Below are 57,671 nucleotides of genomic sequence, written 5' to 3'. Positions count from 1 at the left end.
AATATAAAAAAGATTGCTATAAATATAATTCGGCTGGGATGTCATTTTAAAGGCTTTATTTGTCGCAAACATTTAAGTATTTCATATAAGATTTACTATCATCCACTTGCCACAGTTGACAATAAACAATTATTATCTTTTTTCTGTTGCCTGTTCCCCGTTCCCTGTTCCCCACTCTAATTAGTATATTATTGAAACAGTATTTAGTATAAGATATTACTAATTTGTAAGTGATCCAGCGGACTTGATATTATCTGCCTAAAAATTACAACTACGGCGACGCTCTCTGGTATGCTCAGGTTCAAGCCAAGAATAGGCAAAATGACTAATAGAAATAATACCCCTGTTAGCCTGTCTAATGCCCTCCATTTGAACCTCAAGGGAAGGACGTTGCCCCTCACTTCTGCCCCAAAAACCAGCTAAAACAGGTTTAACATTACTAACATTGGGAATCTCATCGGCCACCGTTTGCACCTGTTGAGCAATACAACTAGCACTGCCACAAAGCGCATAGGACATAGGATGAAATTCTGGTAAACTATGGGGAAAATTATCCCAAGGTTGTACCCGAGAATCAAAACCAATTTCCCCCACGGGTTGATTACCTTCTGGGAAAAATACTGCCCCGGCGGGAATGCCCATTTGCCGTACCTGATTTACCGCAAAATTAAGAAACTCAATTACCCCTTGGGCCGCATGGGCAACGGTAAAATACCATAAATCCAATTGCAAAGCCGATAAATTATTGGCAGAATTGGGGTTTCTTCCTTGCCAGAGGGGCATAGTTTCATTGGGGTAAAGCTCTCGCATTTGTTCTAAATCACCACCATTAATAAACCCTTGATCAACGTATCTTTGTAAAATCCACCTACCCTGATTATTTAACGCCCTTGCTAAAAGTGCTTGACGGGATGCACTGCCATAAATCCATAAATCCTTTACCTTAGAAGCCACAGAATAAGTTCCCGCTCCCCTAGGGTAGCGAATATAATCAAACAAAACCCCATCAGGGCGACGTTGTAGCACCGCTTGGAGTAAACGTTGATAATCTTGTCTAGCCACGGGATGATAAGGATCTACGAAGGTTTGAGAGCCATCATCCACATAACCAATACTATTTTCCCCTTTACCATTTAACGCTAAAACATCAGTGCGATCGCCCCTAACACTATAAGAATAACCATAATTGAGGGAAAATAACCAAGCATACATTTTTAAACCGCGCGATCGCCCCTTTTGCAAAGTTTCCGCATATAAATCTCGATTTTCATAACCCGGTTGCTCTACCACACTTCTCCACACCGTATTATTACCATTTTTGGGCAACAATACCCGACCATCAAAAAAAACCTCCAGATAAACAGTGTTATAACCCAAATCCACAATACGATCCAACACCTTTTCAATAGAACCATCTAACACATCACAGGGGTAAATCCGCAACCAAATTCCTTGCTCCTTCAACCAATTACGATTACGACAATCGCGCAACATTTGTGAATGTCTTTGAACAACTTCTTGATATTCTCTCATTGTCTGACTATTGTTGCTTGTAAAGGCACGATTCCTCAACTCAGTCTTGAGGTTAATTTCATTTTGATTAAATCGACAATAAGCATCATTCGCACCCATGACAGGGGTAGAAAAAACCATGTGACAAACCATGGAAATCAAGGCAACAGTAACTACTAACCAACGATACTTTTTCATACTCAATAGTTCATGACAACGGGAAAGAAAAACTTTCACCATATTAACAACAGATCATCGAAAAGTAGGTGTTAGGAATTAGGTTTTAGGTTGTTTTTATTTTGTGATGAGATGCTTTAAATAACCGAACTGCCCGTAAGCGTAAAGAACATTTTCAAAACGTACCGCAGGATTTTGATAATATTTAAAACTCTTATATATTCCCCTAGCAATCCTTTCCCAAGCCTTGAAAAATTGTTGTGACTTTTTAATATTTTTATCCTTGGCTCGATAAAATTCGCTCACCCCTTGCCACCAACTACGACGCAAAAACCAAGCCTTAGTTAATCTTTCCGGTTGCACATTATGCCCAACCTTCGCAGCGGGGATATATAGCACCTTTTTCCCACGTCTGATGGCCGTCTCAGTAAAAACAAGATCTCCATTAGATAATAAATTCTTCCCTACCCGATCAAACTTAACATCAAACCCCCCCACTTCCTGCCAAAAACTACGACGGAAAGAATAGTTTAAACCCCGTGGAGTCAAACCCGCATCATCAATTTGTTTAACCTCATCTCCCAAATCATAAAACCCCAACGCTATGGCCATATCATCCGATAACCATGATGGTAACTCCGAAAATCCTTCCGGTAAGATTAAATCTACTTTACCCCCAGCGATCGCAACTTGATCATCATTTTCAAACACCCTTAAGAGAGTTTTAAGCCATTGAGGAGGGGCGATCGCATCGTCATCCAAATATGCCACAATATCACCAGTGGTAGATTTTACCCCAGTATTTCTAGCCACCGACAATCCCAATGTAGGTTCATAAACATACTTTAACTGAGGATTATCCCCCAACAATTCTTTAACAATGGTAGCCGTATTATCAGTGGAAGCATTATCCACCACCACTATTTCATAATCTTCAAGATCTTGATTTAATAAGCTATTCAAAGCATCTTTTAAATAGGCTTCTCGGTTATAAGTACAAATAACCACACTAATAGAAAGAGAACTCATACTATCCACCCCACAAAAATTTGTTACACTAAAATTTAAACAACAGAAAAGTTGTTTTAATAAATGATAAGTTATACAAGTAATAATAAAATAAATAATCCATAGATAAAGGGGGACAATGAATATTTCCCTACACCAATCAAGTAAGGAGACAATCTTACAATATTTACTCAAAAAAGATAAAGCCACAGCCCAAGAAATAGCCCAAGCCATTGACATCAGCCCCCAAGCCATTAGACGACATCTAAAAGACTTGGAGAGCCAAAACTTGATTGACCATGAAATAATGCCCATTAAATCTGGTCGTCCTCAACATTTATATTATCTTAGTCAACAGGGAAGGGATCTTTTTCCTCAAAATTATGGTGATTTTGCCGTTTCTTTTTTAGATACCATGGCCGAAACAGTGGGGGAAAAAAAGGTAACGGAAATTTTGGCAAAACAGTGGCAAAAAAAAGCATCCATGTATCGTCAACATATGCAAGGGGCAAACCTCGAACAAAGAATTAAACAATTGGCCGAAATTCGTCGCCAAGAAGGCTACATGGCCGAGTTATATTGTTTGAATGATACCGACTGTGAGAAGTTTTTTCTTAGTGAACATAATTGCGCCATTTCCGATGTGGCTCAATCTTATCCCCAAGTGTGTGGTCATGAATTAGAAATGTTTGCTTCTCTTTTTCCTGATTGTACCGTAGAAAGAACTAATTGGATTTATGATGGGGAACATCGTTGCGGTTATTTAATTTCCCATCAGTAATATAAAATGAAGGTGATTATTTGAGGTATTTTCATGATTGACAATCAACAATATTTAAGCCAAGAGGAATCTATGGCGGTGGAAATGGCTTTGTTAACTTCCCAAGAAAAATTTTTAACCCGCTTAACTATTTCTTCTTTACGATTATTACAACAAATCGCCGAGGATTTAGATATAAGCGTCGATGAGTTAACCCCCCAACAGATTATTACTTGGATGGAAAAAGATAGCAAAACTAGACGGGAAGAAGGGATTGATAAGGCAGTTCTAAAATGGGAATAATGGGGGCTTTGTTGTTAAGATCGAGGGGTTAGGATTAAAAATTGCTGAGGATAGATAATATCATGATCGCTACCATTAACCCCACCACTGGAGAAACCCTTCAAACCTTCATGGCTTTAACCGCCACTGAAATTGAGCATAAATTGGACTTAGCGGATTCTACGTTCCAAAACTATCGCAAAAGTTCTTTTGAATCAAGGGCAGATAAATTATTGAAGGTGGCAACTATTTTGGAAGATGATGCCCCCGAATGGGCTAGGTTGATGACTTTGGAGATGGGAAAGCCTTTTCAAAGTGCGATCGCAGAGGTCAACAAGTGTGCGCTTGTCTGCCGTTATTATGCAGAGCATGGAGCGGATTTTTTAAAAGATCGAGTGGTGGAAACGGATGCTTCCTATAGCTATGTAACTTATCAACCATTGGGGGTTATTTTGGCGGTTATGCCTTGGAATTTTCCTTTTTGGCAAGTTTTTCGGTTTGCTGCCCCTACCCTCATGGCGGGGAATGTAGCCTTGTTAAAACACGCTTCTAATGTTCCTCAGTGTGCCTTGGCGATCGCCACTATTTTTAAAGGAGCAGGATTTGCGAAGGGGGTATTTCAATCACTATTAATAGAGTCTGGGCAGGTGGAGCAGGTGATTAGAGATGATCGGGTAAAGGCTGTAACCTTGACAGGAAGCGAGTTGGCGGGGCAGAAAGTGGCTTCTGTGGCGGGGGAAGTGCTAAAAAAATCCGTGTTGGAGTTGGGGGGAAGTGATCCTTTTATTGTTTTAGAAGATGCTGATTTGGAGGAGGCAGCCACCGTGGCGGTGGAAGGGAGGATGCGCAACAATGGTCAATCCTGCATTGCCTCTAAGCGATTTATTGTGGTAGAGGCGATCGCCCCTAAATTTGAAAAATTATTATTAGAGAAGTTCCAAGCCTTGAAAATAGGAGATCCCATGGCAGAAGATACGGATATTGGCCCTTTGGCTACCCCTGCAATTTTAGCAGAATTGAATCATCAAGTCCAAAAAACCATTGATATGGGAGCAAGGGTTGTCATGGGTGGTAAACCCTTACAGGGGAAAGGTAATTTTTATCCTCCCACTATTTTGACCAATATTCCCGAAGATTCTCCCGCCATGACAGAGGAATTTTTTGGCCCTGTAGCTCTCTTATTTACCGTTAAAGATGTTCAAAGGGCGATCGCCCTTGCCAATAACACTTCCTTAGGATTGGGGGCTTGTGTTTGGACACAAAATGAGAAAAATATCGAACGTTGTATCCGAGACATTGAAGCAGGAAGCCTATTCATTAACGATATGGTAAAATCCGATGTTCGTTTACCCTTTGGAGGTATCAAACGTTCTGGTTATGGACGAGAATTGAGCGTTGAAGGTATTCGAGAATTTGTCAATATTAAAACCATTTGGCAAAAATAACTCCATATTGGTTGCAGGTGTTTAGGAGATAGGGAGTAGGGGTGATGATAGTTCAATTTATTGAACGATAAACTGTTAGCCTTGTAATTCATTGCAAGGGGAGTGATGATATATTTTTTAAATCGGATTGGGTATAATTCATTACACGATGAACGAAGATACAATCTATTTATAACGAATTGTCCGAACTTGATATTAAGGAAATGAAGAGTGTGGGTGATAATAGTTTCATTATTCATTTTAAATCATTCCTCCCTGCCTAATTGTCGAGAATTAACTTAGAATCAATGTTCAGACCTTGACTTTTTTTCTTGACTAAAATAAACCTTTCCTTAGGTAAAATCATATCCCAATGTCCTTCAGCAAAAATTAATAAATTACTCATCATTATCAATCCTGTAAATAAGAATTGCCACCCCATAACATAGGGTAAAAATAAAACCGCTCCCCCATGGATAGCCGTTGCGAGGAAAAAAGCCCGTGAGCGCACCGCAAAACCAGTTATAAGATAGCCCACCGCACTAATCAAAAGCCAAAAACTACATAAATGCCCCAGTAACCAACCCCAACCAAGGGCGATCGCCACATCCGTCATCACCATACCTAAAACCATTAACCCCACCCAAGTATATAAAAGCCATGAAAGCCTTTCCATCACAGTCCAACCATAAGTTAAAGCGACCATGATTCCCGTACCAATTATCGTCAAAATAGACCATGCGATCGCCTGATCAACCCAACTAAAAGGGCAAAATTGAGCCACAAGAAAAATTAACCCAGAAATCAAACCCCACAAAACCATACTTTGATCAATACAAGTATAAACACCACATAAAGGAAGCCAAGGATAAGGATTAAATCGCCAAGGGCGCATGGCATTAAAATCATCATCCTCCCTAGATATAGGCTTTCTTTGCAAAATAGGTTGTTGTGGTTTAAAAAAAGGCATTACCGAAAAAAATAAACAGTTTTATTAATAAACTTCATAAAAGTTAATACTATTTTAACCCTTTGAGCAAAAACCATTACAGGCATTTCCAGAAAAATAGCAATATCCATAAAAAATCGTATAACCTTAACAGTATAGAAGTATAAAAAATCAGTATGGTAGAGACAACAATATCCAAAAATAATCTTAAAGTAGAAGACGATCGCACCGGCATGAGTCCAGAAACCCTCAAACAGGCGTTTTTAGACAACCTCTTCTATATCCAAGGAGTCAACCAGAACAAAGCATCTAAATATGACTACTACGTAGCCCTTGCCTACACCATCAGAGATAGACTACTCCATCGTTTTCTCAAAACCCTTGAAACCTATAGAGAAAACAACAGCAAAACAGTATGTTACCTATCCGCCGAATTTCTCATGGGCAGACACCTAGGCAACAACCTAGTTAACCTAGACATTTACCATGAAGTAGAACAAGTAATCAAAGAATTAGACCTCGACTTAGAAGAATTATTAGAACAAGAACCAGATCCAGGTCTTGGTAACGGTGGTTTAGGAAGACTAGCAGCCTGTTTCCTCGACTCCCTCGCCAGTTTAGAAATACCCGCCATTGGCTACGGCATCCGCTACGAATTCGGTATTTTCCATCAACTCATTAGAGACGGTTGGCAAGCAGAAGTACCCGACAACTGGCTTAGATTTGGCAATCCTTGGGAAATTGCTCGTCCTAACGAAACCATCGAAGTTAAACTAGGAGGCTACACCCAGCCCTACTGCGACTCTAAAGGTAACTGTAGAGTATCTTGGATACCCGATCGCACCGTAGTTGCCATCCCCCACGATACCCCCGTACCCGGTTTCAAAACCAACACCGTAAACCCCCTGCGCCTCTGGAAAGCTGAAGCCAGTGAAGAGTTTAACTTTGAAGCCTTCAACGCAGGAAATTATGACCGTGCCGTAGAAGAAAAAATCAACTCCGAAACCATCTCCAAAGTATTGTACCCCAACGACAATACCCCCGCAGGGAGAGAACTAAGACTAGCTCAACAATATTTCTTCGTTTCCGCCTCCCTCCAAGACTTAGTCAAACGTCATTTAGGTAGAAACCAAACCCTTGACAACTTCCATGAAAAAGTCGCCATCCAACTTAACGACACCCATCCTGCCGTGGCCGTAGCCGAATTGATGCGCTTATTTGTGGATGAACACGCCATGGATTGGGATAAATCTTGGTATATTACCCAAAAAACCCTTGCCTACACTAACCATACTCTCTTGCCCGAAGCATTGGAAAAATGGTCAGTAAGCCTATTCAAAAAACTTTTACCCCGTCACCTAGAAATCATCTTTGAAATTAACCATCGTTTCCTTGAAGATGTGCGCACATGGTATCCCGACAATGAGGAATTACTAGAACAAGTATCCCTCATCGAAGAAGGTTCAGAACAAAAAGTACGTATGGCACACCTTGCCTGTGTGGGTAGCCATGCCATTAATGGGGTTGCCGCCCTCCATACCGAGTTATTACAAAAAGAAACCCTGCGCGCCTTTGCCTTCCTCTGGCCCGAGAAATTCTACAACAAAACCAATGGAGTAACTCCCCGTCGTTGGATTTTACTCAGTAACCCCGAACTTTCTAAGTTAATTACCGAAAAAGTCGGTGATGGTTGGTTAAAAGACTTAACCATGATGCAAGGTTTAGAAAAGTATGTGGATGATAAAGATTTTTGCGATCGCTGGCGCTCCATCAAAAGAGTCAATAAACAAAGATTAGCAGAATATATCTTCAGAAAGCAGGGCATCGAAATTAACGTTGATTCCATTTTTGATGTACAAGTAAAACGTATCCATGAATATAAACGCCAACATTTAGCGGTGTTAAATATCATCGCCCTATACAACAAAATTAAAGAAAATCCCGATGTGGAAGTTGTACCCCGTACCTTTATTTTTGGTGGTAAAGCCGCACCCGGTTACTTCATGGCTAAACTCGTCATCAAGTTAATTAACAGCGTAGCAGATGTCGTCAATAAAGATCCCGATGTGCGGGGTAGAATTAAGGTGGTATTTTTACCTAACTTTAACGTTTCCCTCGGACAAAGGATTTACCCTGCCGCCGATTTATCTGAACAAATTTCCACCGCAGGAAAAGAGGCTTCCGGTACTGGTAATATGAAATTTGCCATGAATGGCTCTTTAACCATTGGTACTTTAGATGGTGCTAACATTGAAATCCGTCAGGAAGCAGGGGCAGAAAATTTCTTCTTGTTTGGTTTGACTGCTGAGGAAGTGTCTGAGTATAAAGCAAATGGTTATAATCCCATGGATTATTATGAGGAAAATCCTGAGTTAGCCCAAGTGGTTAATCGTATTCGGGATGGTTATTTTAGCCATGGTAATCGTGACTTGTTTAAGCCTATTGTCGATTATTTACTTTATAATGATCAATATATGCTCATGGCTGATTTTGCTGCCTATGTGGATTGTCAAAATAAGGTTGCTGAGGCTTATAAGGATCAAGAAAAATGGACAAGAATGTCTATCCTTAACAGCGCCCGTATGGCTAAGTTTTCGAGCGATCGCACCATCAGGGAATATTGTAAAGAAATCTGGGATGTGGATGCGGTTAATGTAGAATTAAAATAGTTTTTTTAATGGAAGATAATAAGTGATTATAGTTAACAATATCAAAATTACTCTTAATTACTTATTATCTAGGTATTTTTCAGTTATTCAAATCCCCTTGGCTAAGGCTAGGGGGTTTTTGTTGGCAATTTTTCTAATAAAATTTGTGATAGGATTAAGTTCATAAAATTTATCACAAAAAATGTAATAATAAACTAATTAATAAAAATATATTTTAGTTTAATTAATCGAACGATAAACTGTTATTGTAATTCATTGCAAGACGAGTAATGATCAACTTTTCACATTGGATTTGTTATGATGAATAAGTTGTATCTCTTAAATTTACCTTTAGTTAAATAAACTATTTCCCAAATTAATTTAATAATTATTTATAAAAAATTAATTGTCAATTATCCATTGTTCATTGTCAATTTTTCCCCATGGCACAGGTATATAAAAGCCCCACTAAATTAATTATTTTTAACCATAAAATTATTATTACTCTTTTGTCTTTAGTGATGATTGGATGGTTGAGCATTATCGGAATAAGTCGTTTAGGAGTGGAGATTCTTTGGTTTGATAAGTTAGGTTATTTAGAAACTTTTTGGACTCAATTTAAAACTAAACTATTATTAGGACTAGGAACTTTTTCTATTTCTTTATTCTTCCTTTTAACTAATATTGTAATTACTAATAAACAAGTAGATCATCAACAATTATATAAGCGACATAAGTTAGAAAAATTTGCTCCCCAATCTTCTCCTTTAGGCTTAAAATCTCTGTTGTTTTTGTTGATTATGTTTAGTTTAGCGGTGGGTTTAAGTATCATTTTTTATACTCAAACAGCTAACCAAGCATGGATGTTAAGTATTAATTTACCCAATGTACAACCACGGCTAGAGTCTCCTTTTCGTCTAGGGGCGATCGCCCATCTCCTTGGCAATATATCCACCACCATTTGGCAAGGTATGATAGTTCTTACTATCGTTATTTTATTATTAACTAAAACAAGATTTTGGTTGACTTTTACTGCTTTTTATGCTAGTGTGATTTTCGCTCTAATTAACTCTGGTTATTGGATTAAATTTTTGCAGTTTTTCAATAGCGTGGATTTTGGTAAAACTGAGCCATTATTTAATCATGAAATTAGTTTTTATATTTTTAAATTACCCTTTATACAGATTATAGATATTTGGATACAAGGACTATTTTTTTATAGTATTAGTGCTAGTTTAATCATTTACTTAATCAGTAATCGCAGTATCAGCGAGGGAGAATTTAAAGGACTATCCCGTTATCAACTAAGGCATATATATATATTATTGAGCGGTTTAATGTTCACCATTGCGATTATTCATTGGTTAAATCGTTATGGGTTGGTATTTTCCAAGAGGGGGGTAGTTTACGGTGCAGGTTATACCGACATCAATATCAATTTACCCTTAGAAACCACAGGGGCAATCATAGCTCTAGGTATTGGCATTTGGTTGTTAATAAAATCTGTCACGGGTTATGGCAAAGAGAATAAAAATAAAAAAGGCTTACCCTTTTCCTTATTACCCTTTATCTGTTACGTTGTTTTTTATGGTGGAGGCTTGGGAGTTGCTGAAATTTTCCAAAATACCATCGTACAACCCAACGAGTTTGACTTAGAACAAACTTACATCGAGAGAAATATTCAACAAACAAGAGCGGCTTTTAATTTAGATGAAATTGATGTTAGAACATTTAACCCCGATGGCTCTCTTACCCTAGAAGATATTCAGGAAAATAACCTTACCATTGATAATATACGCTTATGGGATAGCCGTCCCATTCTCGAAGCTAATCGACAATTACAACAAATTAGACCTTACTATGTTTTTCCTGATGCAGATATTGATCGCTACAATATCAAAAATGACCAAGGAAACAGCGATTATACTCAAGTAATTGTTGCCCCTAGGGAATTAGATTATGAATTAGTACCCGAACAGGCGAAAACTTGGGTAAACGAGCATTTAACCTATACCCATGGTTATGGTTTTACCATGTCTCCCGTCAATAGGGTACAACAGGGGGGCTTACCATTCTATTTTATCAGTGATATTGGTTCAGAATTAGACCCAGGAGAATTAAGGGTTTCTTCCCCTGCCATTCGTGAGAGTTTGCCGGTGGTGCGTCCTCGTATTTATTTTGGGGAATTAACTAATACTTATGTGATGACTAACACGAAATTTCCTGAGTTTGATTTTCCTAGCGCCGAGGAGAATTTTAGTACAACCTATGGGGGTTTAGCTGGGATTAATATTGCTAACCCTTGGAATAAATTTGCTTTTGCGGTTCATTTGCGGGATTGGCGGATGTTACTCACCGATAATTTTACCCCTGAGAGTCGTATTTTATTTCGTCGTAATATTAATGAACGAATAAAGGCGATCGCCCCTTTCCTTTACTATGATCGAGATCCTTATTTAGTGGTAGCAGACGGGCAACCCGACGACTCCAACCACCTCTATTGGCTCATTGATGCCTATACCATCTCTAACTACTACCCCTATTCAGATCCTGGAGAAAATCAATTTAACTACATTCGTAACTCAGTAAAAGTCTTAGTGGATGCCTATAACGGACGAACTACTTTTTATATTAGTGAAGAAAAAGATCCCCTCATTCGTTCTTGGAAAAAAATATTTCCTGAGTTATTCCAACCCTTAGAAAATATGCCCTCGGACTTAATCGAACATATCCGCTACCCCATCGATTTATTTAGTACCCAATCCGAAAGACTACTCACTTACCATGTGCAAAATACCCAAGTATTTTATAACAGAGAAGACCAATGGCAAATACCCGAGGAAATTTATGGCGATGAGGCATTATCCATTAATCCCTATTATTTGATCATGAAATTACCCATTGCCGATCAAGAAGAATTTATATTATTACATCCCTACACCCCCATATCTCGTCCTAACCTCATTGCATGGTTAGCCGCCAGGAGTGACGGAGAAAACTATGGTAAATTACTGCTATATCAATTCCCGAAACAAGAGTTAGTATTTGGCCCAGATCAAATTGAGGCTTTAATAAACCAAGATCCCCTAATTTCAGGGCAAATCTCCCTCTGGAATCGTCAGGGTTCAAAGGCTATCCAGGGTAATTTATTAGTAATTCCCATCGAACAATCTTTATTATATGTTGAACCCGTTTACCTAGAAGCAGACCAAAATAGTATTCCTGCTCTGACTAGGGTAATTGTGGTCTATGATAATCGCATTGTCATGGCAAATAGTCTCCAAGAGGCGATCGATGGTGTTTTTGCCTCTCCTGAAGACACTTCCCCATCAACCATTATCAGACCTTTACGGGAATTGGGCATAGAATAATTATCCCGAAAGTTATTGTTAGGTTTTAGGTGACTGGTTGCAGGTTACAGGTTTAATATCAAGTTCTTTTAATTCGTTATGAATAGATTATATCTTCACCCACCGTGTAATGAATTACACGGCTAATGGTAGTTCGTTCAATAAATTGAACTATGTTGGTGAATTAAGGCATGATTTTTAGTTTAACCTGAGTTCGGGATAAGAGTTGTTTTATATGGTAGGGGACGTACCATGGTACGTCCGTACAGGCTTTTGGTTGCAGGTAGGTCATAGTTTGTTAATTATTCATTGTCCATGGTGAATTCTTCATACCCTTAAAAAGCTAAAAATGTTATTCCTAACTCTAGTTAACATATAGTTTTTGTAAACTTCTTAACCTGACACCTGATACCCGATACCTGACACCTTTTTTACAAGACTATAAATTTTATCCCAAACCCAAATTAAATACCAATGCCAAACCGAATGGCTAAACTAGGAGTAATGGGAATCAGGGTAATTAAAGCCACAAAAATGAGTAATAAACCCCAACCGGCTCGAGTGTCATCGGGTTCGGTTAATTCATTTAAACTTGGACGCTCTAAATCTCTTTGTAAAAATAAAATAATAATTGCCCAATAAAAAGGTAAAGAATTAACCGTATTGAATAAACTAACAATACCTAGGACAATTAAGGTGATGATGGTGGCTCGTCGAGCGATTTTACGACCATAGATAGCTTGAACAATTCTACCTCCGTCTAATTGCCCCGCAGGTAAACAATTAAGAGCAGTAATAACTAATCCTAACCAACCTAAAATCATCAGAGGATGAATGCCTATGGTTTGATTGGATAAGCTAGAGCCAAGAATTAATTTTGCTAAACCACCCACTAAAATTGAACCCTGAAAAAAGAGGGTGGGAATTTCTAGGGCATTGTTTCCCCCCGACATAATTAAGCCAAGGAAAAGCATGACTAATGATAATGCACCCCCTAGGGCAGGCCCGGCAAAGGCGATGTCAAATAAGACACTACGGTTAGGAATTAAGCTCTCAAAGCGAGTGATAGCCCCAAAAGTCCCTATCTGAATGTTAGGTAATAGGAAGGGTAAACTGATTTTAATGTTATGTTTTTCTGCCATGATGCGATGTCCCATTTCATGGACGAAAAGAATTAACCACAGTCCAAGGGTAAGGGGCAGGGATTCTGGATAGCGATTCCAATTATCGATTAAGTCAAATCCTAATAGGATACTGATGGCTTCAATGGAAGTGAAGGCGGTGGCTACTAATAGCACTAAGGCAAGGTTTTTTTGTACGAGGGTAAGGGGTTTGGGATCGTTACTACTGGGTAAAATTATGACTACGGGTTTGCCGTCGGGGGTTTCTACTAAAAAGAGGCGATATTTTTCTCCTAGTTTTTCGGTTAATTTTTGGGTTAGTCTTTCATGGGCAATGTCGGCTTCGGTTCGTAGATTACCTTTGAATATAGCCCCTTCTTGATAGGGAATGGTTTCGGTGCTAAAAAAGGTATCGATGCTGAATATGCCTTTTATTATTTTAATGTCTTCTTCGTCGATGGGGGTGAAGTTTGGTTCTGGAACTTGATTACGGAATGATGAGTTATTGTTGTCGGTAACTAGGGGTTTTTCTGGGTTGTTGTTTTCTTTTTCTGTGTTTTCTTTTTCTGTTTTTAAGATTATGTTATTGAAGTTGATGGAGTTAATGTTTTGTTCGAGGGCTTTTTTTCTGATTTGTTTGCCTAGATAGATATATAGTGCGGCAGATAGTATTAGTAGTAGGGTAATGCCGATGAGGTTGATATAAATTCCTGTGGCTAGAAAAATGAAGAATAGTAGCCAAGGAGTCATTAATGAGACGGATTGTAACCATGCAAGGATTCCTATTTCTCCCAATTGTTTGCCTCGATTGTAACCCCAAGCTAGGATTATAAGGGCGATCGCACCTATGGCGAAAATAAAAAAGTTTTCGGGTAAATCTAACATTATGGATAAATTATCTTTAATTGTGAGCAAATGATTCCTGTTATATTGTTACCAAAAAAGAATTGTTCAGCAGAAGGTAGAGAGCAAAGGGCAATAGTTTTTTGATTTGGATTTATGATCATCTTAAATAATTGTCAATTGTCCATGGTTCATTGTCAATTCTTTGCCTCTGATTTCCCTCACGCAAGACTAAAGATTTTTGTATCGAAATCAAGTTATGTAACCTCAATTCGGGATAACGGGTTATGAGTAGCACAAGTTTTGCAGTGTAAGTTAGAGGTGTGATGTTGCTTAATTACAATGTGATACCAAATCCGATTTTTAAGGTTTACTATTATCCACCGTGTAACAATTGATAATAAATAATTATTATCTTTTATCTGTTGCCTGTTCCCCACTCTAATTAGTATATTATTGAAACAGGATTTAGTATGAAATATATTTTGACTACCAAAACTATTGATTAGTAAAAATATTACCACCATTGCCCATTGCCTGTTGCCCATTCCCTTAAATTTATGTCACAAGGAAAATTACAACAACTATGGTTAGGGTTACTCCTATTTTTTTTAATGCCCCCACTAAAGGCGATCGCCTCGGAACGGGTCACCATTCGCTATCATAATCATAGGATGTCCATGACCGTTGCTGAACTCTCAGAATTCGGACGTAGTGGACAAATGTCAAGCTCTATCCAGAGATATTTTAGAGCCACCGAGCAAAACCCCCAACGAATGCAATGGGCATTAACCAAAGAAATTCCCATCAACCCCATCACCCTGTCTCGCACCCTCAATAGCCCCCTAGGCTTAATCTTTTTAAATCCCCTCGGAGAAATTATTACCACCCCTTCTAATCGAGCTAACATCGAAGCCCTACGGGGTGCTTTAGTCACTTCCGCCCTAGATGATAACAAAATTAGTTTAATGGAAATTGTCGAAAATTATCCCACCGACGAAGTGCAAATACATGGCGATCGCATCTTAGAAACCTATAAAACCATGGCGAAAATTATCAATCCCATTAAATTCTTTTAAGCATAATCAATCACCGTTGATGATAATATAAAATATTAACTACAAAAATCTATTTAGTAAGGAAAATTTATAAATGGAAGCAACTATGTTACTAGCCCAACTACCAGAGGCTTACGCAATGTTCAAACCCTTAGTAGATGTTTTACCCGTAATTCCCCTATTTTTCCTCTTGTTAGCGTTTGTATGGCAAGCGGCAGTAGGTTTTAGATAAACTCAATTATTTCAAACAAGGGCTTGAGCACCAAGCCCTACAATTTTTTAACATCAAAAAAGCAAAATAAATCATTTATTTTAGGGATAATGATGAATTGCTGACCAAAAAATTGTAAACTAAAAAACGGTTAACCCGTCAAAGTTATATTTTACCTTGAAACTCTCAAGAAAAAGTAACAGGCGGACTAAAATAATAAAATAGATATTAAATATGAACTCAGAAATATTTGAAAAAGTAAAAGAAATCGTAGTAGAACAATTAGACGTAGATGCAGCAGATGTCACCCCCGAAGCAAATTTTGCTAACGACTTAGACGCTGATTCTTTAGACGTTGTAGAATTAGTCATGGCCTTAGAAGAAGCCTTCGAGATCGAAATCTCCGACGAAGAAGCCGAGAAAATTTTAACCGTAGGAGCAGCGGTAGAACATATCCAAGCTAAAACCAAAGCGACTGCTTAAAAAGTATATCGCCATTAATAACCATAAGAGCGTAAAGGTTAAGTTACAGAAATTTTATTTTCTTTTCTGTGGGCTTAACTTACTCGCTTTTTAAATAAAATTTTATTCTTGGAAAAATCTGCTCACCTCAGCAGATAATTTTGTTTTATATGTAAAAAATTATGAGTAATCAACAACTAAAAAGAGTTGTCGTCACTGGTTTAGGGGCTATTACTCCCATCGGCAATAACATTGAAGAATATTGGCAAGGTTTAACTCAAGGACGTAATGGCATCGGTTTAATTACCCTTTTTGATACCACCAATCATGCTTGTAAAATTGCTGGAGAAGTGAAAGGATTTGAGCCCCTTGATTTCATGGACAAAAAAGAGGCTAAACGCATGGCTAGATTTTCTCAATTTGCCGTAGCTACCAGTAAAATGGCGCTAGAGGATGCTCAACTGACCATTGATGATAGTAACGCCCATGACATCGGCATCGTAATCGGTACGGGGGTAGGGGGTTTAAAGGTAATGGAAGATCAACAGGAAATATTACTTAGTAAAGGGCCAGGGAGGGTTTCTCCTTTCCTCGTACCTACCATGATTGCCAATATGGCCGCAGGTTTAACGGCTATCCATGTGGGAGCTAAAGGCCCTAATTCGTGTCCTGTAACGGCCTGTGCGGCGGGTTCTAATGCCATTGGTGATGCTTTTCGTCTCGTGCGCTCTGGCTATGCTAAGGCGATGATTTGTGGGGGAACTGAAGCGGCGGTAACTCCTTTGGCGATGGCTGGTTTTGCTTCGGCAAAGGCCATGTCCACTCGCAATGATAATCCTGAGATTGCTAGTCGTCCTTTTGATCAAGATAGGGATGGTTTTGTTATGGGTGAGGGTTGTGGTATTCTCATCCTTGAAGAAAGGGAACACGCTTTGGCCAGGGGAGCTAAAATTTACGCCGAAATGGTGGGTTATGGGATGACCTGTGATGCCTATCATATGACTGCCCCTGTACCCGAGGGATTGGGGGCTACAAGGGCGATCGAATTAGCCCTTAAGGATGGGGGCTTGTCTCCCGATGAAGTGAGTTATATTAACGCCCACGGAACGAGTACCCCTGCCAACGATTCCACGGAAACCAAAGCCATTAAAAATGCTCTGGGAGATAATGCCCGTCAAGTTTTGGTTAGTTCTACTAAGTCCATGACAGGTCATCTTTTGGGTGGTTCTGGTGGCATTGAGGCTGTGGCAACGGTAATGGCGATCGCCCATGACCAAGTACCTCCTACCATCAACCTCACCAATCCAGATCCCGATTGTGACCTCGACTACATCGCCCATAACAGCCGTAAAGTAACCGTTGAGGTAGCCTTATCCAACTCCTTCGGTTTTGGCGGTCATAACGTTACCCTAGCCTTCCGTAAATATCGATAATTAATAGGGTGGGCATTGCCCACCACTGGAATTTTACCCCTAACCAGATATTTCCACAATCACAGGGGCATGATCACTAGGTTTTACTAACTTTCTGGGTTCAATGTCTATGACACAATCCATCGCCCGAGGTAAAAGAGATGGACTTAGATAGATATGGTCAATTCTCCAGCCTCGGTTTTTGGCAAAACCTCCTTGACGATAATCCCACCAACTATAATGCCCTTCTTCTGGGTAAAACTTACGGAAAACATCTTCTAAACCCAAATCTATTACTTTTTTCAAGGCTTCCCTTTCTGTGGGAGTTGCCATGACGTGTTTTTCTCTGCCCTCTGGTTTATATATATCCTTGTCCTCGAGAGCAATATTAAAATCTCCACATACTAATAAATCAGTTTTTTGGGGATCAATGGTCTTTAAATACTCTTGTAAAAGCTCTAACCATTGTAATTTATATTCATATTTTTCTGAGCCTAAAGAGTTACCATTAGGCACATAAAGATTTACAATTCTAATATTATCAATTACTCCACTTATTACCCTTTTTTGTTCATCTAAATTACCGACTTTTTCTTGATTATTAAAAATTCCATTAAAACCATAATCAATAGATTCTAAAGGCTTTTTACTAAAAATGGCGACACCATTATAGGCTTTTTGTCCAAAAACATAAACTTGATAACCTAAATCAAGAAAACTTTGACGGGGAAAGTCTTGATCAATGACCTTAGTTTCTTGTAAACACAAAATATCAATATCTTGATCTCCTAACCATTGTTTTACATGGTCTTCCCTCGTACGAATAGAATTAACATTCCACGTTGCAATTTTCATTATAAATATATACTAAATCAGATTAATAAAGTGTACCACCATCCACCGTGTAATTTATTACACGGCTAACAGTCAACGTTCAATAAATTGAACTAATATTTATTTTGATTTACAGATTCTGTATGGCTATTAATTCTCCATTATCAATTCTCAATTATCCATTAATCCTCGTCTCTATTTTCCGTCAAATGATAGGGAGAAAAACTGTCATAGGTCAAATTTGATTTACGGTGTTTTTGGATGTCTTCCCGAATTTGATCTAAATCGATGTAACGATCTGCTACATTAATAAGACTATCACTAGTCATAGAACGTAAACTGACCACCTCAATCCGAGCGCCCCTATAACTAACAGCATCCACAGCATAAGCTAAATCGCCATCGCCACTGACTAAAACGGCAGTGTCATAAGAACCCACTAAGGCCATTAAATCCACGGCAATTTCAACGTCGAGGTTAGCTTTTTTTGAGCCATCGGGCAACTGTACCAAATCTTTGGCAATGACTCGATAACCGTTACGCCTCATCCATAACAAAAAGCCCTGTTGCTTCTCGTTGGTGCGATCTACTCCTGTATAGAAAAAAGCCCTAAGGAGTTTTGCCCCTGCGGTGAGACGATATAAAAGTTTGGTATAGTCAATTTCTACTCCCAGCTGTAAGGCAGCATAGAATAAGTTAGAGCCATCTATAAAAATGGCTACACGCCCCCGATTTTCCAACACTTGTTCGGGCGGAAAAACGGGATCGCTATCAAAGTTATCCCACATTTTTTTATCCTTTTTGGTGATATTAAATATAAATTAAAAAAGTTTATTAAATTGTTTTGATTAAATTTTAAATTTTTGATATATAAAATATTTTATTGGGAAGAACACTAATATTTTATCAAGATTTTCAAGGTTTTTAAACTAGGTTTATTGCCCATAAGATATTATTTGTATTTTGCTTTTATTTATGGAATTGTGAAAGTTAAAAGTTTTATTTATATGGATAATTTTATAATTTATTATGTTTGTGTTTTCACAGTTATTACCAATAATTAAGGCTTAACACATAAATATATATCTATTCCCCATAATTAGAGGAGATAAAAAATCTTGAGGATCAGTGAGGATCTCCTAGTTCGAGTTTAGCAAAAATAGGAACTGCTCGGTTTAAATCTTTATTTAAACTTAATGTTCCCCAATTAAAATGGTCTTTTAGTTCTTCGCTATTAATAGTTAAGTTTTTATTATTAAAGTCATAATTAAAACCTAATTGTTGATATATTTTACTGCTGATATTAGGAATAATGGGGGCAAGAAGAAGCCCTGATAATCGGACGGATTCGAGGACTGTATAAAGGATTTCTTGGACTTTTTGACTTTCTCCTTGTTTATGTAAGGCCCAAGGGGCGCTTTCGTCAATGTATTTATTACAAGCCCTTACTAATTCCATTATTTCTTCACAGGCTTGATGAAACTGATATTTATTATAGGCGGTGGAGGTGCGATCGCACAGGGTTTCGCCAATTTTTTTGATAGGGTTATCCTCAGAAATAATCAAACCATCATCCAAACTACCCTTACAGTATTTTTTCAACATACCCAAACTGCGATTAAGTAAATTACCCAAATCATTGGCTAAATCGGCATTAAGGGTGTTGACAAAACGAGTTTCATTAAAATCTCCATCCTTGCCAAATTCAATGGCCTTGAGGAAATAATAACGCACAGCATCAGAATCATATTTTTCCAAAAGTTCCACAGGATCTAATGTATTACCCAAACTTTTACCCATTTTTTGTCCATCTTTGGTTAAAAAACCATGGCCAAATACCTGTTTTGGCAAAGGTAAATCTGCCGACATCAACATGGCTACCCAGTAGATGGCATGAAAACGCAATATATCTTTGCCGATAAGGTGTAAGCTGTAGGGATACCATTTTTTGAGGGCGTTGGCGAGGGTAACTTCTTCTCCTTCTTCTAGCAGAGGGGTAATGTAACCCAAAAGGGCATCAAACCACACATAAATGGTATGTTCGGGATTTTCAGGAATGGGGATACCCCAATCAAGGTTTACCCGTGAGATGGAAAAATCCTGTAAGCCTCCTTTGACGAAATTTAGAACTTCATTGCGACGGCTGACAGGTTGAATAAAATCGGGGTTTTCTGCGTAAAATTTTTCTAATTTTTCTTGGTAGGCAGAAAGACGGAAAAAATAATTTTGCTCATCGCGCCATTCGGCTTTGCGGTTGGTATGGATAGGGCAACAGCCATCCTCTAGTAATTCTCTTTCTTCTTTGAATTCTTCACAGGCGACACAATACCAGCCTTGTTGTTGATCTAAATATATATCTCCTTTTTCCCATACCCGCCCTAAAAACTCCTGTACAATTTTTTCATGATTGGGGGCGGTGGTACGGCTGAAATGATCATATTGAATGTTTAATTTTTCCCATAGCTCTCTAAATGTGGCTGAAATGCGATCGCAATGGGCTTGAGGTTCGACACCATTTTCTTCGGCGGTGCGCTGGATTTTTTGACCATGTTCGTCTGTACCCGTTAATAGTAACACCTCACGACCTGCTAACCGTTGCCAACGGGCGATCGCATCGGCTGCCATGGTAGTATAGGCACTACCAATGTGAGGAAGACCATTAACATAATATAGAGGAGTAGTTAATGCAAAGGTATCTTTTGTAATAGAATTATTAACACTATTCATTGAAAAGTTAATTATTGTTGGTTTAAATAGTAGATGTTCTGTATATATTTCATATCATATAGGCGGGGAATGGGGAATAGGCAATGGGGAATGGTAACCATAAGAAGAGTATTTAAGTGCCTTTTGTGATTCAATAATACTTCATCTAATTACTAAACCACGTCCTTAATTCTAACTAAACTGGAAAAAAAAATTCATTTTCAATTGTCCATTGTCAATTTATCCACACCAAAGAACAAAATTTTCAACACCAAATCAAAAACTACCTATGGAAAATAATTGGATTCACCGTGCAGATCGTTTAAGTGCTTTACCTCCCTATGTTTTCGCCCGTTTAGATGAACTAAAAGCCAAAGCCAGAGAGCAAGGATTAGACTTGATAGACTTAGGGATGGGAAATCCTGATGGTTTTGCACCCGAACCAATTATCGAAGCCGCTAAACAAGCCCTTTCCGTTGCTCAATACCACGGTTATCCCCCCTTTGAAGGTACTGCCAACTTTAGAAATGCGATCGCCCAGTGGTACCAAAGACGCTATGACGTGGAGTTAAGCCCCGATAACGAAGCCTTACCCCTTTTGGGTTCAAAAGAAGGTTTATCCCATTTAGCCCTCGCCTACGTCAACCCAGGGGACACTGTCATCGTTCCTAGCCCCTCTTACCCTGCCCATTATCGAGGCCCGGCGATCGCAGGGGCAAACATTTACGCACCCCGCCTCAGTGCCGAAAATAATTGGTTAATTGACTTTGACACCATACCCGAAGAAGTAGCCCGAAAAACCAAAATCATTTACTTTAACTATCCCAACAACCCCACCACCGCCACCGCCCCCCGAGAATTTTATGAACAAGCGGTGGAATGGGCAAGACATTATCAAGTGATGCTCGTCCATGATTTAGCCTATGCAGAATTAGCTTTTGAAGGATACGAACCCACCAGCTTACTGGAAATCAAAGGGGCAAAAGAAATCGGCGTGGAATTTCACACCCTTTCCAAAACCTATAATATGGCAGGTTGGCGCGTGGGATTTGTGGTGGGTAACAGCGACATCATCCAAGGATTGCGCACCCTGAAAACCAACCTTGACTATGGTATTTTTAGCGTTATCCAAGCCGCAGCCCAAACCGCCCTCGAATTGCCCGATAGCTATATTCACGAAGTACAAAAAAGGTATCAAAAACGCCGTGATTTTTTCCTCGAGGGGATCAAAAAAATGGGTTGGGATGTGAAACCCTCTCAAGCAACCATGTATCTTTGGATTCCCACCCCTCGCAATTCTAACTCCACTGATTTCGCCCTCGATTTATTACAAAAAACAGGGGTGGTAGTAACTCCAGGTAACGCTTTTGGGGAAGGGGGTGAAGGTTATGTAAGAGTTAGTTTAATCGCCGATTGTGACAGACTCGGGGAAGCCTTACAACGATGGGAAAACGCAGGAATTACTTTTTAAAACCTAGATAGTAAAGTATTACCCACCGTGTAATTTATTACCAAGAATCTACTCACTTTAGGAAGTAGAGTTATCAATTAATAAGTCATTGAGTGAAGTTAGTATAGTACCAAGTCCGATCTATAAACTTAATGGATTTGGCTTAGTACTTTTAATCATGTTGAAACCGAACCTTCCTTGATTTTACAAGGGTTTTGACTTTTTCTCTGAATTGAAGGATGATACAAAATAACCTAAAACCTAAACCTTAAAACCGCTTTATCATCAAATATTTATAGTTTTTTACTAAAAATAAATAATCAAATAATTATCATTATTAATGAGTATTAATAACTACTACTAAATTAAATCAGCTTGGTGACAAATAACAGCGCATATCGCAGAAAATATAGTAATTGCGGTTGCTACTAAGGGATTTTGACCTTGACTAACGGCATAAGATGTAATAATTCCTGCACCAACAGCGGCGGTTAATCCTGCACTTAATAGATCTTTTTCTTGGGGTCTTTGCATAGTTTTTAAAAAAGTTTTTTATCATTAAGTATCTAAGATAACATCGCTTTTTCATGAATATTTTTTTTTGTCAAGAAGATTCATATTTTGCTATATTTCTTAACAAAGAATCATCAGCAAATTAATTGTTAACAATTGTTAATTAAATACATCGGGTATCAGGGTTTAATATCTGTTATTCATTGCTTCTTTTGATAATTTCTCTTTTTAATCAAACTCTAATTATTTTTCGTTAATATGTTGTTGCCTCCTCCTTTAAAAGTAAATGATCGGTTAATGGCGATCGCCCCTTGTGGTACATTAAGAGAAACAGAAAAAGAAAAATTTTTGGCAGGGCTAAAAATTTGGGAAGATAGGGGTTACCATATCGACTTAGAAAAAAACTATCAAGCCCAAGAGGGTTATTTGGCAGGAAGTGATGATATACGCAGACAAGCCCTCCATAAAGCCTGGACAAATCCAGAATATAAAGCCATCATTTGTGTCAGAGGAGGTTATGGGGGGGCTAGACTCTTGGAAAATTGGCAATGGATGCCCATGGATACTCCAAAATGGTTAATTGGTTTTTCTGATGTTACAACCCTGTTATGGAGTCTTTACCAAGAAAATATTACCGCCCTCCATGGCCCAGTGATTACCACCATGAGTCAAGAATCTCCCTCATCCCTTCATAGATTATTTGACTATTTGCAAGGGAAAAGTATCGCGCCGTTGCGGGGTAATGGATGGGGTGGAGGAAAACAGAAAGGTAAATTGTTAGTAGGTAATTTAACCGTAGCCACTAATATTTTAGCTACTCCATTATGCCCTGATTTTGATGGAGTGATTCTTGCCCTAGAGGATGTGGGGGAAGCCCCCTATCGTCTCGATAGAATGTTAACCCAGTGGCGTTTGATGGGGGTTTTGGATAAGGTAAAAGGTATTGCCCTAGGGCGTTTCAGTGGTTGTGATGTTCCTGATAATATCCCTAGTTGGACGGTAACCCAAGTTTTGAAGGAGAGATTAGGGGGATTAAATATTCCCATTGTCAGTGATTTACCTTTTGGCCATGATGGGGAAAATGCTTGTTTACCCCTCGGGCAACTGGCTTACATTGATGGGGATGAGGGAATTTTGGCGGTGGGCGATGAGCAATCGGAATAATTTTTTTTTCAGATTAGCAAATAATGTTCTTGATTTTAAATACGGGGTAATCTATGTTTAAAACCGCACAAAATTTCCCAAGAAATTGTACCAATTATATTTGCCCAATCATCTGCACTTATGGTTAAATCGCTATTTTGTCCGATTAAAGTTACTATATCTCCTACTTTAAGATCAGGGAAATCGGTAATATCTAACATGATTTGATCCATGGTAATATTGCCAATTTGTGGTATATATTTCCCCCTAATTATTACTTTCATTTTATTAGATAAAAGTCGGGGAACACCATCCGCATAACCAATGCCAATGACGGCAATGGTGGAAGGGCGATCGCACTTAAAACTATGACCATAACTAACCCCTGTACCCACGGGAACTTCTTTAATATGGGTAATGCGGGTTTTTACCGCCATAACAGGCTTAAGAGACACTTTATCTCGAAGATGGGGAGCAGGATATAACCCATACAACCCTAAACCAACCCTAACCATATCATAGTGGAACTCTTGACCCACCATTGTTCCCGCAGAATTGGCTAAATGCACCATGGGAATATGGATACCATGCGCTTTTAACTCCCTAATCGCCTCTTTAAAACGCTCATGTTGCAGATTAATCACCGTTGGATCAAGATCATCCGCCGTGGCAAGGTGAGAATAAAGGCTTTTTATGGACAAATAGGGGCAATATTTAATCTCCTTGACAAAAGTAACGGTTTCGTGCCACAGTGTTCCTAATCTGGACATGCCCGTATCAATTTTTAAATGTACCGATAAACGTTGACCTAAATCAGCAAGAGTCCGAGCAAAAATTGCCCCCTGCTCACTGTTACAAATAGTAGGCTCTAAATTCCAGCGAATAATTTCCTTGATCTCATCAGGGGTGTTGATCGCACCTAGAATCATAATAGGGGCGTTAATTCCTGCTTTTCTAAGGTCTATTCCCTCCGATAACGTTGCGATCGCCAAATAGTCAGCCCCCGAGTCTAAAACAGCTTTAGCCACAGTTATCGCCCCATGACCATAGGCATCGGCTTTGATGACGGTCATTAACTTAGTTTCCGGGGCAAGAATCCTTTTTAAAGAACTTACATTGTGGGCAAGGGCTTGATAATCAATCTCAACCCAAGCCCTTTGGGTGAGAGAATTAAAATCTTCGTTGGTCACTATTTTGATGGACTACTCCAAAAAACAATGTATTTTTAACAATTACAATTTACTGAATTATTCTCGAATAATCAACGTTGGAAAGCTATTTTTAACAGTCTTTTTTCGTTTACTCGTCACCCTAAAACTCGCAATGGATTCCACCACCCCAAAAGCAAGAAAATTAGTCAACAAAGATGAGCGCCCATAGCTAAGAAAAGGTAAGGGAATTCCTGTAATCGGTGCTAAACCTACGGTCATGGCAATGTTAATAATAGCCTGAAAAGCAATCATCGCCAAAACACCGATGGCAATTAATGAGCCAAAATTATCCTTTGCCCTTGTGGCAATAAACACCAAACGCCAACATACTAGCCAGATTAAAACTAATACTACCAGAGAACCCACCAAACCAAATTGATCAGCGATCGCACTAAAAATAAAATCCGTATGTTGTTCCGGGACAAAATTTAACTGGGTTTGAGAACCATTCATAAAACCATTGCCCCACAGCCCCCCAGAACCGATAGCAATGCGGGATTGAATCAAATGGTATCCCCCCCCCAAGGGGTCTTGTTCTGGGTCAAGAAAAAGCGTAATTCGGGCTTTCTGATAATCCTTAAGTAAGTTCCACAAAACCCCCCCTAATTTTCCTGTCCCATAATTAACAAATAATACTAAAATACTCCATAAGGCGCGATCGGGTAAAGTAAACCAAGCAATTAAAACCATTAAAGCCGTAAACACCACCCACCCTGGTAAAAACAAATTAAACAAAAAAGCCGAAAATAATGGCGCAATCATTAAAAGAATCCAACCAAAATTAGCATTTGCCCAATAAAGCATCGCCAGAGTTACCACCCCAAAAACCAAAGATGTACCCAAATCAGGTTGAATAAAAACCAATGCCCAAGGTACGATTATCACCCCCAAGGCTTTAAAAATACTAGATAATTTCGAGGCATCTTGATGATGCAACAAAGCAGCCAAAGTGATAATAACAGCCAATTTTGCAAACTCTGACGGTTGAACATTAAAACCAGCAATATTAATCCAACGGGGCGCCCCATTTACCGTTATCCCCGCAAAGATAACCACCAATAATGATATGTTCGTGATAGCGTACAGTAACCAATGAAATTTTAATAAAGAATCATATCGCCATCTACTTAAGCCTATCAAGCAACCAAAACCAATGACACCCATAATAGCCTGTTGTTGCCAATTGTCTCCTTGTTCATAAACTTGAGTAGTGTAGATAGTTACACAGCTAATGACAGTTAAAATTACCGTTAAGATAATTAAAAACCAATCTTTTGATCTTTGGGAAGTTATCATTTTTTTATTACAAAATAACAGGGCTATAAAATAAGGCTGAATTGGGGACAAAAATTTTTAAAAACCTAACATACTTGCCTTTATTCCCCCTCAAATATTTTCCAAAAAAGAGAAGGGGAATTAGTAATATGTTGATGTTGATAAAGATAAAACTATCTAAATTTCATCCCAACCAGTTACCCCAGAAGACATCATATAACTGGTTACACTGGCTTCAAAAAAGTTCGCTTTGGTGCTACCTTCTTTTTTAGTGTCAGAAAACTTCTCTAAATGAGTATAAGGACTCTTAGCATACTTTGCATCAGTGTAGAGAGGTTCTAAACCGATCGCCCTTAACCTAATATTAGCAAGATATTTGGTATAACGTTCCGTGCTAGATTCAGTAATACCAAGAATATTATTACCTACAATGTGATTAGTCCAACGACACTCATGTTTTACCGCCGTATCAAACATTTCATAAATTTGATCGAGGGAATAGTTAAAAGTCTTCATCGCCTCGGGAATCAATCTTTGGTATAATCTAACGTGGCTCAACTCGTCACGGTTAATCATCTTGAAAATATCCGCAGAACCAGGCATTAACATCCTAGCAGCTAAATTGTAAAAGAAAATAAACCCGTTATAAAAATATAAACCCTCTAATAAATAATCACTTAAAAGAGCTACAAAATAATTTTCTTTGGTAGGATTATCAATGTATTTTTGATAATAACCAGCGATAAATTCACAACGGGCAGAAAGCACTTTGTCAGTACGCCAAAAATCATAAACTTGATCTCTTTTATCACTAGGAATAATAGTTTCAATCATGTATTGATAGGCGTGATTGTGCATTCCTTCTTGGGAAATTTGTTCCGCCATACAAAGACTAATTTCTGGGGCTGTAATAGAACTTTTTAGGTGAGGAATATTACAAGTTTGTACAGAATCAAGGAAGGTTAAATAAGATAAAATACCTTCAAAAGCTCGTCTTTCTTCTGGGGTTAAATTCCAATAATCGGTAACATCTTGGGTAATGTCTAGTTTTTGAGGAATCCAGAAATTTTCCCTCATTTGTTGATATAAACCAATGGCCCAAGAATAACGAACATCGTTAAGTTGCATAAGGTTGGTGGTGTTGCCAAACCAAACACTACGATTTTCAATTCTATCGTCACCCCCCGGATTAAAAATTGGGGTGAGGGGCATTCTTTGATTATTTGTATTCGGTGCGCTTGCTACCATAGATTAGAAATATATATTTTGATGATGGCGTGTGTAGATCTAAATTATAACAAAATATTAAGATGTTTCGGAAATTTTTTTATTAGTTATATTTTGCTTGATTTTCTATTATTTATATATATTGGTAAAAATATTTATATTTTTTAATTAATTATTAAATAGGTAAAATAATTATTTTTACTTTATGTAAAAGAACTATTTAAGTTTGAGTTTTATAAAATTAGTAAACAACCCTTGAGATGGACTAAACAAGAAAGATAAAAAGAATAAAAAAGTCGCTACTAAAACTATGGCAGGGCCAGAGGGAATATTATAATAAAAACTGATATACATTCCAGTAATACTAGAAATTACTCCAACACATACCCCCACCAACATCACTTGATGAAGTCTTTTTACTAATAAGTAGGCGGTAGCAGAAGGGGTGATAAGTAAAGATAAGACGAGAATAACGCCCACTGCTTTTAAACTGGCGACTATGGTTAAGCCAATGAGGATCATTAGGCTAAAATCAAGCCAATATACGGGTAAACCCACGGATTGCGCCCCTAGTTTGTCAAAGGTGTAAAACAACAACTCTTTATAGAATAAAAATACTATTAAAAGGATGAAAAGCGCGATCGCAATGGTATCCCTCACTTCAGTAAAACTGACACTTAAAATATTACCGAAAAGAAAATGATTAAGGTCAATTTTATTATCCTTTTGGACAATGGTAATCAGGGTAATTCCCAAAGCAAAAAAGGCAGAAAAAACGATGCCCATGGCGGCATCTTCCTTGATTTGAGAGTTATTTCTAATTACATTTATTAATATGGTGCTTAATAATCCTGCGATAAATGCCCCTGTAAAAATATTCCAGTCAAAAATAAAGGCGATCGCCAATCCGGGTAGTACAGAGTGACTAATGGCATCCCCCAAAAGGGCTAACCGTTGCACCATCAAATAAGTACCCACCACGGCACAAATCACACCCACCACCACCGCCACGATTAACGAGCGTTGCATAAAACCGTATTGTAAAGGCTCAATCAAAAAATCCATTTTAAACTAACTAGGGAATAGGGAATAGTTGTTTACTTGTTTATTATTTCGCCCCTAAATCCCCCAATTCTGGGGGACTTTTATTTTACCTAACGATTTATCAGAATCTAATAAGAGGCACAAGGCAATAAAATCAAAATAATTAGACAAAATTAAATAAAAATTAATTGTCAATTGTCCATTGTTAATTGTCCATTCTCTAAGCTGCATTACGGCCATAAAAAGAAACTCCACCACCATAGGCAAAAGAAAGATTTTCCTCTCGTAATACCTTGTCTCTTGTACCAGAAGCGATGAGACTTTTATTCAGTAAAATCAGGTCATCAAAATTTTGGATAGATTCCCCCAAGTCGTGGTTAACCACCATGACGATTTTATTTTCATCGGCCAATTCTTGAAAAATATTAAAGATAACTACCTCAGTTTTTTGATCTACCCCCACAAAAGGTTCATCAAAGAAAAATATATCAGCTTCTTGGGCTAAAGAACGGGCTAAGAATACCCTTTGTTGTTGCCCCCCTGATAATTGTCCGATGGGGCGATCGCCCAAATCCCCCATCCCTACACGCTCAAGACAACTTTGAGCCTTCATTTTACTGATGCGAGAAAAAGGACAAAACCAACCAGTTTTTTTAACCCTGCCCATCATTACCACATCCCACACCGTAGCAGGATAAGTCCAGTCAATTTGGCTTCTCTGAGGCACGTAAGCCACCTTATTCCGTTGTTGAGCCAAAGGTTTATCCCCCCATAATACCCGTCCAAATTGAGCCGAAATTAAGCCCAACATTCCCTTCATTAAGGTACTTTTTCCCGCCCCATTCGGCCCGATTATTCCTGTAACCCTTCCAGGTGCGATGGTCAAATTAATGTTTCGTAGCGCTTCTACTTCACGATAACTAATGGTGAGATTTTCCACCGAGACAGGATTTAGGTTACTCATTATCTACATTACTTTAATTTATCTTTAGCCCCATTTTAGCAAATAATGAAAACATTATGAAAGATTTATGGTAAAAAAATGAAAAAAAGTAGGAAAAAAGAAAATGAAGCAAAATCAAGGCTAATTGTCAATGATCCCCATCAGAGTATAATAAACGTACTCGTTGAAAATAAAATTTTCAGACTTAAATAAATCAAATAAAAGCCTAAAAATCAGGCATAGTAGAACAACATAGAAAAAAGGAGTATAAGCCATGAGCGATAATTGGGAAAACCAAGAACAAAACCAAGAAACTTCGGCCCTAGAAGTGGCAAATCAACCCACCGCCATATTGCCTAACAATAGACCTATTCAGCCTAGTAGTTTGGAAGTAGTAAGCACTTATAAGTCCGTGGGTTCGATTCGACCTATTACGAAATCTCATCTTAGTGTTAAAAACACCCTCGTATTATCAGGTTCAAGACCCATTACCGCAGGGACTCTACAAATTAGCGACCAATATAATGTCATGGGAAATCGTCCTGTAGCTTCTAACGAAATCGATGACGTGTTTCTTTTAATGGGTTATTTAGACTAAAAAAAATAAATAAAAAATCCCTCTCTTTTCCTTAATCGATGAAGGGAGAGGGTAAAATCAGCAACGCCAAAAATATTTTATTGGTTTGTCACTAGGGAAGCGATGGGTTGAGGAATGGAATCGGAGGGGGCTTCAAATTCTCCAAAAAGTACATATTCTAACCTTAGTTTGAGGAAGGTAATCCATTCTTTGTCGAAAGAAACTACCGCCGCTGAAGGTTGAGGACATTTTGCTTTGACATCAGCTAATTCAGGAGCTTCTAGGAAGGCAGGTTGTTTGATGAACCAAAAGTCAATTTCTTTATTTTGTTCTTTATAAAATCTGTGTCTTTCGTCTAAAACTTCATGTAGGTTTTCGTTATCGCTGGTTAAAAATTTTTCACTTGCTGCGATGTAATAATAGGTTGCCATAAATTTCGTTTAAATAAATTATTTTCTTACTATTGTCTGGTAATTGATGGGTGCTAGTCAACTATTCCTTGGATTGATTCTAGGATAGCTTTTTTTTGCTCGTCATCATAACCCCAACGGTTTAGAAAATCTTGATATTCTCCACTCTTATTTTTAATGGTATTCTGCATTTGAGAAATTTTGTTTTTTACTTGATCAATTTGACAAAGTTCTACTATTTTTTTTGTTCTTTGGGTTACTTTTTGAGAGCTTTCTGCCATGGTTTGATCGTGATTATGAAGATGGGTAATTCTCATGGCTGTTGACATGGCAATGTTTTTTACTAATAATTCACTCACTATTTCTGGGGCAGATTTTAGTCCTTGAATAATACCGTTGGATGGATTATCTACTAATTGGTTTTCGTGGGTAAGATAGGTGACGAAAAAACCCCTACTACCATTGGCAGATTGCACTAAAGAAGCTACTATTTTTTCTTGTTTATCTTCTTCTAGGGTGGGTAGTTGATTGATAAATTCTTGGGTAAGGGCGATCGCCCCTTCAAAACTTATATCTTTTGTGGCAATAAGATTCATAAATTATTATCCTCCATTGTACATGGTCTATTATCTAGGCGATACAACCCTGAAAACCTTGTTTTAATTTTTCCTCATCCAAATTACGGCCAATGAATACCAATTCACTACGGCGTTTTTCCTCTGGTTTCCAAGGGCGATCGACTGTACCATCAAAAATCATATGTACCCCTTGAAATACCAAACGATTATCCATCCCCTGACCATTGATAATACCCTTCATGCGGAATATATCAACCCCCTGGGTGCGTAATACTTCCCCAATCCAACCCTGTAACTTATGGGTGTCAATGGGTTTATCCTCCACAATGGCAATGGAATAAACTGAATCATCATGTTCATGGGCTTCTTCCTCCAAAAATTCAGGATCAATTTCCAACGCATTACTTAAATCAAAAGCCCTTACCCCTAAAACATCATCCATGGCGATCGCACTATTTTGAGTCCGATAAATCTTCGCCATGCGATTCATTCCCTTTATTTTTGCCTCCAAACCCTCTAATTCTCTCTCAGATACCAAATCAGTCTTATTAAGCAAAATAATATCGGCAAAAGCAATTTGTTCTTCTGCTTCATGGGCATCCCAATGTTGTTGAATATGCTTGGCGTCAATCACCGTCACCACCGCATCAAGTAACAACTTATCCTGCATATCTTCATCCACAAAGAACGTTTGTATCACAGGAGCAGGATCAGCCAATCCCGTAGTTTCGATGACAATATGATCAAACTTATGACGGCGCTTCATCAAATTACCAATAATACGGATTAAATCTCCCCGCACCGTACAACAAATACAACCATTATTCATCTCGAAAATTTCTTCATCAGCATCAATCACCAACTGATTATCGATGCCCACCTCTCCATACTCATTAACAATTACTGCAACCTTTTTGCCATGTTCGTGGGTAAGAATACGATTAAGTAAAGTAGTTTTTCCCGCCCCCAAATAACCAGTTAATACCGTCACGGGAATAGTAGAATTATTTGCACTCACAACCATAATTAAAAAAGTCTTTCATTAAAATCGATCTTTATTATACTCATTATCTCTTTACCATCGTTGCTCAGTTTAAATTTGCCCGACATCCCTCGCCCTCTCCGCCAAAACCCCATAACTCCCCATGTGTTATATTTATTATTAGGTAAGTGTAAAATAATCTACAAAACAAGCTAATAAATCTCGGCAAAAGTAGCTCCATAAAGCAAACCTTGTGCAGAAGACTTTTAGAGACTAAAATCAAAATAAAAATTGATTCGCAATATAATTAATCTGTAAACTCTTTTATTAAATATAATTACCTATGAATAACGAAATATTATCTAGCTCCCGTGGCACTGAAAAAGTAGAACTTTCCCTTCATATTGATTCCGAATTGGTCGAAAAAATCAAACACCTAAGTAACGATCCTAGCAAAATTGTAGAAACAGCACTAAAAGAGTGGTTGAAAGGAGAAAGAAGACAAGATGATGACTTAACCCGTAGCCTCAGACGTAATCCCCCCGTACCTCCTAGGGGTGAGTGGAACGATTAAAAAGCCATGAAAGTTAAATAAATGTATTCCGTTAAATGATTTGTCTGATAAGATAAATTTAATGTCTCTCAGTAATTATATGTATTGATTAAGTTAACTTCTTTTAGTCAATAAAGCTAAACTTTAAATGATTATAAGATCTTAAGTTTTGCCCCCATCATTTACTGTGGAGAAAATCAATCATTTTTTATGGAAAATTGATGACATCACAAAAGATGATAGTAGGGAAAATTGAATATAATTGTCAAGATTTATCTACATTGGGGGCTGAATTGGTCTTTACTCAAGATAGGCAAGGAAATTACATTTCTTTTTTCTGGCAACCCAAAAAACAATCCTTACTGAGTGATGAACCATCCCAGGGGAATTCTTTTCTTAATTTTTTATGTCCTGTGCCTCTTAATCCTTACCTAGAGAGAATAAACAGGGTGATGGATAGGGGAATTCCTGAACATTGTCAATATGTTTTGAGCTATCAGGGTGATATATTACCCTTTGAGTTAATTATCAGTCCTATTATCAAGGCAGATCAAACAGTAGAGCGAGTATTAGTAATGGGGCATTGTTTACATTCCGAAGAATTGCCCCTCACCTCACCTTCATCCTTACCCCCTAATCCTGACCCTTTTCAACGGGTTTTAACCCATATCGCCCGTAATATTCGTAGTACCCTAGATTTAGAAACCATTTGGAAACAAACCGTTGATAGTATTGGGGAAGCCTTACAAGTTTCCCGTTGTTTGTTGTTGTTACCCTCTGCCCAAGGGGATAGCATGGTTGTTAAAGCGGAGTATTGTCTTCCCCCTTTTGTCAGTTTATTGGGCTATACTTTTGCCGTAGATGAATATCAATGTTTGAGAGATGCCCTTAACACTCAAAAACCTTGTGCTTATCATGACATTAACTATCATCAATTTCAGTGTCAGTCCACCCTAGTAATTGGTACTTTTTATCAAAAAGAAGTAAATAGTATTCTTGTACTGCACCAGTGCGATCGCCCCAGGCATTGGAATAAAGGAGAATTAGAATTAATCCAAGAATTAGCCGAACAAGTGGGAACGGCGATCGCCCATGCCACCATTTATAAAAAATTAGAACAAGCCAGTCAACAAGCCAAAGAAGCATCAAGACTAAAAAGCGAATTTCTAGCTAGTACCAGCCACGAACTAAGAACCCCCCTCAATGGTATGCTAGGATTCTTACAACTCGTCCTCGACGACATGGCAGACGACAAAGAAGAAGAAAGAGAATTTATCAATCAAGCCTACAACTCCGCCCTTCACCTACTCAACCTCATCAACGACATCCTAGACATCGCCAAAATAGAAGCAAACAAAATAGACTTTCAATTTGAACCCATCTCCCTCAATCAAATATGCGAAGAAGTAGCCAAATTTGCCCAACCCCAAGCCCTCAAAAAACACCTCGACTTTAACATCAACCTCCCCCCCACCTACGATCCCATCCTCATCCACTCCGACTACCAAAGACTACTACAAATAATGTTTAACCTCGTGGGCAACTCCCTCAAATTCACCCACCAAGGAGAAATCACCATCAACGCCGAAATAATCTCCAAACCCTTCCAATTCCGAAACCAACCCCTTCCAGGATTCGTCAAAATAACCGTAGAAGATACAGGCATAGGAGTATCCCTCGACAAACAAGATAGCCTGTTCGATAAATTCTATCAAGTAGATGGCACAAGAACCAAAGCCTATGGAGGTACAGGATTAGGCCTGGCTATCTCCAAAAAACTCATCGAAGCCATGGGTGGTAAAATATCCTTTTATAGCATGGGAGAAGACTTAGGCTCAACCATCACCCTCACCATACCCCTAACCCAAGTACCCATCATCAAAGAATAATCCCATCTGAAATCATTATAAAATTGAAAAACTAACTCCAATCCCCAAAAAACATCACAATTTATATGGAAATAAACGAATTTATTGACCGCTTCGCATCAGGAGAAATAAACTTTTCTAACTCCCTTCTCGCAGGAATAGACCTCACAGGGGCAGACTTAATCGGTATAATTTTAGAAAATGCCAACCTGCAAAAATCTAACTTTACCTTTAGTTACTTAAGCCGTGCCAACTTTCACCGAGCCAACCTAGTAGAAACCAACTTTAGTGGTGCCAACCTCAACCAAGCCAACTTCATGGGGGCAAACCTCCACCGTGCCGAATTCCATGGAGCAATTTTACAAAAAGCAGACTTCAGAGATTGCCAACTAACCCTTGCTAATCTTCTTGATGCTAACCTCATCGAAGCTGACTTTAGAAATGCCGACTTAAATAACGCAAACCTCAAAGGTGCTTGTTTAAGAGGTGCTAATTTACGGCAAGAAAAAAGAAGTAATGGAGTAAATCTCATCGGTGCGAACCTAGATAAAGCAGACTTGAGAGGCTCAGACTTAAAAGGGGCAAACCTAAAAGGGGCTAGTCTTATTGGGGCAAATCTGAGGGATGCCAACCTACGCATGGCGGACTTAACTGGGGCTACCCTTACCGAAGCCAATCTTAACGGGGTATTTTTAACGGATGCCCAATGCACAGGGGCTAAGTTTATTGGGGCAAATCTATCTAATGCCAAAATGGAAAGGGCTAACATGACAGATGCAGAATTAACCATGGTAAACATGGATAGTGCCTCTATGCCCGAAGCTAAATTTATTCGTACTAATTTGGTTCAAGCTAATATGACTTTTGCGAGAATGAATCGGGCTGATTTTAGTCGCTCTAATCTTTATGGGGCTATTTTGCGCAATGCTTCTTTGATGGAAGTATTTTTTGCTCGTACCAATTTAAGTTCATCGGACATGAGTAATGCTAATTTGATTGGAGCGGACTTGAGTAGTGCTAATATTCTTAATGTTAACTTTGAAGGCGCTATTATGCCCGATGGTCAGGTTTATCATTAAATGATATTTATTGCACTATGGATTTTCATTGGGCAAGATGTCCATCACAGAGGAACAATTGTTTCCCGTAATGTCGTCATATAGTTTGTTACAGTAAAGATAATTTTTATTTAATCAGCTCAGGATATATATTAACTATGAAATCTTTTCAATTAATTACTAAGCGTTTAATGGCTACGGTGGCTGTGTCTGCTTCTTTTCTCGTGGGAATCCCCTATCTAGCTTTAGCCCAAAGTAACCCTGGTTTAACCATTTTTAGTGGGGTTGAGCGTGAAAATATCCTTAATTACCATCTTGATTTTGGTGGTAGGGCAGGAAGTTGGGATCGTTATCGTCTCAGAGTCCCCGGCAATAAGTTAACTGAGGGGGTTTCTAAGTTATATGTAATCTATCCTGATTATTATAATGGTCGGTTTGATGTCGATCGCATCGAAGTCCGTCTTAATAATGAGTCGCTACCCTTACGGGATGTAATTTGGGATCAAGAAAGTAATTTTATTGAAATTGATTTGGAAGAGCCTTTATTGGAAAGTAGAACCATTGAAATTGTTATGTCTAATGTTTATAATCCCCGTTTTGGTGGTACTTTTTATTTTCAAGGGCAAATGATGACGGCTGGGCAAATTCCTATTCGTTTAAATTTAGGTACTTGGATTTTAAGTATTAATTAGTTCGTTTGATCACGGTTTGAGGTAGGGAAATGGTTTAAGGTTTTATATTTATTCCTCATCTCCCCATCCCTTAACACTTTAATTATCCCTTGTATCCTTGTGTGCTTTTTTGAGCTTATATTATACTTGTTATAAAATAGCCATTTAAAATAAATCTATGACAGAAGAAAATAAGACAACTGCGGCTAAGAAACCCCCTGCGAAAAAAAAGGAAAAACCCCCCGCCATAGAGGATAAACCTTTTACCGAGTTTATGGAGGAGCATTTTACCCCTTCTTTGAAGGATGCTTTTGCTCAAAAGGGCATCGAAGATATTGAATTAGCCCTCAAAAAAGATAAGATTCCTGTACTTGGTTTGGAAGGTAACCCTGAGTGTTGGCAATTGAAGGGGCAATGGTGCGATCGCACTTTTGCTATTTACTTTATTGATGAGGATATTAAAGGACAAAAAGCCTTTACTTGTACACTGAATAGTGAAAAACCTAGTACCCTCGAATCTTTTATGATTGATGAGCGTCGTGTTAATTTAGATCTTTTGGTTTTATATACTTTACAACGGTTAAATGGTCAAAAGTGGCTTTCCGGAAATTAGTTAACATTTTTAAATAGTTTATACATGGGGGGTTTAATCCCCTTTTTTATTATTCAAAGTTATCTTTGGGTAATGATAATTTTGTCACCTATGACAGCATTTCTAGCGACTAAGTTTTCTTGGCTATCTTGAAATTCGATGCGGTTAAAATAGAGAAGTTTCCCGATGTTGTAAACATCATTAACAAAGTTATCTTGTTCATTATTATCCATGTTATACCAAGTTTGAGTAAGGGTAATTAATAAATAATTATTACTAAAATTAGCTCTTAAGTTAATGATTAAATTTTTACCATATTGATCGGTAATTTTATCTATTTGCTCTTGAATATTATCATATAATGTTTGTTCAATAGTAAGGGCTGTTACTGGTTTTTGTTCGATAATTATTTCTACTTCTTTATCGGGAATTGGTATTTCTTTTTTCTCTTCTTCTATGGGTATTTCATCCGTGGGCAAAGATGTATTTTCTGGAGTGGTTTTTTCTAGGGTGGGAAGTTTATCGGTGGATATGTCTATTTTTGGTTCATCATTGGGGGGATTGGTGGATGAATTTTGATTATTTATATCTGAGTTGGTGAGATTATTTGTTTCTTCTTTGGGTTGGTTGGAGGGGGTTTTTGTTTCTGGAAAATCCGTTGTATCAGCGGGGGTTTCGATGGCGACAATGGTTGTGTTGTCTTGATTTTTATTTGGGTTTGGGATGGGGTTAATTAATGCCCAGCATATACCAACGATAATTATAATTGAAGTAAGGGCGATCGCCCCTAAACGTAAATTAAAGGGAAGTTTTTTTGGTTGAGGAAGGGGAACATTAGCAGAATTAGTAAGGTTTTCTGATATACTATCAGGGTCATTTTTAACCTTAAAACGGGGAGCTAGTTTAATATTATTAATTAAATTGTTACTAGAATTAATAAAATTGTCAGTAATTTCTGCTGTGGGAAACTCCTCAATTTCTGATTGATTGACTTTATCTAGGGTTAATTGTAACTTTTTAATGGTTTTTTTGAGATTGATAATAACTTCTTTTTGGTCAATATCAGATGGTTTTGTTTCTGGCTCTTGATTATCCATAAAGGTTGTTAGTATAAATAAAGTATTTTTTAAAGTAGATAATAATCTAATTTTAGGGGTATTCAGCTAAGATATGAAACAAATGATTAAACTTCTTATTCTTAATTTATCATTATTTTTTATCTGTGTGGGTTGTACCACCGTTTCTGCCCCCCTAGAATTTGCTCCACCCCCTGCGGTGGTAGAAAGGGCGATCGCATTTACTCTCCAATCAAGTTATGACAATTTAGGGCATCAATTAGACAAAAAACCAGCTACATTTGAGATTAGTAAAATAGATGTTAAACAAATAAAACCAAAGATAATTTATAATTTACCAGTGTATCACCTAGAAGGGATCTATCAAATAAAACTTAAACTAAATAATAATAAAACAAAAACCATTAAAAATAAATTTCAAATAGATATACAGAGAAGAAAAAAAGGCGAAACTTGGAGATTATTACACAAATCTAAAGAAGAAGGAAAAGAAGAATATTTTGCCTATCAAATAACTTAAAATGTAAGCTATTTTACATCAAAACTGAATTTCATCCCCTACTATAGAATCAACAATAACAGCAATTATTTAATTAAACCCTCAGTGTAAGTAAAAAATAGAGTTATGGAAATACTGTCCTTAGAACATTTACAAACCTACGGAGTAAAATCAGAAGAAATACAAAAAGGTCTAAAAATAAATTGTTTTGGTAAATGTTTCCTCAGACAATCCGATGTCCCTAAAAAGTTTAGAGAAAAAGCCCTTATTCTTTCCGCTGAATCTTTAAGTAAAGGAAAACAAAGTTTTGTCACTGAAACCAATTTTTCTTATACAGTATGGGCAGAAGAAAAACTAGAGGTAAAAAATAAATCATCTGTTTCTCGGGAAGTAAATAATATAGATAACAATCCCTCAACTGGCAATGGTACAAATTCTTGGGGTGATAATTCTCGTACTTTGGGCAAAAAAAATACTAACAATATTAACAAGGAAAAAGCCCCTAGAAATATTAGTATCGTAGAAAAAGAAAAGGATATTCAATGGAATATTAGTACCCGTGATAAAACTCCCCCCGTCATTACAGAAGATAGCCTTCCTCAAACATCCTCTCAAAATTATAAGGCATATAGGGGCGTTGCTTTTACCAATGACGAAAAAGAAGGAAATAATCAGGCTAATGGTAGGATGAGAAAAAAACCCCGAACCTATAGGGGTCAAATATACTAACCATTGATTATAAATATCAATTTTTAAGGATTATTGTCAGCAAAGGATTTGGTATAAGATGAGTAATGGGGTGTTGATCTGAAAAAACCTAACACCCATTAATCATTACTCTGATAATTATCTAGTTAAATAGGAAATTCCTATCAAAAAGGCTAATAAACCAACGGTTGTCAAAAAGAAGTGTTTCAAAGACAAACCGCCTTTATTAACCATGTTGCGCATGGCTAATTTAACATAACTAGGTTTTTCCTCTACATTCTCAGGGGCGTTGTTTACCGATTCAGGGCTAGAATTAGTCATTTTGATATAACAATTAAAATAATATTTCTGTTTTAGCTTAACAAATTTGGGACTTCCTAGATTAGCCAGATAACAAGGGGTAAAGTAATAAAACTCATCACCGTAGAAATGATAATGGTTTGAGCCACAATGGTGGCATTACCTCCAAATTCTTTTACCATCACTAGGGTATTAACGGCCGTTGGCATGGCGGTTTGTAGCACTAATACTTTTAAATCTATACCCTCTAACCCAATTATATGTCCAATTCCAAGGGCGATCGCAGGGGCAACCCCCAATTTTACCACCGCCAACAAACATTCGCGCCCACTCAAAACAAATTTACTTTGTGCTAATTGCATACCCAAAATAATCAAAGCAATGGGAATAGCGGAAATTCCCAATAACTCCATACTTCTACCTAAATTAAAAGGTAATTCAACCCCTGTAAAATTAAGCATGGCGCCGAAAATCATTGCCCAAATCAAAGGAAGTTTTAAGGTTAGAGTAACTCCCTTTTTCCAACCCCGATTACTCAAAATAGCAGGAAGCATCCCAAATAGAAAAATACTCGAGCCAATCATATAAATAATCGCCCTATCTAAACCTTCATCACCCAAGGCAAAGGTAGTGATGGGTAAACCCATGTTGCCATTATTTGGACAAAGAATCACCGCAAAAATACTTTGTCGATTATCCTTCTCAACCTGCAATATGAGGGCAAATAACCAAATTAAACCATAGATGACAAGGGAAATTAACCCATAACCAAAAATGATTAATAAAACACTCCTCCCAGACACCGTATTACGATATAGACTATCGGCGACAATGGCAGGGGCAAGAATATAAATACTTAATTGACAAAGACTAGCTTGATCTAAATTTAACTTTTGCCCTGCGATATAACCAATAACAATTATTAAACCTACAGGTAAAACCGCTGACAAAATAACGTTCATAAAATCAAATTTTTTCTTTTAGCTTATCTTGCCCCTATGATAAATTTCAAAGTTAATTAATCTGAGTTCGGGATAAAATTTATAGTCTTGTAAACAATTGACAATTGACAGTTAATAAATTACGACCTAGCACCTAATACCAAATCCGATTTAGAAAATAAATTATTCCTTGCCTTGCAATGAATTACAAGGCTAACAATTTATCGTTCAATAAATTGAACTATTATCAACCATACTCCCATACTCCCCCATCTCCCATTATCCCCAAATGAGGTAGGGGGCGCTGAATTTACTTTTTCATGATGCGATGTCCAATGTCACGGCGGAAATAAATACCCTCAAAAGAGATTTTATCTATGGCTTGGTAAGCCTGTGCGATCGCACCTTGGAAATCATCAGCCATGGCAGTCACCCCCAAAACTCTACCCCCATCGGTTACAAGAAGATTATCCACTAACTTTGTTCCTGCATGGAATACCGTTGCCCCCATTTTTTCAGCCTCAGATATGCCAGAAATTTCCTTACCCTTTTCATAACTACCAGGATAACCAGCAGAAGCCCCCACCACACACACCGCACTACCTTCGTGCCACTCAAGGGGAGGGAAAGAAGCCAAATTCTGTTCTGCACAAGCCAAAAGTAAATCAAATAAAGGGGTTTTGAGCATCGGTAACACCACCTGAGTTTCAGGATCGCCAAAACGGCAGTTAAATTCAAGGGTTTTCGGCTCACCCTCCGGGGTAATCATCAACCCCGCATACAATACCCCCCGATAGTCAATACCTTTATCCTGTAATGCTTTGAGGGTAGGTTCTAAAATTTCCCTGTAAATGCGATCGCCCAATACCTCACTTACCAAAGGAGTAGGGGCATAAGCACCCATACCCCCCGTATTTGCCCCCGTATCTCCTTCCCCCACCTGTTTATGATCTTGGGCGGCGATTAGAGGACGAATTGTCACCCCATCGGTAAGGGCTAAAACAGATACTTCCTGACCCCTTAAAAACTCCTCTACCACCACTGTGGAAAACTTTTGGGCAAAAAGTTCATCGATCGCCCCTAAGGCTTCATCCAGGGTCATAGCTACCACAACCCCTTTCCCTGCCGCCAAACCATCGGCTTTAACCACAATGGGTGCGCCCTGTTGTTGAATATATTTTTTCGCCTCTTCTCCATCGGTAAAAGTAGCGGATTTTGCTGTAGGTACATTAGCTTTAACCATCAAATCCTTTGCCCAAGACTTACTCGCCTCGATGGTTGCCCCCGCCTTATCAGGGCCAAAAACTTTAATATTATGCTCCCTTAAATAGTCGGTAATTCCCAATGATAGAGGTAATTCTGGCCCCACTACCACCAAATCTACCGCCTCCTGTTTGATAAAATCTACCAAAGATGGAAAATCATCCACCGCAATGGCTATATTTTCACAATTATTGAGAGTGGCAGTGCCTCCATTTCCAGGGCAACAAAACACCTTCTCTACCTGCGGAGATTGTAACAGTTTCCATGCTAAAGCGTGTTCTCTGCCACCGTTACCAACTACTAATGCTTTCACGTTCTTTTTTTCCTTGCACTCATCTACATACAAGGCTTAATTTTAGCAGGTTTGGCAATTATTAGGGGTTGATGAAAAAGTGGAGTTATATGGCTGTTTTAAATAATTCCCCTGTCTCTGAGATAACGGGAAAATTCATAACTGGTTGATTGCATCCTTCCATCCCTTTGATTAGCAAAATCCCTCATAATATCGTAAGTGGGATAGGCAAGGGCGATTAATAGTGCTAATGAACCAATGGTTTTTGTATATTTATTCCACATCGTTATATTTCCTCACGGTTGCAAACTAGAAAAGATTGGTTATTTATTGGGGCAAAAAATATCATCTCTATGGATGGATTTAGTTAGAAAAATTTTACGGTTTTTACTTAATTATTGACGATTACTATTATGGTAAGGTTTCCTAATTTTTTTCCAATGTCCAATGTCGGTTTGAGGATTGATAAATATTTACTTTTTGCCATTGTAGCTTATGGATGATTGTTTTTACTTCCTCAATGGTCAAGGAGGCATGGAGGGAGTCTTGGAATAGTTGTTTTTGTCTGGGGCTATAGTCTAGGTTGGCTTGGGCGACGATGTCTATCACTTCTTGGGAGGATGTTGGCCGTAATAAGTCCCTAATAATTACTTTACCTTCTGGTTTAACTACTCGATCAATTTCTTGAAATAAATCAAAGGGGTTTGGTATGTGGTGGACTAAACTATTGGACATGACAACATCGAAACTGTTATCTTCATAGTTGAGTTTTTTACTATCTGCTAATTCTAGTTTTATCTGTGAATTTTTTCTGGCTAAATCAATATTTTTTTGAGCTATTTTTAACATGGAGGGGGCTAAATCGATCGCCCTTATTTGACAATCGGGACGCATTTGTGAAAATATAATTGGTATCCTAGCAGTTCCCGTGCCTAAATCAAGAATTAAACTATTTTGAGGGGTTATCTCACTGACTAAGAGGGCAAAATCTCGGTTAACCTCCTTAAAATCCATGGCATCATACTCCATGGCTTCCTCCTCATTGTCCATTACTTCTGGTTCTAAAGTGCGATCGATCATAGGGGTAAATATTAAGTATTAGGTCAAAAAGCCCCAGCCAATGAAACAAATGGGCATGATATAGCGTCTAAAACCATAGGCTTACTTCTTATAAGTCAAAAGCATACCATAAATTTCTTTCTCCACAAAGTTATGAAACGTCCTTTTTTTCATATATTCCTTTCCATTACCGTTGCCCTCACCGTTATTTTTAACAACATTACCGTTAGCCATGCCCTTCCTTGGGGAGAACTATTTTTACGGGGAATCCAAGTAATCCAAATCAATAATATCTCCGACAATCAAGAAGTAGAATATGGTAAACAAATGCGCCAACAACTTATTAACAGCGGTAGAGTAAAAGTTTATCGTAATCAAAACGTCAATCGCTATGTTAATAATATCGGACAAAGATTAGTTACCGTGAGCGATCGCCCCAACTTGCCCTATACTTTTACAGTGGTAGAAAATGACCAAATTAACGCCTTTGCCACCATGGGCGGTTTTGTCTATATCAACACAGGATTAATCCGCACCGCCTCCAACGAAGCAGAATTAGCCAGTGTTATCGGCCATGAAATCGGCCATGTCGTCGCCAAACACTCCCAAAAACAAATCCGTCAACAAGCCGTAACCCAAGGATTATTGAGCGCCGCAGGATTAGGTAACGCCCAAATAGTACAACTAGGAGTAGCCGCCGCCGTCAGTTTGCCCAATAGCCGTCAAGACGAATTAGAAGCCGATACCCTCGGATTAGACATCATCACCCAAGCCGGATACGCCCCCAAAGCCATGCCAGACTTTATGCAAAAACTTGATAGGGGAGGCAGGGCAAACATTCTTAGCACCCACCCCGGGGCAGGAGAAAGAGTTATCGCCCTTAACAGACAAATTCCCCCCGCAGCAGCTAACCAAGGATTTGGCTTAGATGAAGCCCAATATCGCAACAATATTCGCCCCCTTTCCCCCCGTTAATACAAATCGCCACTTTCTTGGAGAGAATGTAAGCGGTGATAGATACCCCCTTGACTAAGTAATTGCTCATGGTTACCTACCTCCGCAATGCTACCGTTATCAAGCACAATAATTTTATCAGCTTCCCTAACCGTGCTTAGACGATGGGCAATAATGATGGTGGTGCGAGTGCCAAAAATGGATTTCATCGCCAATTGAATTTCTCTCTCTGACTCATAGTCAAGGCTGGAAGTGGCTTCGTCAAATATTAATATATCAGGATTGACAATTAACGCCCTGGCAATGCCTAACCGTTGTCTTTGCCCCCCCGATAATCTAACCCCCCTTTCTCCCACAATGGTATTATATTTATCGGGTAATTTTTGAATAAAATCATCCACACGGGCGATCGCACAAGCCTGTTTAAGTTCTGCTAAACTAACATCAGGATTACCATAGGTCAAATTATCCACGATACTACCATTAAACATATCCACCTCTTGATGTACAATAGCCATACGGCGACGATAACGGCTAATATCAAAGGTTTTAATATTTTGACCATCCAAGAGAATTTTTCCGTCCAAGGGGTCAAAATAGCGAAATAAGAGCTTAACCAGAGTAGATTTACCAGAGCCTGAACGTCCCACCAAAGCCACCGTTTGATAAGGCTCAACCTTAAAATCAATATTATTTAACACCAAATTATCACGATGATAACCAAAAGAAACATTTTTAAACTCTAATTTTCCCGTAAATTGATAAGGGTTTTTGGGTAAATATTCAGGAATTAAACTAGAAGCATCTTGCCCCGCCGGTAAATTCATAAACTCATGGAAACGAATCATAGAAGCATAACGACGCGCAAACACCTCCGCTAAATTGCTTAAAGGTTCTAACTCCGCATATGCCATACTAGCAAGGGTATAAGTGGTAATAAAATGCCCCAAAGACATTTCCCCTCGAAAAGTGGGAATTAATACCCCCAAAAAAACCAAAAACAATGAAAGTTGCACGACTGTGCGATTCCACGTGGCTAATTTTACATAACCTAAATGAATTCGATTGATAACCACTTGATATTCACGGTTAAAGCGCTTATTTTGCCTTGCTAATTCCCTTGATTCTGTGGCAAAAGCCTTAACAGTTTTTATGTTAGTAATAATTTCTGATGTCCTACTCTCTGTATTTTCTTGATGGGCATCTAATCTTTGCTCTTGAATAATTAATTTTTTCAGGTGAAAAAAGGTAAGCATTAAAATTAGGAAAAAAGAGATAATAAAACCGAAAGCTAACCATTTTTCTATGAGAAGGATTACCACAAAAATACCTAATACCCTAATTAATTTAGGAATAAATTGCCCTGAAATTTCTGGATATGTCCAAGTATGATTAGAAATTCCCCTAGCGATTCTTCCTGCTATTCTCCCAGGGTTATTTTCGTCATAAAATCCGAGGGGCAAAGTAAGAATTTTTTCAATGACTTTTTGAGAATAATCTCTCCTTGATTTTAATGTAATTTCCCAATGATACCAAGAACCAATCCAAGGTTGTATGGGTGCTCTGGCTACGGTAATGATAAAAATCAAACTACATAAAATGATTAAATTAATGGTTTGGGGGTCATTATTTAAATTTAAAAAATTAGCAATGGATATTATAATATTTTCTAAGAAAAGATCAATTTTATTACCTGATAATACGTTTAAAATTTGACCTATTAAATAGGGAACAGCTAAATCAATTATTTCAAATAGTCCTGATGCCCCTATACTCAAAAATACTGTTATTTTATACTTATCGTAATAGCCGATTAAGTCTTTAAATGATGCCATTTTCTTTTGTTTTTATTATGTTAATAGGTTGATTAAAATTGATGTTTATTTAAAATGAACTTTCATAAATAAGACGTTGAAAATATCATAATTGTGGGCATAATACCCCAGTCAAAATACAAAAAAAAGATCTTTTTTAAGCTAAAAAATAATTAATCTGAGTTCGGGATAAAATTGATAGTGTTGTAAAGGTGTTACGTGAAGGAATTTGCAAAACCCTTATTTTTATATGAACTTCAGAAAATTTGTTACATATAGATTGTATCCCAGTGACCCACTAACAAAGGCTGATTGTGTTTTAAACCTAAAACCTATGTTAATATCCATAGGGGTCATCAGGGGTGGGAACGACTTCTACATCCGAAGCATTTAAAACTAAGTGTCTTACTTCTCTTTGAGTATTCGTAATGGTTGTAGCCAAGGGAGGTAAGGTTTGAGTCATCATTTCTCCTTCTACCCTTAACCAAGTATCAGGGGGATAATTTTCCCTCGACTCAGGTAGCTTAACAGGAATACCCACAGGATAAGCATCCACGGCACAACAGGTGATTATAAAACGAGATAAATAAACATAATCTTCGGGGAGGGAGTCTAAATGCACCACAAATCCTGTGACATCAGCTTTTTGCCCTTTGTAGGTATCAGGTTCGGGATATACGTGTAGGGTACGTACCCATTCAATGATAGTTCTTTCTTCTGGTTTTGTTCCTGCTCCAAAAGATTGAAGTTGTAGGGTGACAGGGGGTAAAGAATCCACAAGCCCTCGTTGCATGGCACTTTGACTATTTAAAATCATGGGTTCAGTTACTAAGCCAAATACGGCAACGATGATTAAAATAGAACTACCCCACCCTTTGGGTAATAATAGGATAGAGTTTTGATTATCACTTCTCATATAAGTCTTACGGCGATAATATCTTAGATAAATTTGTAAGACTTTGAGTGCTGAAATAATTAATAAAACAATACTGGCAATGAAAACTAATAGGAAGTAATTGGGATGAATTAATCGATTTAATTCCCCTGTTGCCCAATATTTAAACAATAATAACCCCCAAAAGAAGAAGGCTGAAAGGTCTAGTAGCGGAAAAAATAATAGGTTTTTCTTAATAGTCTTCATTATGGAGTTTTAATATATAATTAATAATTTCACTAGAAAAAATAACTATAGGAAAGGGTAAAAATAAAGGTAAATTGGGCAATAATTACCATTAAGTAAAAAATCATTCGAGGCTTGAAAATTGATAACATTAGGCCCATGGCTTTAATATCAATCATGGGGCCAAAAACTAAAAATGCGACTAGGGAAGCGGTGGTAAAAGTGGAGGAAAAGGAAAGGACAAAAAATGAATCAACGGTAGAACAAATTGACACCACCGAAGCTAATACCATCATGGCAATAATTGATGTTACGGTGTCTTGTCCAATATTCAGAATGATTTCTCTAGGTATAAATACTTGGATACAAGAGGCGATCGCACTTCCCAAAATCAATACACCCCCTAAATCCCGTAACTCTTGGGTAACATTTTCAATAAAAAGATTAAATTTGCGCCCTAGGGCTTCCTTTTTTTGTTTTTTCTCTTGGGCTTTTAACAAATCATCATCCATTTTGATTACCTGCCCGGGTTGCCCTAAAATAAAACTTCCTGACTGTAATAAACTATAGTTATTAGCCATGGCGTTAATGGGCTTATTTTTAGCTTGGGTTTTGGCTTCTAACAACACCGTTAACCTTTTAGCAAGGGAAGGTTTTAATAAAGGACGACAATCTTTTTGTAAACTGAATAAACAACCCAATACAATGGCAATGGTTAAGGAAAAAATAATTCTCAACCAAAAAATTTCGGGTTGCCCCCTAAAAGCTACATAGGTTGACCATAATACCACAGGATTGATGGTGGGAGCGGCCAATAAAAAAGAGATGGCCACTGAAGTTGGTAAACCCTGTAAAAGAAAACGTCTAGCCACGGGGATATTACCACATTCGCACACGGGAAAACAAAAGCCAAAAAAACTACCGATAAAAGCCCCTAAAATGGGATTAGATGGCAGTAACTCGATTAATTTACCCTCATCGAGAAAAACAATTAAGCTACTAGAAAGTAATACCCCAAATAATAAAAAGGGCATCGCCTCTACTAACAGACTTATAAATAAGGTTAAAGCACTATATATCTGATGATCCATGGGGTTTATTTTATCCTGTGCATCTTTTTTTTGACCTTAAAAGTCGCTCAAAGGTTCACAGTTCACACTTTATCGTTATAATCTTACCCCATAAACCATTGATCGTGAATAATTAACCATACTCAGACATGGTTATTTCTGGTTAAGACTAAAGTTTAATCAAAGGCTAGTTTCATACCTTTTCCCGTGGCAATGCCACCCCCGTCAACCACAAGATTATTATCTTTGTCAAAGGCTTCATAGGTTATGGTGGAGATAAAGGATTTTCCGTCATCGTTAAGGGTGATATTTTCGGTTAAGACTCCCCTAGTAGAAGGAATCCAACCGCCCCAAACATCATCCATGGTGGCGTTTTCTGGGGGTTGAGTTGCGTAATATTCGTATTTGGCTTGAAATTCGTTCTCATCTAGTTGTCGCCAAATGCCGTAAGCAGGAGGCACGGGGGGCGCTCCATCATAGTTTGATGATTCTGTCATTGTACCGCCTAGATTAAAGCTATACATAAATTCTAGGTCTTTTACTTCTGCGAATCCCCCTGTAATAAATTGTACGTGCGATCGCCATTGTCCGATCAGTTTATCACTGGTTTGAGCCTGAGCATCCCGACTCCATAAGGGATTACTGATTATTAGAGGTATTAAGACAGTCAACAAGATAAAGAAACGATATTGACTGACTAACCGAGAGAGTTTTGATATTAATTTCATAACAATATCTTATTCCATAAATATGAGCAGATTATATAGCAATTTTGTTCAATGATTCAGTTAAATTGATGATGTCTGACTTAACGTGATGACATCAATACAATAAAAATTGGTACGATTATCTAGTTTTTATTTATTTTTTTTCGCAAAATATCACCAAGATTATATGTTTTTATAGCTTGTTGAGCTTCTATATGTTGATTTCAAATTTTTATTTTATTTTTAAGTGAAACCAAGTTTTTTTGATGCTATGATAAAAATTGAATTATAAACCAATTTTTTTTGTTATATAAAACACTATGCCCATCAAAATAGGAATAAATGGTTTTGGTCGTATTGGTAGATTATCCTTACGGGCAGGATGGCATAATCCAGCCATTGAATTTGTTCATATCAACGAAATTAAAGGGGGAGTAGAGTGCGCTGGCCACTTACTAGAATTTGACTCCGTCCATGGTAAATGGGATAAAAACGTTGAAATAAAAGACAATAAATTAGTCATCGAAGAAAAAGAGATCACATTTAGTGAATATGCTACCCCCCAACAAGTGCCATGGGCAGATTATGGGGTGGATATTGTCATCGAAAGTTCTGGAAAATTTCGCACCCCCGAAACCCTCAATCCCTACTTTGAATGTGGCGTAAAAAAAGTCGTAGTAGCAGCGCCTGTAAAAGAAGACGCTTTAAATATTGTCATGGGAGTCAATGATCATTTATATGACCCTCAAAAACACCATATTTTAACTGCTGCCTCTTGTACCACCAATTGCTTAGCCCCTGTGGTGAAGGTAATTCAGGAAGGTTTGGGTATCAAACACGGGGTTATTACTACCATCCATGATGTGACTAACACGCAAATTGTCGTCGATGCCCCCCACAAAGACTTGAGAAGGGCGAGATCTTGTTTGCAATCCCTTGTACCAACGACCACAGGATCAGCCAGTGCGATCGCCCTTATTTACCCAGAACTAAAAGGAAAACTTAACGGAGTTGCCGTCAGAGTCCCCATGCTCAACGCTTCCCTTACCGACTGCGTTTTTGAGGTAAATCGTCCAACCACCGTGGCAGAAGTTAACCAACTGCTTAAAGAAGCAACAAACACAGCCCCCCTCCAAGGCATCCTCGGTTATGAAGAACGCCCCCTCGTCTCCATCGATTATAAAGATGATCCTCGCTCATCCATTGTTGATGCCCCTTCCACCATGGTAATTGACAATACCCAAGTAAAAATCCTCGCCTGGTATGACAACGAATGGGGTTACTCCAACCGCATGGCAGAATTAGTCGCCAAAATCGCTCAATCAATTAATTGAGGGAATGGGGAATGTTATTTATTCATAATTCTCCAACTATTACCAAAAAATAATTATATTCCTCACTTATTAAAGGGGGTTTGGCAGGGGTGATTCAAAGTAGGGAGACAAACACTATGAAACATATACTGGCAAACGAATATAGCGTTGTAATAATTTTGAAATTAAGAAGTAGTTAAAAATGTTTAGATTATCAATTTATAACCATAAACCATGGAAAACTGTTCCCTATTCCCCGTTCCCCGTTCCCTGCCCTAATTAAGAGGTGTTAGGGGGGATCAAAAATCACTACATCTATAAAAAAATGGACAAAAACTTAAGAAATTATTGCTTAGTTACCGCCGCCTATTGGGGTTATACCATCACCGATGGGGCATTAAGAATGCTCGTATTACTACACTTCAACAAACTAGGTTATAGCCCCATTGAAATCGCCTTCTTGTTCCTCTTTTACGAAATTTTTGGAGTAGTTACCAACTTTTTGGGAGGTTGGATTGGTTCACAATTCGGCTTACGATTAACCCTCTATGGAGGCATTGGGTTACAAATTTTTGCCTTAGTGATGCTTGGTTTTCTTAACCCAGCATGGGCGGTATGGTTTCAGGTGTTATACGTCATGACATCTCAGGCTTTTTCAGGGGTTGCCAAAGATTTAACCAAGATGAGTTCAAAAAGTGCTGTACGTTTGGTAGTACCAAAGGAAGCGGAATCGAAGTTATTTAAATGGGTTGCCATTCTCACGGGTTCAAAAAATGCCCTCAAAGGTTTAGGGTTTTTTGTGGGGGCAGCATTATTAGAATTAACAGGATTTACCAATGCTTTATTTATTCAGGCAGGGGTATTATTTATCATCTTTTTGACAGGTCGATTGTTGCCTAAAAATATGGGTAAAATCAAAGCTAAAGTTAAATTTAAACAGCTATTTTCCAAGAGTAAAGCTATTAATATCTTATCCCTTGCCAGATTTTTCCTCTTTGGTGCTAGGGATATATGGTTTGTGGTGGCATTACCTGTATTTTTCCAAAGCGAGTTGAATTGGACTTTTATTCAGGTGGGTAGTTATATGGCTTGTTGGGTGATTGGTTATGGTTTCATTCAGTCTTTTTCCCCTGCTATCCTCGGACAAAATAAAAAAAGTACCGCGCCTCAAGCCAAGACTATTCAGATTTGGACTTCAATTTTAACTATTGTACCAGTGGCGATCGCCCTTAGCTTCATGGCAGGATTAGATCCGCAATGGGTAATTACAGGGGGTTTAATCATCTTTGGTATCGTCTTCGCTTTCAATTCCGCCGTCCATTCTTATCTCGTCTTAGCTTACACCGAAGATAATGACGTGGCCTTAAATGTCGGCTTTTATTACATGGCCAACTCAGGGGGAAGATTATTAGGCACTATTACATCTGGTATCTGTTATCAACTCTTTGGCATTGTGGGCTGTTTATGGATTTCTAGCTTTTTTGTCCTCATCGCCGCCCTGGTTTCCTTCAAGTTACCATCTCCCCAAAAACTCCAAACCAAGTTGGAAAGTGGACATTAATGTTAATCTGAGTTCGGGATAAAATTTTCTGGAGTTGTCAGGGAATGGGGAACAAGCAAAAGATAATAATTGTTTACGATCAATTGTTACAGGGTGGATAATAATAAACCCGACAAATCGGATTTGGTGTCAGACTACAATTGAATAACATCACACCCCTAACCTACACCCCCATACTTGTGCTACCCATAACCCGTTATCCCGAACTGAGATTAATTTATTAAAGTTTACTCTCTATTTCATTTATTGAAAGGGTTTCTTGTTTGCCCGTGTCGAGATATTTTAGTTGAATGGTGTTGTTTTCTACTTCACTATCTCCTAAGACTAAACAAATTTTAGCACCCGTGCGATCGCCCCTTTTAAACTGTTTACCAAAATTACTACCTGTCAAATCAAGCTCAACTTTATAACCCTTTTGTCGTAAATCTTGGGCAATGATAAGGGCTTTATTTTCGGCCTTTTCTCCCCTAGATACAAAATAAATATCAGGGCTAGAAGTAGAAAGGGGTTGTAATTCCTTGAGCAAAAGAATTAAACGCTCCATGCCCATGGCCCAACCAATGGCAGGGGTATCACCGCCCCCCAATTGAGACACTAAACCATCATATCTTCCTCCTCCGCATACCGTTGCCTGAGCCCCTAAATCGGCGGATTGAATTTCAAAGGCGGTATCGGTGTAATAATCAAGCCCCCTCACCAAACGAGGATTAAGGTGATAGGTAATATTTAAATCGTTTAGGAGTTGACAAACTTGGTCAAAATGTGCCTTAGATTCTGTGCCAAGATAGTCCAAAATAGAGGGGGCATTTTCCGCAATCTTTTGGGTTTTCTTGTCCTTACTATCTAAAATGCGCAGGGGATTACGTTCTAGGCGCTCTTGGGAGTCTTGATCTAAATCATTTTTATAGGGGGTGAGGTATGCCACCAAGGCATCACGATATTTTTGTCTATCTTCCCCATTGCCCACAGAATTGAGCTGTAAACTGAGATTTTTTAATCCCAACGCCCTTAAAATGTCAGTGGCGATCGCAATTACTTCCACATCAGCGCGGGGGGCTTTTACCCCCAACAACTCCAAACCGATTTGATGAAATTGTCTTTGTCTTCCTGCCTGGGGGCGCTCGTACCTAAACATCGCCCCGGTGTACCACAATCGTTGAATACCATTACTAGCCAACTTATTTTGAATATAAGCTCGTACCGCCCCTGCCGTGCCTTCTGGACGTAGGGTTAAAGTGCGATCGCCCCTATCCGTAAAAGTGTACATCTCCTTACCAACCACATCTGTCGCCTCACCAATACCCCTTTCAAACAAAGAAGTTTGCTCAAAAACAGGCGTTCTAATTTCCTGATAACAAGCCCGAGACAAGATCTCAAAAGCCGTCTTTTCCAAAAACTGCCAATAAACCACCTCATCAGGCAAAATATCCCTAGTACCACGAATTGCTTGAACTTGTTCCATTAAAATCTATTCCTGAAAATAATTACAAAAAATCCTAATAATTAAACCGAAAAATTATCAACAAAAAGTCTCACTTCGTTTAAAAATTCCTCCGTTGACTCATAGGGCAAAACATTACGACCTTTAATTTTTTTACCCTCTAAATTAGCAATATTTTTACTGTATAATTCTATTCTTTGATCAGGACTTTCTTTAAAACCATCTTTACTAACACTACTAGCAGTATCACCCATCAAAAGTAAAATTTTCTGATCCAATTTTTGTAATAACTTAAGATAATTTTTACGCCAAAAACCAGCCAAAAAAGAAAACACAGCAAAACGATTTTTAGGATTAACAGCACCTTTTTCCAACATACTTAACCATTCATCGTCCACATCATCAGGACTAGCAAATAATTGTTTCACAGAAAAAGACTCAATAAACTTTCTTCTCTGAGCATATTTATAAAACAAAGAACCCACAAAAGAATCAAAAAATAAATTCCAAACAATTTCGCTAATCTTGAGATTACCCCCATTAGTCATAATATTCCAAGCAGGAGGGCCAGACAAAATTAAACCCTTAATTAAATCACACTTTAAATCCCCCGCCGCCATATATACAGAAATAGGGAAAGAAGCCCCTTGAACAACTAAAATACAAGGTTTTTTTACCACATTTTCTAAGAAAAAATTTAACTGCATCGCCCAATCTTTTGGATCATAAGCAATTCTAGGTAAATCACTCTCTCCACAGCCCAGCAAATCAGGATTATAAACCTTATAACTACCATCGCAATCAGTAATCGCCTTTAAAAAACGATGCCAAAAAATACCCGATAAACCCACCCCAATGGGATGAATTAACACCAACGGTAAAGACTGTGACTCATCATCAGAACTATATTCTGTGTAAGCACATTGATATTTTTTCCAAGTATAAAACTTAGTCTCAGGTAAAGTAAACATAATCTAAAAAATTATCTTAATAAAATCAATTTGAGTTAGAATAGCAGTATCAAAATACTAAACATAATTATTAAAGGCTAACCTTTAATTAACACACCACTAATCATAATTATGAGCTTTTAACTTATGGCTTTTTGTGTACAGACAAAGGAAAAACAAAATTTTCCTCCATAAAACTCTCATCTATGATTAGTCAAAATTATTACCATTCACTGATAAGTGAGTAATCATGAAAAAACTCAACCCTTTGTAGTGTAATGGATAATGAGCCATTAATGGTTAAATAATAAAGGATTGAATGACTATTGAACGCAGTTAAACAAATATCTTTCGTTGTACCTAGCGACTTACTCTGTTTAGGAGAAGTGTTAGGGAAATATGAGGAAGTAAAACCAGAATCTATTGATCAAAGAATTTGGCTAGAATGTCAGTTAGCTTTGGCAGAAGGTTTTACCAATGCGGTTCGTCATGCCCATAAAAATCTGTCTCCAGAAACCACCATAGAAATAGAAATTATCATTAATCCTTCCGATTTATTAATCAGAATTTGGGATCAAGGAAATCCTTTCAGTTTATTATCCCTCAAAGAATTGACTAGCGCAGAAGATCAACTAAAAATCGGGGGTAGAGGTATCGAAATATTAGAGAAAGTTACCGATGAGCTTAAATATGAGCGCTACCCCGACAATCGTAATTGTCTAATCATTAAAAGAAATTTGACTCATTCTCATTAGACCTTTTCTTAAAATATCACAGCGCACCTTACCCAAACAAAAAAAACCACGCTTTTTCCTAAGCGTGGCAAAGAGAAAAATTAACGAAAATGAATCTTATTTATTATCATCATCATCGAGTAAAGCATCAAAATCAAATTCTTCAACATCATTATCATCAGAATTATCTAACTCAAAAGGATTTATCTGGGCATTATCAGAGGAGTCATTAGAATCATCCACCAAAGCATCTAAATCAAACTCATCATTATTATCATCAGATAAATCTAAATCTAAGCTAAAATCTTCATCAGAAGAAGAACTCTCATCATCCATAGACAATTCAGAGAAATTTAACTCATCATCATCCAAAGAAAGTTGATCGTCATTGCTCATCTCGTTGGTAGTAACCTCATCAGAGATGTCAAAGGATTCAAAATCAAGAATCTCATCATCATTAGAATCAGATAACTCCGTTTCAATTTCCCCGAAGATTTGTTCATCACCCATATCAATGGTGGCAACTTCTTCCGATTCTCCATCGTCAAACATGGAAATATCAAAATCATCGCCACTATCTTCGGATATTTCTTCTTCTGAGGAATCATCACCCATGATGTTGTCCATAACATCCGATAACTGCTCTGCGACTCCTTCCACGGTAGCAGAAACATTTTCTCCAAATTCATCGAAAGAGGCTTGAGCATCTTCCACAACTTCCCCCATCCAATCCTCAGTATCCTGGGCTACTTGCTCGGTTTCTTGAGCCAACTCATCGAAAGAGGCTTGGGCATCTTCCACCACTTCCCCCATCCAATCCTCAGTATCCTGGGCTACTTGCTCGGTTTCTTGAGCCAACTCATCGAAAGAGTCTTGAGCATCTTCGGCGGTTTCACCCATCCAATCCTCAGTATCCTGGGCTACCTGCTCGGTTTCTTGAGCCAACTCATCGAAAGAGTCTTGGGCATCTTCGGCGGTTTCACCGATCCAATCTTCACTATCTTGGGCTACCTCCTCAACATTATCGCCAAAATCGGCTAAAGATTCTTCCGTATCCTCAACAATTTCTTCTCCCATTTCTTGGGCTTCTTGAGTAAAAGAGGATTCTTCCTCAGATTGATATTCTTCGGCTAGTTGTTGAATATAATCCCCTGGAATTGCTGCGGTTTCCAAGTCTAACTGGGTTTCGGGTAATTCCTCTTGATTTTCATATTCTTCCCTAACGGCTTTAACTTGATTTTCTAATTCTTGTTGATAGTTACTGGTTAATTCTTCAATGTGGGCTTGATAACTTTGTTCTAAGTTTTGTTTTTCTTCCTCTAGTTGAGAACTTCTCTGTCGCAAAGATTCCATTTCAGGCTCTAGGGCTTGTAGTTGAGCGACTTGAGCGGCGAGGGATTCAATTTGACTTTTTGCCTCATCCAATTCGCTACTATCTGCAGATGCTTCCTGGGCTTCGGTGAGGGCGCTTTGTAGTTGATTATTTTGTGCCTCTAGTTCAACAACTTGGCCGTTGAGGGCTTGAATTTGGTTCTCATAGGTATCTTTTTGTAGGGAGATGGTTTGAGCCGATTCGGCTTGATATTCTTGTCTGAGGGATGTGATTAATTCTTGTTTTCTAGTTTCAAAGTCTTGTTCGGCTTGTTTAAGGGCTTTTTGTTTTTCTTTTTCGATTTCTTCTGGGTTGACTTTGTCTTTACCCACAAAAAACATAATTACGACACCGACTACGATGCCGATAATTGCACCAATTGCTATTTGCATTTTTTATGCCTCCGCATTTATATTATTTTTATTTTCTATGAACTGTTTGTTATTTTTAGTCTAAAAGTATTATATTGATAAAACTTATTTAAGAGTCTTATTTTCTTATTTTAAGTATTTTTACTTATGAGCGTTATATGCTTCATAAACACCTTGAACGTTATACCAGTTAAGGAAAATTCGAGCAATTTCGAGGGCTAGTTGCGGTTTTCCTTGATCGATTAACCATTGTAATAGTGGTTTCATGGTTTTTTCGTTAAGTCTCCCCCCAAGGGAAAGAATACCCCAGAGGAGACGATGAATCCAGGTCATTTGAATCATCATTTTTACTTCATAGGTGGGATGTTTTTCATAGAATATCACTCCCATTTTTCCCCGTTGGATTTCTTGTTCGATGAGTTTGGGTATTTGTTCGAGGTTGAAGGGAGGATGCCAATGGTAACCTACGGCTTGGGGGGTTTTGATGAGTTTTAGTCCTAATTTTTTTAGTCTGACTCCTAATTCTAGGTCTTCCCAACCATATTGACGAAAGTTAGGGTCGAATTTTCCTGCTTTTTCTAACCATTTTTTGGCGATCGCCACGTTACCTGTGGCAAAATAAGCGGCGGAATAATCGGTAATTTTATAAGGTTCTGAGGTAGGATTATCGAAGTTGGCGGTATTAATTACGGCTCCGTAGGTAAAAATGCGATCGTGTCCTAGTTTTTGTTGAGCTTTGATTAAACTTTTACTATGGGCATCAAGAAAAGTGGGAGTAACCACCAAATCACTGTCGATGAAAATAATGGTATCTCCTTGGGCTTTTTCTATGCCTAGGTTACGGGCGATCGCCGCTCCCTGATGATTTTGTAAACAAAGATTAACATGGGGAAGCTCGGCCTTTTCTTGCTCAAGCCAACTGATAGTATCATCCGTAGAACCATCATCCACCACCACAATTTCATAACCATCAATCAAATCAGAATCATAATTCTGTTGCTCGAGCGCCCTTAAACACTTTTGCAAAATTGGCAGACGATTATAAGTAGGAATAACGATACTAAAAAACACTCTTTTGACCTAAAATAAATTACCTATGATTTTACCCTAGATTTTATCTAACCATATCTCCTCAAGGACAGTTAAGTTGACACTCCTCGGCGTGAACGCAGGAGGATTCTTGGTTCAGTGATTCATCTTACCCTAGCAGGTGTTGCCACCAACCAAGATAGAGGACAAATCTCCCCAAGCGTTTAAGTCCAATAAATCAGACT

The 57,671-nt window shown here is 38.1% G+C and carries 53 protein-coding genes; 23 read left to right on the top strand and 30 right to left on the bottom strand.

Translation table 11 applies throughout. From position 1 onward, the window contains the following. Positions 1 to 258 precede the first annotated feature (258 nt). Both IQ215_RS09795 and IQ215_RS09790 read right to left on the bottom strand, forming a co-directional pair. On the bottom strand, positions 259 to 1,752 hold the full coding sequence (locus IQ215_RS09795; RefSeq protein WP_241735299.1) for a family 10 glycosylhydrolase: 1,494 nt from the start codon (positions 1,750 to 1,752) through the stop codon (positions 259 to 261). 54 nt (positions 1,753 to 1,806) lie between these two features. Continuing rightward, a complete protein-coding gene (locus IQ215_RS09790) occupies positions 1,807 to 2,718 on the bottom strand; it encodes a glycosyltransferase family 2 protein (protein ID WP_193801126.1) in 912 nt (303 codons plus the stop codon). A 118-nt stretch (positions 2,719 to 2,836) separates the two neighbouring features. On the opposite strand from IQ215_RS09790, the gene sufR reads away from it, so the two are divergent. Genes sufR through IQ215_RS09775 form a run of 3 tightly spaced genes read left to right on the top strand, consistent with a single transcriptional unit; the run spans position 2,837 to position 5,184 of the window. Further along, a complete protein-coding gene (sufR, locus tag IQ215_RS09785; protein WP_193801125.1) occupies positions 2,837 to 3,478 on the top strand; it encodes an iron-sulfur cluster biosynthesis transcriptional regulator SufR in 642 nt (213 codons plus the stop codon). Between the two features lie 33 nt (positions 3,479 to 3,511). After that, positions 3,512 to 3,760, top strand: coding sequence for a hypothetical protein (locus IQ215_RS09780; RefSeq protein WP_193801124.1), 249 nt, complete (start codon positions 3,512 to 3,514; stop codon positions 3,758 to 3,760). A gap of 59 nt (positions 3,761 to 3,819) precedes the next feature. Then, complete coding sequence (locus IQ215_RS09775) at positions 3,820 to 5,184, top strand: aldehyde dehydrogenase family protein (RefSeq protein WP_193801132.1); 1,365 nt, start codon at positions 3,820 to 3,822, stop codon at positions 5,182 to 5,184. 259 nt (positions 5,185 to 5,443) lie between these two features. Here the strand turns inward: IQ215_RS09775 and IQ215_RS09770 are convergent, their stop codons facing one another. Beyond that, positions 5,444 to 6,133 (bottom strand): hypothetical protein, encoded by a 690-nt coding sequence (locus tag IQ215_RS09770; RefSeq protein ID WP_193801123.1) that lies wholly within the window; start codon positions 6,131 to 6,133, stop codon positions 5,444 to 5,446. Between the two features lie 155 nt (positions 6,134 to 6,288). On the opposite strand from IQ215_RS09770, the gene IQ215_RS09765 reads away from it, so the two are divergent. Further along, positions 6,289 to 8,781 carry a glycogen/starch/alpha-glucan phosphorylase gene (locus IQ215_RS09765; RefSeq protein ID WP_193801122.1) on the top strand — a complete coding sequence of 831 codons (2,493 nt, stop codon included), beginning with the start codon at positions 6,289 to 6,291 and terminating at the stop codon, positions 8,779 to 8,781. A gap of 422 nt (positions 8,782 to 9,203) precedes the next feature. Further along, positions 9,204 to 12,131 carry a UPF0182 family protein gene (locus tag IQ215_RS09760; RefSeq protein WP_193801121.1) on the top strand — a complete coding sequence of 976 codons (2,928 nt, stop codon included), beginning with the start codon at positions 9,204 to 9,206 and terminating at the stop codon, positions 12,129 to 12,131. A 443-nt stretch (positions 12,132 to 12,574) separates the two neighbouring features. Here IQ215_RS09760 and IQ215_RS09755 read toward each other — a convergent pair whose 3' ends face one another. After that, positions 12,575 to 14,116 (bottom strand): site-2 protease family protein, encoded by a 1,542-nt coding sequence (locus tag IQ215_RS09755; protein ID WP_193801120.1) that lies wholly within the window; start codon positions 14,114 to 14,116, stop codon positions 12,575 to 12,577. A 518-nt stretch (positions 14,117 to 14,634) separates the two neighbouring features. On the opposite strand from IQ215_RS09755, the gene IQ215_RS09750 reads away from it, so the two are divergent. The 4 genes from IQ215_RS09750 (at position 14,635) to fabF (ending at position 17,238) form a co-directional block, all read left to right on the top strand. Next, positions 14,635 to 15,153 (top strand): alpha/beta hydrolase, encoded by a 519-nt coding sequence (locus IQ215_RS09750; RefSeq protein WP_193801119.1) that lies wholly within the window; start codon positions 14,635 to 14,637, stop codon positions 15,151 to 15,153. Between the two features lie 73 nt (positions 15,154 to 15,226). Further along, positions 15,227 to 15,364, top strand: coding sequence for a photosystem II reaction center protein K (locus IQ215_RS09745; RefSeq protein WP_015221665.1), 138 nt, complete (start codon positions 15,227 to 15,229; stop codon positions 15,362 to 15,364). A gap of 213 nt (positions 15,365 to 15,577) precedes the next feature. Then, positions 15,578 to 15,826 (top strand): acyl carrier protein, encoded by a 249-nt coding sequence (gene acpP, locus IQ215_RS09740; RefSeq protein ID WP_193801118.1) that lies wholly within the window; start codon positions 15,578 to 15,580, stop codon positions 15,824 to 15,826. Between the two features lie 161 nt (positions 15,827 to 15,987). After that, on the top strand, positions 15,988 to 17,238 hold the full coding sequence (gene fabF / locus IQ215_RS09735) for a beta-ketoacyl-ACP synthase II (RefSeq protein WP_193801117.1): 1,251 nt from the start codon (positions 15,988 to 15,990) through the stop codon (positions 17,236 to 17,238). A gap of 39 nt (positions 17,239 to 17,277) precedes the next feature. Here the strand turns inward: fabF and xth are convergent, their stop codons facing one another. The 3 genes from xth to metG all read right to left on the bottom strand — a co-directional run bounded on the left by xth (position 17,278) and on the right by metG (position 20,778). After that, complete coding sequence (xth, locus tag IQ215_RS09730) at positions 17,278 to 18,072, bottom strand: exodeoxyribonuclease III (protein ID WP_193801116.1); 795 nt, start codon at positions 18,070 to 18,072, stop codon at positions 17,278 to 17,280. Between the two features lie 161 nt (positions 18,073 to 18,233). After that, positions 18,234 to 18,839 carry an NYN domain-containing protein gene (locus IQ215_RS09725; RefSeq protein WP_193801115.1) on the bottom strand — a complete coding sequence of 202 codons (606 nt, stop codon included), beginning with the start codon at positions 18,837 to 18,839 and terminating at the stop codon, positions 18,234 to 18,236. A 337-nt stretch (positions 18,840 to 19,176) separates the two neighbouring features. Beyond that, complete coding sequence (gene metG, locus IQ215_RS09720) at positions 19,177 to 20,778, bottom strand: methionine--tRNA ligase (protein WP_193801114.1); 1,602 nt, start codon at positions 20,776 to 20,778, stop codon at positions 19,177 to 19,179. Between the two features lie 268 nt (positions 20,779 to 21,046). Between metG and IQ215_RS09715 the strand changes: the two genes are divergently transcribed. Next, complete coding sequence (locus IQ215_RS09715; protein ID WP_193801113.1) at positions 21,047 to 22,228, top strand: aspartate aminotransferase; 1,182 nt, start codon at positions 21,047 to 21,049, stop codon at positions 22,226 to 22,228. Between the two features lie 339 nt (positions 22,229 to 22,567). On the opposite strand, the gene IQ215_RS09710 is transcribed toward IQ215_RS09715, so the two are convergent. Continuing rightward, positions 22,568 to 22,741 (bottom strand): hypothetical protein, encoded by a 174-nt coding sequence (locus tag IQ215_RS09710; protein ID WP_193801112.1) that lies wholly within the window; start codon positions 22,739 to 22,741, stop codon positions 22,568 to 22,570. 237 nt (positions 22,742 to 22,978) lie between these two features. Between IQ215_RS09710 and IQ215_RS09705 the strand changes: the two genes are divergently transcribed. After that, entirely contained in the window at positions 22,979 to 23,884 is a 906-nt protein-coding gene (locus IQ215_RS09705) for a S66 peptidase family protein (protein WP_193801111.1), read from the top strand. A gap of 35 nt (positions 23,885 to 23,919) precedes the next feature. Here the strand turns inward: IQ215_RS09705 and alr are convergent, their stop codons facing one another. From alr to IQ215_RS09680, 5 genes are all read right to left on the bottom strand, one after another. Further along, entirely contained in the window at positions 23,920 to 25,053 is a 1,134-nt protein-coding gene (gene alr, locus IQ215_RS09700; protein WP_347239026.1) for an alanine racemase, read from the bottom strand. A gap of 57 nt (positions 25,054 to 25,110) precedes the next feature. Then, positions 25,111 to 26,370, bottom strand: coding sequence for a rod shape-determining protein RodA (rodA, locus tag IQ215_RS09695; RefSeq protein WP_193801110.1), 1,260 nt, complete (start codon positions 26,368 to 26,370; stop codon positions 25,111 to 25,113). A gap of 156 nt (positions 26,371 to 26,526) precedes the next feature. After that, positions 26,527 to 27,561, bottom strand: a complete 1,035-nt coding sequence (locus IQ215_RS09690) for a ribonucleotide-diphosphate reductase subunit beta (RefSeq protein WP_431355530.1) — start codon at positions 27,559 to 27,561, stop codon at positions 26,527 to 26,529. Between the two features lie 231 nt (positions 27,562 to 27,792). Continuing rightward, on the bottom strand, positions 27,793 to 28,641 hold the full coding sequence (locus IQ215_RS09685) for a metal ABC transporter permease (RefSeq protein ID WP_193801108.1): 849 nt from the start codon (positions 28,639 to 28,641) through the stop codon (positions 27,793 to 27,795). A gap of 199 nt (positions 28,642 to 28,840) precedes the next feature. Then, positions 28,841 to 29,584: a metal ABC transporter ATP-binding protein gene (locus IQ215_RS09680; protein ID WP_193801107.1), complete on the bottom strand. Its 744-nt coding sequence runs from the start codon at positions 29,582 to 29,584 to the stop codon at positions 28,841 to 28,843. A gap of 253 nt (positions 29,585 to 29,837) precedes the next feature. Here IQ215_RS09680 and IQ215_RS09675 point away from each other — a divergent pair, with 253 nt between their 5' ends. Beyond that, positions 29,838 to 30,161, top strand: coding sequence for a hypothetical protein (locus IQ215_RS09675; protein ID WP_193801106.1), 324 nt, complete (start codon positions 29,838 to 29,840; stop codon positions 30,159 to 30,161). Positions 30,162 to 30,238: 77 nt separating this feature from the next. On the opposite strand, the gene IQ215_RS09670 is transcribed toward IQ215_RS09675, so the two are convergent. Genes IQ215_RS09670 through IQ215_RS09660 form a run of 3 tightly spaced genes read right to left on the bottom strand, consistent with a single transcriptional unit; the run spans position 30,239 to position 32,152 of the window. Further along, entirely contained in the window at positions 30,239 to 30,571 is a 333-nt protein-coding gene (locus IQ215_RS09670) for an MgPME-cyclase complex family protein (protein ID WP_193801105.1), read from the bottom strand. A gap of 53 nt (positions 30,572 to 30,624) precedes the next feature. Further along, positions 30,625 to 31,146, bottom strand: a complete 522-nt coding sequence (locus IQ215_RS09665; protein WP_193801104.1) for a hypothetical protein — start codon at positions 31,144 to 31,146, stop codon at positions 30,625 to 30,627. A gap of 34 nt (positions 31,147 to 31,180) precedes the next feature. Beyond that, a complete protein-coding gene (locus IQ215_RS09660; RefSeq protein WP_193801103.1) occupies positions 31,181 to 32,152 on the bottom strand; it encodes a CobW family GTP-binding protein in 972 nt (323 codons plus the stop codon). Positions 32,153 to 32,453: 301 nt separating this feature from the next. On the opposite strand from IQ215_RS09660, the gene IQ215_RS09655 reads away from it, so the two are divergent. From IQ215_RS09655 to IQ215_RS09635, 5 genes are all read left to right on the top strand, one after another. After that, positions 32,454 to 32,684, top strand: a complete 231-nt coding sequence (locus IQ215_RS09655) for a type II toxin-antitoxin system CcdA family antitoxin (protein ID WP_193801102.1) — start codon at positions 32,454 to 32,456, stop codon at positions 32,682 to 32,684. 200 nt (positions 32,685 to 32,884) lie between these two features. Beyond that, complete coding sequence (locus IQ215_RS09650; RefSeq protein ID WP_241735298.1) at positions 32,885 to 34,552, top strand: GAF domain-containing sensor histidine kinase; 1,668 nt, start codon at positions 32,885 to 32,887, stop codon at positions 34,550 to 34,552. A gap of 65 nt (positions 34,553 to 34,617) precedes the next feature. Beyond that, complete coding sequence (locus IQ215_RS09645; RefSeq protein ID WP_193801101.1) at positions 34,618 to 35,610, top strand: pentapeptide repeat-containing protein; 993 nt, start codon at positions 34,618 to 34,620, stop codon at positions 35,608 to 35,610. Between the two features lie 137 nt (positions 35,611 to 35,747). Then, positions 35,748 to 36,281 (top strand): DUF2808 domain-containing protein, encoded by a 534-nt coding sequence (locus tag IQ215_RS09640; RefSeq protein ID WP_193801100.1) that lies wholly within the window; start codon positions 35,748 to 35,750, stop codon positions 36,279 to 36,281. Between the two features lie 157 nt (positions 36,282 to 36,438). After that, positions 36,439 to 36,873 (top strand): DUF2996 domain-containing protein, encoded by a 435-nt coding sequence (locus IQ215_RS09635; RefSeq protein WP_193801099.1) that lies wholly within the window; start codon positions 36,439 to 36,441, stop codon positions 36,871 to 36,873. Between the two features lie 59 nt (positions 36,874 to 36,932). Here IQ215_RS09635 and IQ215_RS09630 read toward each other — a convergent pair whose 3' ends face one another. Continuing rightward, the gene (locus IQ215_RS09630) at positions 36,933 to 37,949 is read right to left on the bottom strand and encodes a hypothetical protein (RefSeq protein ID WP_193801098.1); all 1,017 of its coding nucleotides are present in this window, start codon (positions 37,947 to 37,949) and stop codon (positions 36,933 to 36,935) included. Positions 37,950 to 38,031: 82 nt separating this feature from the next. Between IQ215_RS09630 and IQ215_RS09625 the strand changes: the two genes are divergently transcribed. Further along, complete coding sequence (locus IQ215_RS09625) at positions 38,032 to 38,448, top strand: hypothetical protein (RefSeq protein WP_193801097.1); 417 nt, start codon at positions 38,032 to 38,034, stop codon at positions 38,446 to 38,448. A 105-nt stretch (positions 38,449 to 38,553) separates the two neighbouring features. Further along, on the top strand, positions 38,554 to 39,156 hold the full coding sequence (locus IQ215_RS09620; protein WP_193801096.1) for a hypothetical protein: 603 nt from the start codon (positions 38,554 to 38,556) through the stop codon (positions 39,154 to 39,156). 117 nt (positions 39,157 to 39,273) lie between these two features. Here IQ215_RS09620 and IQ215_RS09615 read toward each other — a convergent pair whose 3' ends face one another. The 5 genes from IQ215_RS09615 to IQ215_RS09595 all read right to left on the bottom strand — a co-directional run bounded on the left by IQ215_RS09615 (position 39,274) and on the right by IQ215_RS09595 (position 43,008). Then, positions 39,274 to 39,456: a DUF3285 domain-containing protein gene (locus IQ215_RS09615; RefSeq protein WP_193801095.1), complete on the bottom strand. Its 183-nt coding sequence runs from the start codon at positions 39,454 to 39,456 to the stop codon at positions 39,274 to 39,276. Positions 39,457 to 39,512: 56 nt separating this feature from the next. Then, positions 39,513 to 40,397: an AEC family transporter gene (locus IQ215_RS09610; RefSeq protein ID WP_193801094.1), complete on the bottom strand. Its 885-nt coding sequence runs from the start codon at positions 40,395 to 40,397 to the stop codon at positions 39,513 to 39,515. Between the two features lie 289 nt (positions 40,398 to 40,686). After that, positions 40,687 to 41,952, bottom strand: coding sequence for a phosphoribosylamine--glycine ligase (gene purD, locus IQ215_RS09605; protein WP_193801093.1), 1,266 nt, complete (start codon positions 41,950 to 41,952; stop codon positions 40,687 to 40,689). A gap of 98 nt (positions 41,953 to 42,050) precedes the next feature. After that, on the bottom strand, positions 42,051 to 42,215 hold the full coding sequence (locus IQ215_RS09600; protein WP_193801092.1) for a hypothetical protein: 165 nt from the start codon (positions 42,213 to 42,215) through the stop codon (positions 42,051 to 42,053). Positions 42,216 to 42,357: 142 nt separating this feature from the next. Continuing rightward, complete coding sequence (locus IQ215_RS09595; RefSeq protein WP_347239027.1) at positions 42,358 to 43,008, bottom strand: class I SAM-dependent methyltransferase; 651 nt, start codon at positions 43,006 to 43,008, stop codon at positions 42,358 to 42,360. A 135-nt stretch (positions 43,009 to 43,143) separates the two neighbouring features. Between IQ215_RS09595 and IQ215_RS09590 the strand changes: the two genes are divergently transcribed. Then, entirely contained in the window at positions 43,144 to 43,965 is an 822-nt protein-coding gene (locus tag IQ215_RS09590) for a M48 family metallopeptidase (protein ID WP_193801090.1), read from the top strand. Here the strand turns inward: IQ215_RS09590 and IQ215_RS09585 are convergent. From IQ215_RS09585 to IQ215_RS09570, 4 genes are all read right to left on the bottom strand, one after another. Then, complete coding sequence (locus IQ215_RS09585; protein ID WP_193801089.1) at positions 43,962 to 45,779, bottom strand: ABC transporter ATP-binding protein; 1,818 nt, start codon at positions 45,777 to 45,779, stop codon at positions 43,962 to 43,964. The genes IQ215_RS09590 and IQ215_RS09585 overlap by 4 nt on opposite strands. 316 nt (positions 45,780 to 46,095) lie before the next feature. Then, a complete protein-coding gene (locus tag IQ215_RS09580; RefSeq protein ID WP_193801088.1) occupies positions 46,096 to 46,899 on the bottom strand; it encodes a TIGR03943 family putative permease subunit in 804 nt (267 codons plus the stop codon). A gap of 32 nt (positions 46,900 to 46,931) precedes the next feature. Then, complete coding sequence (locus tag IQ215_RS09575) at positions 46,932 to 47,969, bottom strand: permease (protein WP_193801087.1); 1,038 nt, start codon at positions 47,967 to 47,969, stop codon at positions 46,932 to 46,934. Between the two features lie 155 nt (positions 47,970 to 48,124). Further along, positions 48,125 to 48,676, bottom strand: coding sequence for a hypothetical protein (locus IQ215_RS09570; RefSeq protein ID WP_193801086.1), 552 nt, complete (start codon positions 48,674 to 48,676; stop codon positions 48,125 to 48,127). Positions 48,677 to 48,975: 299 nt separating this feature from the next. On the opposite strand from IQ215_RS09570, the gene IQ215_RS09565 reads away from it, so the two are divergent. Together IQ215_RS09565 and arsJ are read left to right on the top strand one after the other, a co-directional pair. Further along, positions 48,976 to 49,989 carry an ArsJ-associated glyceraldehyde-3-phosphate dehydrogenase gene (locus tag IQ215_RS09565; RefSeq protein WP_193801085.1) on the top strand — a complete coding sequence of 338 codons (1,014 nt, stop codon included), beginning with the start codon at positions 48,976 to 48,978 and terminating at the stop codon, positions 49,987 to 49,989. Positions 49,990 to 50,293: 304 nt separating this feature from the next. Next, a complete protein-coding gene (gene arsJ / locus IQ215_RS09560; RefSeq protein ID WP_193801084.1) occupies positions 50,294 to 51,529 on the top strand; it encodes an organoarsenical effux MFS transporter ArsJ in 1,236 nt (411 codons plus the stop codon). 220 nt (positions 51,530 to 51,749) lie between these two features. Here arsJ and hisS read toward each other — a convergent pair whose 3' ends face one another. Both hisS and IQ215_RS09550 read right to left on the bottom strand, forming a co-directional pair. Beyond that, a complete protein-coding gene (gene hisS, locus IQ215_RS09555; protein WP_193801083.1) occupies positions 51,750 to 52,991 on the bottom strand; it encodes a histidine--tRNA ligase in 1,242 nt (413 codons plus the stop codon). A 41-nt stretch (positions 52,992 to 53,032) separates the two neighbouring features. Next, complete coding sequence (locus tag IQ215_RS09550) at positions 53,033 to 53,941, bottom strand: alpha/beta fold hydrolase (RefSeq protein ID WP_193801082.1); 909 nt, start codon at positions 53,939 to 53,941, stop codon at positions 53,033 to 53,035. A gap of 305 nt (positions 53,942 to 54,246) precedes the next feature. On the opposite strand from IQ215_RS09550, the gene IQ215_RS09545 reads away from it, so the two are divergent. Continuing rightward, complete coding sequence (locus IQ215_RS09545; protein WP_193801081.1) at positions 54,247 to 54,675, top strand: ATP-binding protein; 429 nt, start codon at positions 54,247 to 54,249, stop codon at positions 54,673 to 54,675. Between the two features lie 96 nt (positions 54,676 to 54,771). Here IQ215_RS09545 and IQ215_RS09540 read toward each other — a convergent pair whose 3' ends face one another. Both IQ215_RS09540 and IQ215_RS09535 read right to left on the bottom strand, forming a co-directional pair. Continuing rightward, positions 54,772 to 56,418 (bottom strand): hypothetical protein, encoded by a 1,647-nt coding sequence (locus IQ215_RS09540; protein ID WP_193801080.1) that lies wholly within the window; start codon positions 56,416 to 56,418, stop codon positions 54,772 to 54,774. Between the two features lie 120 nt (positions 56,419 to 56,538). Next, positions 56,539 to 57,468, bottom strand: a complete 930-nt coding sequence (locus tag IQ215_RS09535) for a glycosyltransferase (protein ID WP_193801079.1) — start codon at positions 57,466 to 57,468, stop codon at positions 56,539 to 56,541. Between the last annotated feature and the right edge of the window lie 203 nt (positions 57,469 to 57,671).

Source organism: Cyanobacterium stanieri LEGE 03274, from assembly GCF_015207825.1.
Classification (GTDB): Bacteria; Cyanobacteriota; Cyanobacteriia; order Cyanobacteriales; family Cyanobacteriaceae; genus Cyanobacterium; species Cyanobacterium stanieri_B.
Note: the sequence above shows the minus strand (reverse complement) of the source record. Positions and strands in the feature narration are given on the sequence as shown.

Bases quoted from the DNA above. Each gene is read 5' to 3' on its own strand.
- hisS (WP_193801083.1), bottom strand. From the start codon at position 52,991: ATGGAACAAGTTCAAGCAATTCGTGGTACTAGGGATATTTTGCCTGAT.
- IQ215_RS09660 (WP_193801103.1), bottom strand. From the start codon at position 32,152: ATGGTTGTGAGTGCAAATAATTCTACTATTCCCGTGACGGTATTAACT.
- IQ215_RS09770 (WP_193801123.1), bottom strand. From the start codon at position 6,133: ATGCCTTTTTTTAAACCACAACAACCTATTTTGCAAAGAAAGCCTATA.
- IQ215_RS09635 (WP_193801099.1), top strand. From the start codon at position 36,439: ATGACAGAAGAAAATAAGACAACTGCGGCTAAGAAACCCCCTGCGAAA.
- IQ215_RS09540 (WP_193801080.1), bottom strand. From the start codon at position 56,418: ATGCAAATAGCAATTGGTGCAATTATCGGCATCGTAGTCGGTGTCGTA.
- IQ215_RS09745 (WP_015221665.1), top strand. From the start codon at position 15,227: ATGGAAGCAACTATGTTACTAGCCCAACTACCAGAGGCTTACGCAATG.
- IQ215_RS09610 (WP_193801094.1), bottom strand. From the start codon at position 40,397: ATGAACGTTATTTTGTCAGCGGTTTTACCTGTAGGTTTAATAATTGTT.
- IQ215_RS09680 (WP_193801107.1), bottom strand. From the start codon at position 29,584: ATGAGTAACCTAAATCCTGTCTCGGTGGAAAATCTCACCATTAGTTAT.
- IQ215_RS09615 (WP_193801095.1), bottom strand. From the start codon at position 39,456: ATGACTAATTCTAGCCCTGAATCGGTAAACAACGCCCCTGAGAATGTA.
- IQ215_RS09690 (WP_431355530.1), bottom strand. From the start codon at position 27,561: ATGCCCCTCACCCCAATTTTTAATCCGGGGGGTGACGATAGAATTGAA.
- IQ215_RS09750 (WP_193801119.1), top strand. From the start codon at position 14,635: ATGTCACAAGGAAAATTACAACAACTATGGTTAGGGTTACTCCTATTT.
- IQ215_RS09715 (WP_193801113.1), top strand. From the start codon at position 21,047: ATGGAAAATAATTGGATTCACCGTGCAGATCGTTTAAGTGCTTTACCT.
- IQ215_RS09705 (WP_193801111.1), top strand. From the start codon at position 22,979: ATGTTGTTGCCTCCTCCTTTAAAAGTAAATGATCGGTTAATGGCGATC.
- sufR (WP_193801125.1), top strand. From the start codon at position 2,837: ATGAATATTTCCCTACACCAATCAAGTAAGGAGACAATCTTACAATAT.
- IQ215_RS09665 (WP_193801104.1), bottom strand. From the start codon at position 31,146: ATGAATCTTATTGCCACAAAAGATATAAGTTTTGAAGGGGCGATCGCC.
- IQ215_RS09650 (WP_241735298.1), top strand. From the start codon at position 32,885: ATGACATCACAAAAGATGATAGTAGGGAAAATTGAATATAATTGTCAA.
- IQ215_RS09710 (WP_193801112.1), bottom strand. From the start codon at position 22,741: ATGCAAAGACCCCAAGAAAAAGATCTATTAAGTGCAGGATTAACCGCC.
- IQ215_RS09600 (WP_193801092.1), bottom strand. From the start codon at position 42,215: ATGTGGAATAAATATACAAAAACCATTGGTTCATTAGCACTATTAATC.
- IQ215_RS09755 (WP_193801120.1), bottom strand. From the start codon at position 14,116: ATGTTAGATTTACCCGAAAACTTTTTTATTTTCGCCATAGGTGCGATC.
- IQ215_RS09685 (WP_193801108.1), bottom strand. From the start codon at position 28,641: ATGGATTTTTTGATTGAGCCTTTACAATACGGTTTTATGCAACGCTCG.
- IQ215_RS09575 (WP_193801087.1), bottom strand. From the start codon at position 47,969: ATGGATCATCAGATATATAGTGCTTTAACCTTATTTATAAGTCTGTTA.
- IQ215_RS09630 (WP_193801098.1), bottom strand. From the start codon at position 37,949: ATGGATAATCAAGAGCCAGAAACAAAACCATCTGATATTGACCAAAAA.
- arsJ (WP_193801084.1), top strand. From the start codon at position 50,294: ATGGACAAAAACTTAAGAAATTATTGCTTAGTTACCGCCGCCTATTGG.
- IQ215_RS09550 (WP_193801082.1), bottom strand. From the start codon at position 53,941: ATGTTTACTTTACCTGAGACTAAGTTTTATACTTGGAAAAAATATCAA.
- fabF (WP_193801117.1), top strand. From the start codon at position 15,988: ATGAGTAATCAACAACTAAAAAGAGTTGTCGTCACTGGTTTAGGGGCT.
- IQ215_RS09645 (WP_193801101.1), top strand. From the start codon at position 34,618: ATGGAAATAAACGAATTTATTGACCGCTTCGCATCAGGAGAAATAAAC.
- IQ215_RS09570 (WP_193801086.1), bottom strand. From the start codon at position 48,676: ATGAAATTAATATCAAAACTCTCTCGGTTAGTCAGTCAATATCGTTTC.
- IQ215_RS09790 (WP_193801126.1), bottom strand. From the start codon at position 2,718: ATGAGTTCTCTTTCTATTAGTGTGGTTATTTGTACTTATAACCGAGAA.
- IQ215_RS09780 (WP_193801124.1), top strand. From the start codon at position 3,512: ATGATTGACAATCAACAATATTTAAGCCAAGAGGAATCTATGGCGGTG.
- IQ215_RS09640 (WP_193801100.1), top strand. From the start codon at position 35,748: ATGAAATCTTTTCAATTAATTACTAAGCGTTTAATGGCTACGGTGGCT.
- IQ215_RS09765 (WP_193801122.1), top strand. From the start codon at position 6,289: ATGGTAGAGACAACAATATCCAAAAATAATCTTAAAGTAGAAGACGAT.
- rodA (WP_193801110.1), bottom strand. From the start codon at position 26,370: ATGATAACTTCCCAAAGATCAAAAGATTGGTTTTTAATTATCTTAACG.
- IQ215_RS09620 (WP_193801096.1), top strand. From the start codon at position 38,554: ATGGAAATACTGTCCTTAGAACATTTACAAACCTACGGAGTAAAATCA.
- IQ215_RS09625 (WP_193801097.1), top strand. From the start codon at position 38,032: ATGATTAAACTTCTTATTCTTAATTTATCATTATTTTTTATCTGTGTG.
- IQ215_RS09795 (WP_241735299.1), bottom strand. From the start codon at position 1,752: ATGGTGAAAGTTTTTCTTTCCCGTTGTCATGAACTATTGAGTATGAAA.
- metG (WP_193801114.1), bottom strand. From the start codon at position 20,778: ATGAATAGTGTTAATAATTCTATTACAAAAGATACCTTTGCATTAACT.
- IQ215_RS09585 (WP_193801089.1), bottom strand. From the start codon at position 45,779: ATGGCATCATTTAAAGACTTAATCGGCTATTACGATAAGTATAAAATA.
- xth (WP_193801116.1), bottom strand. From the start codon at position 18,072: ATGAAAATTGCAACGTGGAATGTTAATTCTATTCGTACGAGGGAAGAC.
- IQ215_RS09565 (WP_193801085.1), top strand. From the start codon at position 48,976: ATGCCCATCAAAATAGGAATAAATGGTTTTGGTCGTATTGGTAGATTA.
- IQ215_RS09590 (WP_193801090.1), top strand. From the start codon at position 43,144: ATGAAACGTCCTTTTTTTCATATATTCCTTTCCATTACCGTTGCCCTC.
- IQ215_RS09760 (WP_193801121.1), top strand. From the start codon at position 9,204: ATGGCACAGGTATATAAAAGCCCCACTAAATTAATTATTTTTAACCAT.
- IQ215_RS09725 (WP_193801115.1), bottom strand. From the start codon at position 18,839: ATGTGGGATAACTTTGATAGCGATCCCGTTTTTCCGCCCGAACAAGTG.
- IQ215_RS09675 (WP_193801106.1), top strand. From the start codon at position 29,838: ATGAGCGATAATTGGGAAAACCAAGAACAAAACCAAGAAACTTCGGCC.
- acpP (WP_193801118.1), top strand. From the start codon at position 15,578: ATGAACTCAGAAATATTTGAAAAAGTAAAAGAAATCGTAGTAGAACAA.
- IQ215_RS09580 (WP_193801088.1), bottom strand. From the start codon at position 46,899: ATGAAGACTATTAAGAAAAACCTATTATTTTTTCCGCTACTAGACCTT.
- IQ215_RS09655 (WP_193801102.1), top strand. From the start codon at position 32,454: ATGAATAACGAAATATTATCTAGCTCCCGTGGCACTGAAAAAGTAGAA.
- IQ215_RS09670 (WP_193801105.1), bottom strand. From the start codon at position 30,571: ATGGCAACCTATTATTACATCGCAGCAAGTGAAAAATTTTTAACCAGC.